This is a genomic window from Microbacterium sp. LS_15 (assembly GCF_041954735.1).
Taxonomy (GTDB): domain Bacteria; phylum Actinomycetota; class Actinomycetes; order Actinomycetales; family Microbacteriaceae; genus Microbacterium.
The window spans coordinates 56447-112146 of record NZ_JAVAYD010000006.1; the positions used below are offsets into that span (position 1 = coordinate 56447).

The following is a 55700-nucleotide window of genomic DNA, read 5'->3' on the forward strand; positions in this document are numbered from 1 at the left end:
CCAGTCGTGCACCTCGCGCACGACGCGCAGCGGATCGGCGCTGCGGTACGACCGGGTCGGGTTGCCGGGGAACTTCTTGTCGGTCACGTTCGGGTCGTTCTCGAACGCTCCGACGGGCTCGACCTCGTACACGCGCGGTTCCCGGTCGCCGGGCGCGAGTTCCGCCGCGAGGCCCGCGCCGTCGCGCAACGCCGTGAAGTAGATGTGGTTCATCACGATCTCGGGCCGGTAGTTCGACCGGAACCCCGCAGTGAGGAGGTCGCCCGGCTTCAGGTCGGCCTTCGTGCCGTGGAAGAACGGACCGTCATCGAGTGCGTCTGTCACCCGCACAGCCTACGACTGCGCGGGTGACGACGAGAAGGCCCGAGACCTCACTCGCCGGAGCGGCGCGTGCCGATCCCCGGCTCGTCGTTGTGGATGGACTCGTCCTTGACCTCGCCCTTCGAGGCCGGGTCGACGCCGACCGCGCCGGCAGCACCGGAGTCGGCGCCCGCACCGCCCGCCGGCACATCGCCCACGGCATCCGGGTCGTCTCCCCCGCGATCGTCGAGCATCTCGACGATGCGGTCCTTCGCGTCGGGTTCGGCTGCGGCATCCGGCGCGTGGGCGGCGCGGTCTGCGCCGCTCACTCGGCGACTCGCAGGTCGTCGGGGGCATCGCCGCTGTGCTGCGAGCCCTCGTCCTCGGGGGCCAGGTCGCCCTGTCCGTCCTCGCCGATCACGGCCTCGAGCGGCTCGTCGCCCTGGGTCTCCGGCTGCTCGGTGTCGGTCGGGAAGGTGCCGTCGGTCGGGTCGCTCGACTCCGGCACGCCCGGCATCTCCGGCTCGAAGCTGTTCGCGAATGCGTCGATGTTCGTCATGGAGTCCTCCTGTGTGGGTGGCGGACGTCCATGGTCGCGCGGATCCCGGGAGAGCGCAGGGCGGTTGACAGCATCCCCCGGTTCCGCGATCATCCCCGCCTCGCCTCCGTCCGAACCCCGGCGTAGGCTTCTCCCACACGACGACGCCCCTGTCGTGGAGACGACCGAGGGAGAAGCGGATGCTCGAGGCGAAGGACAGTGTCAGGCTCGGCGGTTCCGGGTTGCGGATCTCCCCGGTGGTGCTCGGATGCATGAGCTTCGGTCTTCCGGACCGCGGGGCGCATCCCTGGTCGCTCGACGAGGAGGCGAGTCGTCCGCTGATCCGGCACGCGGTCGAGGCCGGGATCACGACGTTCGACACGGCCGACGTGTACTCCGACGGCACCAGCGAGGAGATCGTCGGACGAGCCCTCGCCGACTTCGCGCAGCGCGACGAGATCGAGATCGCGACGAAGGTGCACGGGCGCATGGGGTCGGGAGCGAACCAGGCGGGGCTCAGTCGCGGGCACATCCTGAGCGGGATCGACGCGAGCCTGCGCCGCCTCGGCACCGACTACGTCGACCTGTACCAGATCCACCGGTGGGACCCCGAGACGCCCATCGAGGAGACCATGGAGGCGCTGAACGACGTCGTGCGCTCGGGCAAGGCGCGGTACATCGGCGCGTCGTCGATGTGGACCTGGCAGTTCACGACCGCCCAGCACGTCGCACTCCAGAACGGATGGACGCCGTTCGTGTCGATGCAGGACCAGTACAACCTGCTGCAGCGCGAGGAGGAGCGGGAGATGCACCCGTACTGCCTCGACTCCGGCGTCGGCGTGCTGCCCTGGTCGCCCCTCGCCCGCGGACGTCTGACCCGCGACTGGGATGACACGACGGCGAGGACCGAGTCGGATGCGTTCGGCTCGACGCTCTACCGCAGCGAGGAGCAGTCGAACCGCGCGATCGTCGAGGCGGTCGCGCGCGTCGCCGAGGCGCGCGGGGTCTCGCGCGCCCAGATCGCGCTCGCCTGGGTGGCGCAGCAGGATGCTGTGACCGCACCGATCGTCGGAGCCACGCGCGTCGGGCACATCGACGACGCGGTGGCTGCCGTCGGCATCCGTCTCGACGACTCCGAGGTCGAGGCACTGCAGAGTGCCTATACGCCTCGCGCGCCCGAGGGGTTCTGAGCGCGGCTCCGCCCCGCCGTCAGGCGCGCTGCGCGTCCCGCAGCTCTCGCAGCGCGACGGCGACGAGCGCGTGATCGTCGGCCGACGGCAGGCCGGACACGGTCGCCACGGCGACGACCCCCACGCCGCGCACGCGCACAGGCACGGCGCCGCCGGCGACGGCGTACGTCGCGGCATCCAGCCAGCCCGGCTCCATCGGATCGCGCTCGCCCGCTGCCACCCGCGCTTCGAGCAGCGCCGTGCTGGTCTCGAATCGCAGCGCAGTCGCCGCCTTCTTCGCGACCCACGAGTCGTTGTCCGCGGTCGCGCCGGGGAGCGAGGCATGGAAGAGCACACCGGATGCGGTGCGGATGTCGACGGCGATCGGCGCCGACTCCACGAGTCCCCGCTCGGCGATCGCACGACCGAGCGCCCACGCGTCGGCCCTGTCGAATCGGTCGAGGTCGAGCCCCGAATGCTCCTGCTCCAGGCGGGCGAGCCAGGCGTCATCGGTCATGGTCGTCGATCCTTCCGTTGCGGGGTGCTCCCCACAGTCTGCCGCCCCGGTGGCGGGCGTAGAGTCCGAGTGTGCCCGATCTTCGCCCCACCCTGATCATGCCGCCGCTCATCGACGAGCGGACGCGGCTGCTGTTCGTCGGCATCAACCCCGGGCTGCGTTCGGCCGAGGTCGCCGCCCCCTTCGCACACCGCAGCAATCGGTTCTGGAAGGCGCTGCATGCCGCCGGCATCCTCGACCGGGTCATCGACGCGTACGACGGAGTCACGCCCGCCGACCGCGAGCGCATCCTGGCACGCGGTGTCGGGGTCAGCACTCTTGTGCAACGCGCGACCCGGGCGGCCGACGAGCTCGCGCCCGAGGAACTGGTCGCCGGCGTCGACGACCTGCGCCGACTCGTCGCCGAGCACGACCTCGCGGTGGTCGCGATGCTCGGCATCGGCGCCTACCGCACGGGCTTCGGACGTCGGAAGGCCCGCCAGGGCGTGCAGGAGGAGACTCTGGGCGGCGCCGAGCTGCGGGTGCTGCCCAACCCGAGCGGGCTGAACGCCGGATCGACGCTCGCCGACCTCGCGACGGCGTTCCGCGAGGCCGCCGTCGCCGCCGGGGTCACCGTCCGACGGGAGGACACGCGATGACCGACACGGATGCCGAGCTGCGCGCCCTGCAGTCGCGGGCGTACGGGCGCGATGCGGACATCACCCGCGACCCCGAGGCGATGCGGCGCCTCGCGTCGTTGGAGGCGCAGCGGCAACCGGCGTCCACCTCCTTGTACGCTGCGGCGGATCCGTCCCCGGATCCGCTCATCGAGAGCGTCCCGCGCTTCGCACCCGACGCCGATGGCGCCCCCGCCGTCCTGGAGCCGGACTCGGAGTCGATGATCGCGCCATCCTCGGCGCTGCGGGAGCGCTTCTCACCCCGTCCACGTCTCGCCTGGTTCGTGGCTGCGGTGGCCGTGTTCCTGTCTGCGATCGGCGTCACCGCGACTGCGGTCGCAATGGCCCGTCCGGCGGAGCCCGGGGTCGTCGCGACCATACCGGTCGACCCCGAGGCGAAGTGGAGGGATATTCTCGGATCGCGTGATGAGGGTTCCGCGATCTTCGAGGACTTCCATGGGGTGACCCTCATTCGCAGCATGGGATTCGCGGGCCCCAGCGATTCCGGCGTGGGATGCCTGATCGCTGTCTCCACCAAAGCCCTGAACTCGGCGTCTCCCGACGCGGGCTTCGGCGGCTGGGGCATGGGATGCCCAGCCGGGGGCTTCCCCGCCAGCATCCAATTCATCGTGGACGACGGATTCCCTGACGCGCTGCGCGCGCGCTACCCGACCGGCACCGCCCTGAAGTTCACGATGCGCGGCAACCTCGTCGAGGTCCGCGCCGATACCCAGGGCGGATGATGACGTTCCGCGACAGCAGTTGTCAACGTCTGGCCCCTGCGGTCGGGGCGGCTTCTAGGCTGGAGTCATGACTGTTCCCACCATCGCCCTGAACTCCGGCCACTCCATCCCCCAGCTGGGTTTCGGCGTCTTCCTCGTGCCTGCGGATGAGGCGGAGAAGGCCGTCTCCGAGGCCCTCGAGGTCGGATACCGCCACATCGACACCGCTGCGATCTACAAGAACGAGGAGGGCGTCGGCGCCGCCATCGCGAAGAGCGGCATCCCGCGCGACGAGGTGTTCATCACCACGAAGCTCTGGAACGACCGTCAGTCCGGCGAGCAGCCGCACGACGCGATCCGCGAGAGCCTCGACAAGCTCGGCCTCGACTACGTCGACCTGTACCTGACGCACTGGCCCACGCCCGAGAAGAACACCTACGTCAACGCGTGGACCAAGCTCATCGAGATCCGCGACGCAGGCCTCTCGCGTTCGATCGGCGTCTCGAACCACCTGCCCGAGCACCTCGACCGCCTCGTCGCCGAGACCGGCGTCGTGCCCGCCATCGACCAGATCGAGCTGCACCCCGCCTACCAGCAGCGCGACGTGCTCGCCTGGGCCGAGAAGAACGGCACGAAGATCGAGTCGTGGGGTCCGCTCGGCCAGGGCAAGTACCCGCTGTTCGAGAACCCCGCCGTCGCCGAGGCCGCCGAGGCGCACGGTGTCACGCCCGCCCAGGCCGTGATCCGCTGGCACCTGCAGAAGGGCTTCATCGTCTTCCCGAAGTCCAGCCGTAAGGAGCGCATGGAGCAGAACTTCGACGTGTTCGGCTTCGAGCTGACGGATGCCGAGATCGCCGCGATCGACGGTCTCGACCCGCTCGACGGCTCCGGCCGCGTCGGCTCGCACCCGCTCGAGTTCAACTGATCGAGAGCTCAGGTCGCTGACGGAGAGGGGCGGATGCCGGGCACTCACCCGGCATCCGCCCCTCTCGCGTCCTGCGTGCTGCGGACTCAGTCCTGTGCGGAGAACGCGGCGTCGAAGGATGCTGCGGGGGCGTCCCAGAGCAGCGAACGGACGAAGGCGAGGGCGTCAGGGGCTCCATGTAGACGGTCCATCCCGCTGTCCTCCCACTCGATCGAGATCGGCCCGCCGTACCCGATGGCCCGCAGGGTGCGGAAGCAGTCCTCCCAGGGCACGTCTCCGTGCCCCGTGGAGACGAAGTCCCACCCGCGCCGCGGATCGCCCCAGGGAAGGTGCGACCCCAGCACCCCGTAGCGTCCGTTCGGCGTCCGCACGCGGGTGTCCTTGCAGTCGACGTGGTAGATGCGGTCAGCGAAGTCCGTGAGGAACGCGACCGGATCGATGTTCTGCCACATCATGTGGCTCGGGTCCCAGTTGAGTCCGAACGCCTCGCGGTGCTCGATGGCGTCGAGCGCGCGCACCGTCGTGCAGTGGTCGTAGGCGATCTCGGACGGATGGACCTCATGGGCGAACCTCACGCCTTCGGCGTCGAACACGTCGAGAATGGGGTTCCACCGATCGGCGAAGTCCTCGTACCCCGCCTCGATGACGGCCTCGGGCACGGGCGGGAACATCGCCAGGTACGGCCAGATGCTCGAGCCCGTGAAGCCGACGACGGTGTCGACGCCGAGCCTCCGCGCCGCCCGGGCCGTCATCTTCAGCTCCTCGGCCGCACGCTGACGAACGCCCTCCGCGTCGCCGTCGCCCCACACCCGCGAGGAGAGGATCGCGCGATGGCGGAAGTCGATCGGATCGTCGCACACCGCCTGACCCGCGAGGTGATGGGAGATCGCCCAGACGCCGAGCCCGTGCCGGTCGAGCAGGTCGCGACGCTCACGCAGGTAGGCGTCGTCGTGGACGAGGCGCACGACATCGAGGTGCTCTCCCGAGCAGGCGATCTCCAGGCCGTCGTATCCCCAGCGGGCCGCGTGCCCCGCGACCTCGTCGAGGGGCAGATCGGCCCACTGTCCCGTGAACAGTGTGACGGGGGTGCTCATGGCAGGTCTCCTTCGATGTCTGTCCAACTGCGGGATGCCGCGGAGCGCGCCACCGCATCGACGATGCGCGTCGCACGGAGACCGTCGGCGAAGGTCGGGAGTCCGTCGTGGGTGCGTCCGCGCACCGCGGCGAAGGTGTCGCGGACGAAGGCCGTGAAACAGTCCTGATATCCCTGCGCATGGCCGGGCGGGAGGTAGGCGAGGCGGGCGTGCTCCGATGCCATCGGCGCCGTGGCGCGCGCGAGGAGACGAGCGCCGTCCGCCAGACCGAGCCAGGCGACCTCGGGCTGCTCCTGGTCGAACACGGCTGACCCGTTCGCACCGTCGAGCTCGAACCACAGGCGGTTGCGACGACCGGCGGCCACCTGCGAGACGACGACGTTCGCCGGCGTCTCCGACTCGGTGATGAACGTCGCCATGGCCACGTCCTCGGTGGTCACTGCGCTCCGTGCGCCGTCCGCGGCGCTGCCGAACGCCGCCGTGGAGCCGCTCGGACGCTCGGAGACGGCGATGGAGAAGAGGGCGATGGTGGATCGGAGGCGTTCACCGCTGACGAACTCGACGAGGTCGCACCAGTGCGACCCGATGTCGGCGAACGCCCGCGAGGCGCCGCCGGCAGCGCCGTCCACCCGCCAGTTCCCGGCGTCGGGCGACAGCATCCAGTCCTGTGTGTACGAGCCGTGCAGCGCGTTCCAGGACCCGAAGTCCCCGGCCAGCCGTCGCGCCCGCAGTTCGCGCACGATCGGGTGGTACCGGTAGACGAACGGCACGGTCGCGACGAGTCCGGTGTCTGCGGCGAGCGCCACCAGGCGTTCCGCATCCTGGGGAGACGTGGCGAGCGGCTTCTCGCAGACGACGTGCAGCCCTGCGCGCAGCGCTGCCTCGGCATAGTCGACGTGTGTGCTGTTGGGCGAGCACACGTGGACGACATCCACATCCGATCCGAGGAGTGCGCCGAGGTCGGGGAACTCGACGGCGTCCCACTCGGCGGCGAGCGCGGCGGCGCGGCCTCGGCGTGATCCGAGAAAGCCGACCACGCGACCTCCGGCGCCGTGCACGGCCCTCGCGTGCACCGCCGCGATCATCCCTGTGCCGATGATCGCGGCGCGGACGGGTGCTTCCATGGGTGCTCTCCTCGGTGGCGGGTGGGGCGCCGGCATCCGACGCCCCACCTGTCTCTTGTCGTCGCGCTCAGCGCGCGCCGGCCGGCTCTCCCGCGAACTCCTCGGCGAGCGACTCGGCGAGCGCGGTCGCCGCGCGCCAGGCCAGGGCGACGGTCGTGAGTGTGGGATTGGCCGCGGTGGCCGTGGGAATCACGCCGTTGCCGCCGACGTAGAGGTTGTCGACACCCCACACGCGCAGCCGCTCGTCGCAGACGGAGGACCCGTCGTCGGTCTCCCCCATCCGCACCGTGCCCTGATAGTGCAGCGATGAGCCGCCGGCGGCGAGCGTCGGCTCCTCGGTGAGCGTGCCGATGAGCCCGGCCGAGCGGATCGAGTTCGCCCGCATCTCCTCGATCGTCTCGAGGTCTCGTTCTGTGCGGGAGTACCGGATCGTCATCCGCGGCATGCCGTAGTGGTCCGTGTCGGTGTCGCTGAACTCCACGGCGTCGTCGAAGCGGACGTCCTTGGCGGCGTACCACGCGAGGATCCCCAGGCGCAGGGACGCCGCGTCGTCGCCGATCCCGAGGGCGTAGGGGGAGTCGGCGAGAGCCATGACGCCGCCCTGCATCGGACGCGCGTCCGAGAAGGGGATCAGCACGTACCCGAGCGATCTCGGGTCGCGCTCGAAGCGCGAGGGATCGAAGTCGTCGGAGAGCATCACGAACGACGCCATCTGATAGTGCTCGTTGAGGTGGTGCCCCAGCGCCCGAGGGCGGATGCCGGAGGCGAAGAGCACCTGCGGGGTGCGCAGCCCGTCCGCGCAGACCACGACGCGCGCGGCATCGACCGTGTACACCTCACCGGTCCTGCGGTCTTCGAGCTCAGCGCCCACCGCGACACCGGCCTCGACGATGACCCGACGGGCGAGGGTCTCGGAGCGCAGCTCGAACCCCGGGACCGAGCGCTCGATGTCTCCCAGGATGGTGCCGGTGCCCGAGAAGGTGAGACGCTCGCCCTCCCAGTGCGTCGCGCTCGGCATGAATCCGACAGGAGTGAGGCCGGGCCCGTCGAACTCGTCGGCCATCGCACGATAGATCTCGGCGGCGAGTCCGGTGCCGGGAGGATCCAGGACGGTGACCCCGAGCACATCCTCGGCGTGGGAGAGCGCGGCATCCATCTCCTCTTCGGGGATGAACGGGATGCGCTCCGACTGGTGCGGGCGCGGGGTGGAGGTGCCCCAGTGGATGCCCATGCCCCCGACTCCGGTCGACATGCTGGCTGCGGGCAGTCCCACGTCGCCGGCGCTCAGCGTCGGGCGGGGGTCGACGAAGTGCAGTCCTGGAAGGATCGTCTGACGGAACTCGAGGCTCGGATCGAGTCCCTCCGCGATGTCCTGCAGGGCCGCCGCGCGCTCGACACCCGCGTCCGGTCCCTGCGTGAGGAGCTGCACCGCTGCGCGCTCCTCATCGGTCATGTTCTGCGTGTGGTTCCCCCTGACCCCGGGCAGTTCGGGGCCGAGCTCGACCATCAGGATCCTCGCGTTCGGCACCTTCTCGCCGATGGTGCGGGCGTACATGGACCCCGCCGGACCGCTGCCGATGATGAGCACATCGACGGCGCCGCCTGCGGCGGTCATGCGCGCACCTCCGCCGCGCTCCGGGCCACGTCGAGGACCCGAGCGCTCTTCGCCCACGGGTCTCCCCCCGTCCCCTCGTACTCGATCGTGAGGGGGCCGTCGTATCCGTGCGCACGCAGGATGCCGATGGCCCGGTCGAGGTCGATCGGACGTACGGCGCCGGCGTCGTCGACGTGGTGCGCCTTGACGTGCACGAGCTCGGCGCGCGGCGCGAGCTTCTCGATACCCGCGTACACCGGTGCGAGGTCGACGCTCTCCAGCAGCGCGACCGGGTCGACCTCCGCGGACCCCGGGGGCGAGAACATCAGTGCCATCGTCGGCTGCATCAGAGCGTCGAAGTTGCCGAGGTCGAGGAGCAGCCCGAGGCGGTCGACGCCGACAGCATCGAGGAGGCTCAGCATCCAGGTCGGATCGCTGCTCGGACCGCCGTGATTCTCGACGAGCAGGCGGCTGCCGTGCTGGGCCGCGAAATCGCCCAGCGCGGCGAGCGCCTCGACGAGATGGGTCGGCGGCTGCTCCCCGTGGTGGGGGCTGAACGGCGAACCGGGGTTGACGCGGACGAAGCGCGACCCCAGGGCGGCGAACCGCGCGATCCAGCGCTCGAGCTCCGCGACATCGGCGGCGCGCTTCGCGTCATCCGTCTCCAGGAGGTCCCCGGCATCGATCGCGACGTTGAGGAGTCGCACCCCCGATGCGGAGAGTCCTTCGGCGAAGGCGTCGATCTCGGGATCGTCGATGCCGCCGCGGAACTGGAACGCGACCGTCTCGATCTCGTCGACCCCGAACGCGTCCTTCGCCCGGGTGGGGAAGTCGGCGAGGGTGGAGAGCTTTTGGAAGGGGAACGAGAAGCTCTGAGTGTTCCCCTCCTGATCGGTGAAGCTGAACTCGATGGGGCCGAGGTGCTCTCGCACGCTGTACGACGACATAGCGAGGGTGGTCATGAGGATCTCCTCTTTCGGTGGTGGGTGGTCTCAGGAGGGCTGCGCGCTGACGGGCTGCGCGGCGGCGGTGGGCTCGCGCGTGATCAGCGCCCAACGGGGGTCGCCCTCTCGGCCGATCTCGGGCAGACGCAGCACGAGGAGAGCCCCGACGATGCCGATCACGGCGAGCGTGACGTAGAGAGCGCTGAAGCCGCCGATCCCGAGCAGGAGCGGTGCGACGAACGGGACGAAGGACTGCGGCAGGGTGTTCGCCATGTTGATGATCGCGAAGTCCTTGCCCGCGTTCTCGGCGCTGGGCAGCATGCGCACGCACATGGCGCTGTCGATCGAGAAGAACAGACCGGTGGCGAGACCGAGGATCGCGACGGCGACGTACACGATCTCGATGGTCGGTGCGAAGCCCTGCAGCACCAGGGCCGCGGCGGCGAGGATGCCGGCAACGATCACGAACGGCTTCTGGCGGCGGGCGCGGTCGGAGATCGGCCCCGCGACGACGCTCGTGACGGCCAGCAGTCCGACCGAGATCAGCGACAGGACGAGGACGTTGCCTCCCACGGCCTCCGGGGAGATGCCGAAGCGGTCCATGAGGAAGAAGGCGTTGTACGTCCCGCTCGCGTACGCGCAGGTGAGGAGGAAGCGCACGAGCCACGCCCAGCCGAACGCCGGGTGCTTCCTCGGGTTCAGCCAGAACGAGAGCAGCAGCTGCTTGAGGTTCAGCCCCGCCTGCTCGGGCCCGGGAGTGTGCTGCGGGTCCTTCAGGAGGAAGACCGCGACGATCCCCAGCACGATCGATATGGCGGCGACGGTGCCCCACTGCGCGATCGGGTCGGTGAGCGAGCTCACGGCCGCGATGCCCGCCAGCGGACCGACTGCGCCGGCCAGCCCGACGAACCCTGAGACGGTGCCTCGGCGGTGCGTGGGCACCTGGTCGGCGAGCAGCGCGTTGGTCGCCGCCTGCTGGAAATTGAAGAGCGTCTGCGTGAGGCACCAGATCAGCGCGACCTGCCAGATCTCGGTCGTGAAGGCGAAGGCGAAGACCGCGAGCGAGCCTCCGATCGCTCCGGTGAGGATCCACGTGCGGCGCCGACCGAACCGAGCGGCCGTCCTGTCGCTGATGCGACCTGCGAGCGGATTTGCGATCAGAGCGAAGAGGGCGCCGACTCCGGTGATGAAGCCGAAGGCCGCTGCCGCGTCCGCACCCGCGATGCGGGTGGTCTGGAGCGTGAGCAGCAGCTGGAGAGGAGTCAGCAGGGCGATGAGCGCTCCGACGTTCGAGGAGAACATCGCTGCGATCAGGCGTGGGAGGGGCGTGGCGGGTCGGGGTGTGGTGGCGTCGACGGCGGTGTCGGTCCGGGTTGTCATGGCACTCCAATGTGCGTGAGAGACACTCCAAAATGGAAGTGTCTCCCAATATGGAGGATCATCCATAACGATGTCAAGGATCAGCGCCCGCCGATCTAGACTCGGGCTGTGGGACTCCGGGAGATGAAGGCCGCGCGCACACGACGGCAGATCGCAGAGGTCGCCGTGTCCGCGTTCATCGAGCACGGTTACGACGAGACGACGATGGAGCAGATCGCGGAGCTGGCGGAGATCGGCACCTCGACCCTGTACCGGTACTTCCCGAGCAAAGAGCTCCTGATCCTGGAGCCGTTCTCCGAGGTGCTCGACTTCGGTCACTACCTGCGCGCACGACCCGCGGACGAGACCGCGGGCGAGGCGCTTGCGGGCGCACTCCTCGACCTCGCCGACCAGTTCTCCGACCCCTCACGACGGATCCCCGACATCCGGCGCATCATCGACGCCTCCGCGGTACCCCGCGCGCGTCTCTGGGACATCTTCCTCGACAGTCGTGCGGAGTTCGAGGCCGCACTCGCCGAGCGCATGGGCCTGTCGCAGCACGACCACGCCGTGCAGATCTCCGCGGGCATCGCGCTCGACATCTTCTACCGCGTCGACGAGCAGTGGAAGGGCGACCACGAGAAGGACTACCGCGTGCTGTTCCGCGACGCTCTGGCCTCGCTCTCCACCTCGCCGATCGTGCTGCCGACCATTCCCTCGCGCCCGTCGCCGGTCGGCGATCCCGTCCGCTGACCGACGCTCAGCCGTTCGACGCGCAGGCGCTCGACGCTCAGCCGCTCAGCGACCCGAGGCTTCCGAACACGAGCCGCGGGCTCCCGTCCGTGTGCAGCACGGTGAAGAGGGTGCGCGTGCAGGCGCGGCACCGCACGATCGCGACGCGGGCGTCGATCTCGACGACGGCTTCGGCCAGGCACGCCTCGCTGCCGCATCCGTCGCACGTGCCGTGGAGGGCCGTGACGTCGATGCCGAGGATGTCGAGCACCTGACCGGCGATCGCATTGCCGTCGACCGTGGTCGCGGGGTGGTCTGCACTCATCAGCTGCCTCCGAATCTCTCGGTGCGCACACGCTCCGGGTCGTGGCCGAGCTCCACGAGGATGCGCGACACGTGCTCGACGAATCCGGTCGGCCCGCAGACGAAGACGAGAGGACGGCGATCCGCCGGCCAGACGGCCGCGGCGACGGCATCCGCGTCGAGCCTGCCCGCCCTGCCGTTCCATCCGGGAGGAGCCGACCGCGTGTACGCCCAGCGCACGTCGACCGCCGCGCGCTCGCTCCCCGCGGCCCCGTCCCCCTCGGCGTCGTTCCGCAGTTCGTCGCCGAACATCGCGTCCGCCGCGCTGCGCACCGAATACAGCAGGCGCATCGACGACCCGACGCCCGCGGCCTCTGCGGCGCGCACCATCGCGACGAGCGGGACGATCCCCGATCCGCCGGCGATCAGCTGCACCGGACCCTCCTGATCCGGCCGCCACACGAAGAAGCGGCCCAGCGGACCCTTGACCTCGAGCTCATCGCCGACCATCACGTCGCGGACGAGGTACGGCGACACCTCCCCGGTGGGGATCTCGTCGACACCGAGCTCGACGACCGTCGAGTCACCCCACGATGCGAGCGAGTACGAGCGCACTGCCTGATACCCGTCCTCGGCGGTCAGCCGCACGTCGACGTGCTGGCCCGGATCGTTGCCCGGCCAGTCGGACACATCGAGCAGGATGCTGCGCGACGACGCCGTCTGCTCGGTGACACCGACCACGCGCGCGGGGCGCCATCCGGCGACGATCACCAATAGCGTTCCTCGGTCCAGGGGTCGCCGTGCATGTTGTAGCCGTTCTGCTCCCAGAATCCGGGCGCGTCCTCCTCCATGAGCGTGAGTCCCCTGACCCATTTGGCGCTCTTCCAGAAGTAGAGGTGCGGCACGATGAGCCTCGCCGGTCCGCCGTGCTCGGGGTCGAGCGGCTCCCCCTCGAACTCGGACGCGACCCACGCCTGCCCGCCGAGCAGATCGTCGAGGGGGATGTTCGTGGTGTACCCGCCGTAGGAGTGGGCCATCGCGAAGGACGCGCTCGTGTCGATGTCGGCGAGGAGGGAGTCGAGCGAGACCCCGCGCCAGTCGGTGCCGAGCTTCGACCAGCGCGTGACGCAGTGGATGTCGGTGTGGATGTCCTCGATGGGCAGCGCGTGGAGCTCATCCCAGGTCCACGAGGTCAGCGCACCGCTCTCGTCGCGGATGCCGAAGCTCCACTCGGACCTCTCGATCCGCGGTGTGGGGCCGGCGGAGAGCACGGGGAAGTCCTCGGTGAGGTACTGCCCCGGTGGGAGGTTCGGCTCGCTCTCGCGCCGCCGCCCGCCGAAACCCCGCGAGATCACAGCCATCTGTCCTCTTTCCCGTGCCTGACCGGCTCGACGCCGTCGGCGGGACACGATGCGAGCCCGGGTGCGTGCGCGAGCGACTTCGCTATGGCGCCAGCTTGGCCCGATATACCGGTTGTGCGCAAGCGGCAGGTGCAGAGTCGGTCGACGGCTGCGCCGAGGGTCCGCGAGGGATCTCCAGACTCGACCTCACCCCGTGAGCGGGCCGCCGACGCGCCAGTAGCCGAGGAACGCGACCTGCTCCTTCGGCACCCCGACGCCGGAGGTGAGGAGGCGGCGGGTCCGCGTGGTCGTGCCCGTCTCCCCCGCGATCCAGGCGTAGAACCGCGGGTCGTCCTTCACATCCGATCCGTGCTGGGCGGCCCAGGCGGCGACGGTCCGCTCGGCTCCGGTCGGCTCCGCGCCGCCTCGCTCGACGATGTGGATGCCGACGCCGTCGCGCAGCGAGGCCGACACCGTGTCGTCGGCGGGGTCGTCGCATTCGAGCACGACATCGACGCGGGTGTCGGCGGGCAGAGTGTCCAGGATGTTGCGCACGGCCGGGTACGCCGTCTCGTCGGCCACGAGCAGGAACCGCGTGGCATCGCCCGGCACCCAGTGCAGCCCGTACCCCGTCCAGCCCATCCGCTGATCCGGGCCGGTGATGACGGCCGGGTCGCCCGGCTGGGCTGCCGCGGCCCACGCCGAGGCCGGGCCCGCCGGGTCGTGGAGATAGAAGTCCACGTCGAGCTCGCGCTCCACCGATCGGATGCCGGCGGGCGTGTAGGTGCGGAGGACGTTGCGCTGATCCTCGGGGAGAGACTTCCAGCGGGCGTACCAGTCGGACGGGTGCGGTGTCGGCTCGTCGAGCAGGCCGAACTCGGCGAGGGATCCGTCGGCGAAGGGCAGCACGAGCTTGATGCGTTGATCGGTCCCCCACTCCGCGAAGTGGGCGAGGTCGTCGCCCGTGAACGTCAGGCGGACGAACCGAGGGCTCAGCACCCGGCGGGCCGCGACGGTCACCCGGAAGGCGCTGTACGCCCAGGGACGCTCGGGGGTCATGGTGTCTCCGTTCGTGAGGTGCCGCGCAGCGGCACGACGAGAGGGCCGCCCGTGACGGGATCGTCGATCACGACGTTCGCCAGCCCGAACACCTCGTGCACCCGCTCGCTGGTGATGACATCAGCGGGGGCGCCCTCGGCGACGATCCGCCCCTCGCGCATCGCGATGATGTGCGTGGCGTAGCGGGCGGCGTGGTTGAGATCGTGCAGCACGGCGACGATCGTGCGGCCTCGACGGTTCAGGTCGGCGAAGAGCTCCATGAGGTCGACCTGATGCGCGATGTCGAGATACGTCGTCGGCTCGTCCAGGAGGAGCAGGTCGGTCCCCTGCGCGAGGGCCATCGACACCCACACCCGCTGGCGCTGACCACCGGACAGCTCGTCGACGGTCCGCTCGCGGAGGTCCGTCGAACCCGTCCATTCGAGGGCCTCGCGCACGGCATCCTCGTCGCTCTCCGACCACTGACGGAACATGCTCTGGTGCGGGTAGCGCCCGCGCGCCACGAGGTCGGCGACCGTGATGCCGTCCGGGGCCGTCGCGCTCTGCGGCAGCAGTCCGATGCGGCGCGCCACCTCCTTGGCCGGGTAGCCGGCGATGTCCGCTCCGTCGAGGATCACCGTGCCGCCCGACGGGCGGAGCAGCCGGGACAGCCCTCGCAGGAGCGTCGACTTGCCGCAGGCGTTCGCGCCGATGATCACGGTGAACGACCCGAGCGGGATCTCGGTCGTCAGATCGTGCACGATCTCGGCCCGGTCGTAGGAGAGGGTGATGTGCTCGGCGCGCAGCCGCGCGGAGTCGGGAGCGAGGTCAGGCACGGCGACGGATCTCCAGAACGATCATGAGGACGAGGTAGGCGCCGCCCACCGAGACGGTGACGACGCCGACGGGAAGAACGACGGGGAGCAGCAGGTGCTGCGCGACGATGTCCGACGCCAGCAGGAGGACGGCCCCGACCAGAGCCGACAGCCCCGGCGACAGGTACGGCGTGCGGGCGAGCAGCCGAGCCACCTGTGGCGCCGCGAGCGCGACGAACGCCACCGGACCGGCGACCGTGGTCGCCGCGGCGACGAGCACCACGCCGATGAGGAGCGCCGCGCTGCGGACCAGCGCGGGGCGCGAGCCGGTGGCGGCGGCGACGTCGTCGCCGAGATCGAGCTGACGGAGCCGCGGTCCCAGCCCGGCGGAGGCGAGCACGAACGGCGCCGCGCAGACGAGGGCGGTGACGAGCGTCTCGGGGGTCACACCGTTCAACGACCCGGCTCCCCAGGCGGACGCGAACATCGCCGTCTCCAGCTCGATCTGCAGCAGCATCCAGGTGTTGAGGGATGCGAGCATCGCCGAGACCCCGATGCCGACGAGGATGAGCCGGAACCCCTGCACCCCGCCGCGCGCCGCGAAGAGCCAGATCACGGCCGCGGCGGCGACGCCTCCGATCAGCGCGCCGGCGGTGCGAGCCGACGGACCCGGCGAGACGAACACCAGGGCGACCAGCATGCCGGTGAAGGCGCCGTTCGAGAGCCCGAGGATGTCGGGGCTGGCGAGCGGGTTGCGCGTGACGCTCTGGAACAGCGATCCGGCGATCCCGAGGAGAGCGCCGACGGAGACTGCGGCGAGCGCACGCGGCAGCCGCCATTCGAGCACCACCGTGCGATCGAGGGCGTCGCCGCCGCCGAGCAGCACGGCGACCACGGCATCCGGGCTCAGGGGGAACGAACCCATCCCGAGCGAGAGGACCAGCAGCACGACCAGGGCGACGACGCACGCCGCCGCGACCACCAGGCTGCGCACACGCAGCGGCAGGCGGACCGGGCCGAGGCGCAGCAGGAGTCGCCGGGGTCGGGCCGGGCGGAGCGGCAGAGGGGCGGAGCTCACAGCGCACGCGTCTTCCGTCGGCGCGCGAGGGCGATGAGGACGGGGGCTCCCACGAGGGCTGTGACGATGCCGACGGGCACCTCGGCGGGCGCGATGATGACGCGGCCGAGAACGTCCGAGAGCAGCACGATGACGGGCGCGAGCGCCGCGGAGAGGGGGATGATGACGCGCTGGTCGACGCCGAAGACTCCGCGGATGACGTGCGGCACCATCAGGCCGACGAACGAGATCGGACCGGCGAGGGCGGTGGCCCCTCCGGCGAGGAGGGTGACGGCCACGATCACGCCGACGCGGATGCCGGTGACGTTCGCCCCGTGGCTGCGGGCGATGTCCTCACCCAGACTCACGGAGTTCAGCCCCGGCGCGAGGATCAGCGCGACGAGGAGCCCCGCGGCGAGGAACACCAGCACCGGCAGAGTCTCGGTGACGCTGCGGCCGAGGAGTGATCCGGCGTTCCAGCTGCGCATCGAGTCAAAGGCGTCGGGGTCGCTCAGGGTGAGGCCGGTCGTGATCCCGGAGAGCACGGCGCCGAGCGCGACCCCCGCGAGTGTCAGACGGATCGGGTCGGCGGCCCCGCGCCCGGATGAGCCGACGAGGTACACGGCGACGGTCACGACGAGAGCGCCGAGGAACGCCAGCCAGATGGACTCGGATGCCGTGCGCAGCCCGAGGAGCGAGACGCCGAGCGCCACCGCGAGCGCCGCGCCCGCGTTGACGCCGAGGATCCCGGGGTCGGCGAGCGGGTTGCGGGTGAACGCCTGCACGAGCGCGCCGGCGACGCCGAGGGCCGCCCCCGCGGCGATGCCGACGAGCGTGCGAGGGATGCGCAGTTCGAGCAGGACGTACCGGCTCTCGGGGGTGCCCTGCCCCGCCAGCGTGCTCCACAGGTGAGAGAGCGGTAGAGGATTCGCTCCGACCGCGAGGGAGAGCACCACCGCCAGGACGAGCGCGGCGCCGAGCAGGAGGAGTCCGACGAGCGGCAGTGCCCGACGGCGCCGTCGGGGCGGGGCCGCTCGTGACCCCGCCCGCGTGGATGCTGTCACCGCTTCGCTTCGAGGTGCTTCTCGATGTCGTCGAGCACGGCGTGCGCGCCCTTCGGCCCCACGCCGGCCACCCAGTAGCTCGTGTGGACGAGGGTGACGGAGGGGAACGCCGAGGCGTTCTGGGTCACTGCTGCCGGGATGGTGCTCTGGTCATCGACGTCTGCGGTGGTGACGAACACCTCGTCGGCCGTCGCGTCGAGGATGTTCTCCGGCGAGATGTCGGCCTGCAGTCCGTCGGCCCAGTCCTGTTCCGGGATCGTGTAGCCGACGCACTCGAGCAGGCTGCCCGCGAACGAGATCGGGCCGTAGAGGCTCAGCGTCGTCTCGTCACGCGGACGGATCAGCTGCACGGTCTGACCGTCGACGTCGTACTGGTCGCTGAGGTCTGCGCAGCGCTGGTCGACGTCGGCCAGCAGATCGGCGACCTCGTCCTCTTTGTTCAGGGCCTCGCCGATCAGCAGCGCGTTGTCACGCCAGGGGTCGGCCTGCGTCTCGATGAAGACGGTGGGGGCGATGGCCGAGAGCTGCTCGTAGAGCGCGGAGTGGCGCGCTTCCGTTCCGAGGATCAGGTCGGGCTTGAGCGCGGCGATGGCCTCGAGGTCGGGCTCGGGCACGGTGCCGACGGCGTCGACCCCGTCGACGCCCAGGTACGACGGGGTGGAGGCCACGTTGGATGCCACGGCGGCGCCGACCGGTGTGATTCCCACAGCCACGGCGGTGTCGAGCTCCAGCGGTTCGAGGGTCACCACGCGCTCCACCTCGGTCGGCACCTCGGTCGTGCCCCGCGCGTGCGTCACCTCGTGGACGTCACCGGCATCATCCGTGGCGGGCGATTCCGCGCCGGCCGCACATCCCCCGAGGAGGAGGATCGCGGAGGTGCTGAGGGCGAGCAGCGGAAGCGCGGAACGTCGAACGCGTGAGGGCACGGCGGAGGCCGTTCTCTTCTGTGGTTAGGTAATGCTAACCAAAGAGAACACCCCGAAGTCAAAGCGAGAAGCTACGGCCGCTCTGCGACGGCGTCGCTGCGCGTCGCGTCCAGTGCGACGCGCAGCCGGTCCCGTGCCCGAGACAGACGCGACCGGGCGGTGGATGCGTTGACTCCGATGATCGTGGCCGCCTCGTCGGAGGAGAAGCCCTCCCAATAGGTGAGCCGTACGAGTTCTGCGTCGCCGACAGAGAGAGCTCGCAGCGCGAGCTGCACCTCGAGCGCTGTGTCGTCCCACTCCGGCGCCGCCCAGGTGCGCGCGTCCTGCACCAGGCGATCGACCGCGGCCGAACGACGCGACAGTGAACGCCGAGTGCCACGGAGGACGTTGTGCGCCGCCGCGAAGAGCCACATCCTGCCCTCGGTGGGGTCGCCGGGAACTCGGCGACGGAGCTTCCACGTGAGGAACAGCAGTTCGCCGACGGCCTCGGCAGCGTCGGCGTTGTTGAGGAGCCGACGCTGGAAGTACGACATGACGTCGTCGATGTTGGCCCGCACGAGCGCGTCGATCCGCGCCCGTAGATCATCGGGGCCGCTCATTGGCATCCCTGGGCCTGGCTGAACAGGCTGACGTATCCGTCGTCGCCGTCCGGCGAGAATCCTCGGGCCTCCAGCTCGGCGAAGAGCAGGCCCGCAACCGTCTGATGCATCGCCGACTGCACGATGTCCTCGTCGGTGTAGTGGAAGACCCCGGGCGTGCCGTCGTCGTACGGCTGATCGTTCTCTGCCTCGAGTTCAGCTCTCGCCGCCGACGTGTCGAGGGACTCGAGGTCCAGTCCTGACACGAACCGTCGCGCCTGCAGCACCACCTCCGCGTCGACGGCTGCGCCGTCCGGCTTCACGACGAGGCCCGCGAAGCAGGTCTGGCCGTTCGGCCCGGGGATCACGTACACGGCATCGGCCGTCCAGCCCCACGGCGTCTGCGTGCCGTTTCCCGCTACCGCGACGGTCCCGCCGCCGATGAGCGCCAAGGAGACGGTCGCGCCGGCCACCCACACCCGCGACCGGCGACGGCGCCGCCGACGTGCGTCATCGAGCACCAGGATCCCGCGCTCGGCCAGTGCGACACCCGTCGAGACGCGCGGGGCGGCCGAGCGGAGTCGCGCGTCGAGGTCGACCTCGTTCATGGGAGAGTCCCTTCTGAGAGAAGCATCACCCAGTACATGGCCGCTCGGGCGAGATCTGTCCATCGCATCTGCCCGATTCGCGGGGTCGACGGCTCTCTGGCCTGCCGCGAGAGAATTAGGACCTCTCCTCCGAGGAACACCCCAGCTGGGTCCGCAACATTGCGGAAGAGATGTGTCAGGAACTCGCTGCACGCGCAAAGAGGTGGGCGCTGGCGTCGCGCTTTCGCGCGGATACTGAAATCGCAGGGGCCGCTGGCGGAGCAGATGCCGTGGCCCGGCCCTCTCACACCCCGACCCCGGGAGGCATCATGAAGCGCACGATCACCGGCGTCATCGCACTCGCCTTGGCCCTCACCCTCACGCCGGCCGCCGCGAACGCTGACGCAGACGACCTGCACCCCGATGTCGAGTACGCCCTGGAGGCGGTGCCGGGAGGTATCGCCGTCAGCGACACGGCGGCGGTGTGGCCTGCGCTCGGAATGATCCTGGAAGCTCAGTCGCCGTTGCAGCGGGCGGTCGGCAGCTGCGCCACCGGCACGTACTGCGCATATGCGCTGCCTGGCCTTCGCGGAACGAAGCTGACCTTCACCGTCTGCACCAACGTTAGCACCGCCGCTCTTCAGACGGTGGGTTCGATTGCGAACGGCCGACTCTCGGGTAGCGTGCGCGCTCGCAACAGCTCGGGTACGACTCTTGCCACTGCCGGACCGAACGGCTCGGCCAACGTCTCCGTCGGCACCACCAACCTCCTCTGCACGCTGTGATGCCGGGGTAGCCTGAGAGGACGAGCAAGATGAGTGAGGCGTCGGTGATGATGGGGGCAGGCCTCTTCGACAACCTCCGTGTCGTCCTCGCCGGCTCCGAGAGCCTCTCGGCGATGCCCCCGTCGCGTTCCACCGCTTCCGCTCGCTCCGCAGAGCCCGACAAGGCCGTGGTCTTCAGGGAACTCTTCGACGCACACTGGCAGCTCATCCATCACCATGTGTCCTGCTTCCTCGAGAACCGGGAGGAGGTCGATGAGATCACCGCCGAGGTCTTCGTCGTGGCGTGGCGGAAGCTGCGCCCGCAGAAGCCCATGGGCCTGCGCTGGTTCATCCGCACTGCCGACAACAAGGTTCGCGACGTCGACCGTCGCGCTCGGTCGCGCGGGCGGGCGCTGGACGCGCTGAGCCGTGGGCTCCAGCATGCGAGTGAGCCGATCCATCCGTTGGAGGCGCTCGCTCTGCGTGAAGCGATGAAGTCCCTGAATGCCCGGGAACGCCAGGTCGTCGTCCTCACATACTGGGACGGCCTCAACGCCGGGGAGGCCTCGGAGGTCCTGCGCTGCAGCACGGCGGCGGTGTGGACAACGCTGACCCGAGCGCGAACGAAACTGCGCACGCAGCTGGAAGCGAAGGAGGCCGGCGATGAACGTCTCCGACGATGAGCTCGACCGGCTGTTCCGAGCGGCGAACCCTGCGACGACCGAGCGCTTCGCCGCCCTCACGGCGCGCGAGATAGCCGTTCGCGAAGGCATCATCCGGGGTACCTTCGAAACCTCCCGCACACGTCGGCGCCGCTCGGGCTGGGCGTGGGGCGGTCTGACAGCGGCTGTCGCATCCATCGCCGTCGTCGCCGTCATCGCGGTGAACGTCCTCGGACCAACTCAGTCGGCAGTCGCGCTGACTCCCGCACCGCTGCAGTACGCGAACGCTCAGCCATTAAGCGCTGTGGTCTCCGATGCGCAGCAGAGGCTCGATATGCCAGACGACGTCGTTCAGCAGTCGCGAGTGAGAACGGTCGGCTGGGGCTGGGACATCGACATCGCCGAAGAACACGTCGAGGTCGTCCCCCAGGAGGCGACCTTCGAATGGTCGCCGGAGACAGGATCGGTGAGCACTGTCGTCGCCGCAGCGTCCTACTGGGCTGACGGTGAGCGGCCGAAGGGCATCACTCCCAGCCCATACGAGCCCGGCGACGTCATCAGCGAGGTTGTGACAAGTGCCGAGGATCTTGATATCCCGACGGGCGTCGTCACCCTGAAGGGGTCGAGTCGCGAGGAGCTGTTCTCGGCGCTCGCTGATCTCGGAGCGACGCCCGAGTCGTCGTCCGGAGAACTCCTGCTCGCCATCGGTCAACTTCTGAGCTACTGGACGCTGACCGACGAGCAGCACGCGACGCTGATGCGCATGCTCGTCGATGCCGGCGGCGTGACCGTTCTCGGCGAGACGAAGGACAGACTGGGCCGCGAAGTGATCGGTCTTCGTGTCACCGATGACGACAGCAACTACCGCAACACTCTCCTCGTCTCCGAAGACACGGGCCGAATCGTCGGGATGGAGAACGAATTGACGACGCCGATGGAATTCATCCCGGCAGGTGTCGTCGGATACACCCTGTGGGACGTCGAGTAGGGACCGTCCCCGCGGCACTCATCCGCACTCGACCACAGCCCCACGGTCGATGAATGCGAAAAGCCCGGTCGGATCTGCAATCCGACCGGGCTTTCTCGACTGTGCGCGAGGGGGGACTTGAACCCCCACGTCCATACGGACACTGGCACCTGAAGCCAGCGCGTCTACCATTCCGCCACTCGCGCGAGTCGTCTCGTTCCGAAGAACTCAACTTCGCAAGGCTATCACGCGCTCCACCCCCTCACGAAACCGGCCGCGGCACGGTTCTCCCCGCCCCTCGCAGCCCGCCGTCCTCCGAGAAATCGGGTGCCGAAGACCCGCGGAACGGCGTACATCCAGGTCACCTGGCTACGATGTCCCTACCGGTCGGCATGCCAGAGGAGCCCAGTGGGACTACTTGACAGCTTTGAGAAGGGTCTCGAGCGCGCTGTGAACAGCGCCTTCGCGAAGACCTTCCGCAGCGGCATCCAGCCCGTGGAGATCGCTTCGGCGCTTCGGCGCGAGGCGGATACCAAGGCGGCTGTGGTCAGTCGTGACCGCATCCTCACGCCCAACAGCTACGTGGTGCGGCTGAGCGCCGACGACGCCGAGCGGATGCAGGGACTCGGCGGTGCGCTCACCGACGAGCTGCACGCGCTTCTGACGAAGCACGCGAAGTCGCAGGGCTACAGCTTCGCCGGCCCTCTCTCGATCACGCTCGAGTCCGACGACATCCCCACCGGAACCGTGCGCGTCAGCTCGGGCACCGTCGAGGGCCGCGTGAACTGGCAGGCAGTGATCGATGTCGACGGGCGTCGCCACTCGCTCACCCGCGCCCGCACGGTGATCGGCCGGGGCTCCGACGCCGACATCACGATCGCGGATGCCGGATCGAGCCGCAAACACGTCGAGGTGCTGTGGGACGGCGAGCGCGCCATGATGCGCGACCTGGGATCCACGAACGGCACGAAGGTCAACGGCACGAAGGTCCGGGAGGCAGCTCTGCCCACCGACACGACCCTGACGATCGGCCGCACCGACCTCGTCTTCCGCATCGTGCCGGTCGCGGCACCTTCGCGTCCTGCCCGCCCGCGCGACGACGACGCGACCCGCGCGTTCGGAGCGATCTGATGACCACCCCCAGCGAGCTCGTCCTCCTTCTCATGCGCATCGGCTTCCTGGTGCTGCTGTGGTTCTTCGTGTTCGGAGTGGTCTATTCGCTGCGCGCCGACCTGTTCGGCATGAAGGTGCGCAAGCTCCCCGCAGACGGCGATGCCGCCGCGGCATCCCCCTCCACTCCCCCGGCACCGGCCAAGCGCCCCTCGTCGGCGAAGGCGAACACCGGACCGGCGACCGTCGCGACGGCCAAGCGCCTCGTGATCACATCCGGTCCGAAGGCGGGCCTCGAACTGGCGCTGGGCACCGACACTCTCACGATCGGCCGCTCCAGCGAGTGCGCGCTCGTGATCCGCGACGACTACACGTCCAGCCACCACGCACGACTGCTGCTGCGCGGCGACGCCTGGGCCATCCAGGACCTCGAATCCACGAACGGCACGTTCGTCGCCGGCAACCGTGTGACGGGCGGCCCCGTCGCACTCGGCCTCGGCGTTCCCATCAAGGTGGGCGCCACGACCTTCGAGCTGCGAGCCTGACCCCGGCATGGTCTTCGAAGGCTCGAGCGCCGCGATCTCCCATACGGGCAAGGTCCGCTCCAACAACCAGGACTCCGGGTACTCCGGGGCGAACCTGTTCGTCGTCGCCGACGGCATGGGCGGCCACGCGGGCGGTGATGTCGCGTCGAGCATCGCCATCCAGCGGCTGCAGCCGCTCGACCAGCCGTACTCCTCGACCGAAGACGCCCAGGCGTCGCTGCAGGCGGCCGCGACGACCGCTGCGGGCGATCTGATCCGCGCCGCCAAGGATCGCCCGGAGCTCGCTGGGCTCGGGACGACCCTCAGCGCGATCATCATGGTCGACGACTACGCGGTCATCGGCCACATCGGCGACTCGCGCATCTACCTCTACCGCGACGACGCTCTGACGCAGATCACGGCCGACCACACCTTCGTGCAGCGGCTCGTCGACTCGGGGCGCATCACACCGGAGGAGGCGCGCTACCACCCGCGGCGTTCGGTGCTGATGCGGGTGCTCAGCGACATGGACTCCGATCCCGAGCTCGACATGTTCGTGATGCACACGCAGCCGGGCGATCGCTGGCTGCTGTGCTCCGACGGGCTCTCGGGCGTCGTCGATGAGGCCCACATCCTCAAGGCGATGCGCCTCGGTCTCCCTCCCGGCCGCACCGCCGACAACCTGCTCAAGCAGGCTCTCGACGGCGGCGCCCCCGACAACGTCACGATCGTGCTGGTCGAGGTCGGCGGTGCGCACGCGATGCACTCGGGCACGGCGACGATCGTCGGCTCGGCCTCGAACCCCGCGAACATCACGGTGCCCCCGGTGCGCGCACCGCGCAGCAGCTGGCTGCACCCGGTGCGCCAGGCCGCGAACGACCCCAGCCACTTCGAGCCATCGTCGGAATACCTCGAGGAGCTCATCGAAGAGGACCGCCGCCGCGCCAAGCGCCGCCGGCTCGGCTGGATCGCCGGGATGCTGGTGGTCCTCGCCGCGCTCGCCTTCGCCGCCTTCGCGGCCTACAGCTGGACGCAGACGCGCTACTTCGTCGGCGCCGACGAGGACAGCGTCGTGATCTACCAGGGCGTGCAGCAGAACATCGGGCCGATCACGCTGTCGACCCCGCTGCAGGACACCGACATCCTCCTCGCCGATCTGCCGCCGTACCAGCGCGACTCCGTCGAGCGCACGATCACTGCACGGTCGCTGTCGGATGCCGAGGCCATCGTCGCCCGCCTGCAGGCAGGCGCCGACCGCGTGACCGGCGAGACGCCGCTGCCGACCCCGGTGCCCACGCCGACCACGACGGAGGGCGAGGGATGAGCACCGACGTCCAGGCCGACACCACCGTCATCAAGGCGCTCCGCCGACTCCGGATGCCGCAGACGCAGCGCAACCGCGAGTTCTGGCTGCTGCTCTTCGCGGTCGTCATCAGCGGCGCGTCGCTCACCCTCGTGCAGCTCGGTGCACTCGGACTGATCGACCCCATGATCCTGGCCATTGGCGGCGGCCTCGCCGTGCTGGCCTTCGCCGTGCACTTCGTGCTGCGCGCCGTGGCGTCAGACGCCGATCCGTTCGTGCTGCCGATCGCGACATTGCTCACGGGTCTGGGCATCGCGATGATCTACCGCATCGACATCGCGAAGGCCCTCACCGGGTGGAACGCCTACTCCACCAAGCAGCTCGCGTGGACGGCGATCTCGCTCGCCGGAGCGATCACGGTCGTGATCATGCTGCGCAACTACCGGGTGCTGTTCCGGTACACGTACATCTTCGGCCTCACCGGCATCCTGCTCCTCCTGCTGCCGTTCGTACCAGGACTGCGCATCCCCGATGCCAACGCCCAGGTGTGGGTGTCGCTGGGCGGTATGTTCGCGTTCCAGCCGGGCGAGCTCGCCAAGATCAGTCTCGCGATCTTCTTCGCCGGCTACCTCGTACGCACTCGCGAGAGCCTCACCTCCGTCGGCACGAAGGTGCTCGGCATCACGTGGCCGCGCATGCGCGAGCTGGGCCCCGTGCTGGTGGTGTGGGCGATCTCGCTCGGAATCATCGTGATCCAGCGCGACCTCGGCACCGGAACCCTGATCTTCGGCATGTTCGTGGCGATGCTGTACGTCGCCACCGGCAAGACCAGCTGGGTCCTGATCGGCCTCGCCCTCGTCGCGGCGGGCGTCGCCGTGGCGACGCAGATCCTCAGCTACGTGCAGGGGCGTTTCACGAACTGGCTGTTCCTGTTCGACCCCGACAAGGTCGACCCTGACGGTGCGGGGTTCCAGCCGATGCAGGGCCTCTTCGGGCTCGCGCACGGCGGCCTCCTCGGCACCGGCTGGGGTCAGGGCCGCCCCGAGGTCACTCCCCTCGCCCACAGCGACTACATCATCACGAGCCTCGGCGAGGAGATCGGGCTGATCGGCCTCTTCGCGATCCTGTGCCTCTACATGGTGTTCATCAGCCGCGGCATCCGCATCGGCCTCGCCGGACAGGACGACTTCGGCAAGCTGCTCGCCACCGGCCTCGCGTTCACGATCGCGCTGCAGGTGTTCATCATGGTCGGCGGCGTGACCCGCGTCATCCCTCTGACCGGTCTGACGACGCCGTTCCTCGCGGCCGGTGGATCGTCGCTCGTCGCGAACTGGCTCATCGTCGCGATCCTGCTGCGCATCTCCGACGGCGTGCGCAGCCAACCGAGGACGGTGATCGGCTGACATGACCAAGGAGCTCCGCCGCCTCAGCATCGTGATGCTGTTCATGTTCCTGTCGCTCTTCGCCGCCACCAGCTGGATCCAGGTCGTCGAGGCCGACGCCCTGGGGCAGAACAGCAACAACCGCCGTACCCTGCTCGACAGCTACGAGATCCAGCGCGGGTCGATCATCGTCGACGGCGTCGCGATCGCCACATCCGTGCCGTCCGACGACAAGTACCAGTTCCAGCGCGTCTACACCGACGGCGCGATGTGGGAGCCGGTGACCGGCTACTTCAACCCGGCGCTGCAGTCGGCGACCGGCATCGAGCGCGCACTGAACGCCGACCTCTCCGGCACCGGATCGAGCGCGTTCTTCTCCGAGATCGAGCGCATCCTCTCCGGACAGCCGCAGGCCGGCTTCAGCGCCCAGCTCACGCTCGACGCGGCCGCGCAGAAGGCCGCCTACGACGCGCTGCAAGGGCTCGAGGGCGCCGTGATCGCGATCGAACCGAGCACCGGTCGCATCCTCGCCATGGTCTCGACGCCGGGCTTCGACACGAACGCCCTCGCGACGCACGACGCGGATGCCGCCAACGCGACGTACGACCAGCTCGACGCCGACCCGACGAAGCCGCTCTCGAACCGCGCGATCGCCGGCGACCTGAACCCGCCAGGGTCGACGTTCAAGCTCGTCGTCGCAGCCGCCGCCTACGCCTCCGGCGAGTACACGCCGGACTCCGCACTGCCGAACCCCGCCCGCTATCAGCTCCCCGGCTCGACGAACACCGTCGCGAACGCCTGGGGCGGCACCTGCGGCGACGGCGAGACCGTCACGATCTCCGAGGCCATCCGTCTCAGCTGCAACATCCCGATGGCGGAGCTCGCCGTGCAGCTCGGCGACGACCGGATCCGCGAGATGGCGGAAAAGTTCGGCTTCAACCAGAGCTTCTCGACCCCGCTCGAGTCGACGGCGTCCAGCTATCCGCGGGCCCTCGACGACGCGCAGACCGCGCTCACCGGGTTCGGGCAGGGCAAGGTCATCGCGACCCCCCTGCAGATGGCCATGGTCGCCGCCGGGATCGCGAACGACGGCGTCGTCATGAACCCGCGCCTGATCGACTCGGTGATCGGCAACGACCTCTCGGTCGTGCGGTCCTACGACGACACCGAGTTCGGCCGTGCGCTGGAGGCGGACGTGGCCGATCAGGTGACGGCATCCATGGTCGCCAGCGTCTCAAACGGCGCAGCGCAGGGTGCAAGAATAGACGGGGTCGACGTGGCCGGTAAGACCGGCACGACCGAGAACGGGAACGACAGGCCGTACACGCTGTGGTTCACCGGTTTCGCGCCGGCGGACGACCCGACGGTCGCAGTAACGGTCCTCGTCGAAGACGGCGGCGGACAGGGGCAGTCAGGATCCGGCGACACCATCGCCGCCCCGATTGCAAAGAAGGTCATAGAGGCGGTGCTGGGCAGATGAGACCGACGCAGGGTGTGTCGTTCGGTGGTCGCTACGAGCTGCAGTCGCGAATCGCGATCGGCGGCATGGGCGAGGTGTGGGAGGCGACGGATCACGTCATCGGACGCACCGTCGCGATCAAGATCCTCAAGGACGAGTACATGGGGGACCCCGGGTTCCTCGAGCGGTTCCGCGCCGAGGCGCGCCACGCCGCGCTCGTCAACCACGAGGGCATCGCCAGCGTGTTCGACTACGGCGAGGAGAACGGCAGCGCCTACCTCGTCATGGAGCTCGTGCCCGGCGAGGCCCTGTCGACGATCCTCGAGCGCGACGGCTCGCTGAGCGCCGACAAGACGCTCGACATCGTCGCGCAGACGGCATCCGCTCTCCAGGCCGCACACGCGGCCGGTCTCGTGCACCGCGACATCAAGCCCGGCAACCTGCTGATCACGCCGGACGGACGCGTCAAGATCACCGACTTCGGCATCGCGCGCATCGCCGACCAGGTGCCGCTCACCGCGACCGGCCAGGTCATGGGCACCGTGCAGTACCTGTCGCCGGAGCAGGCCTCGGGTCACCCGGCCTCCCCCGCGACCGACATCTACTCGCTCGGCATCGTCGCTTACGAGTCCCTCGCGGGCAAGCGTCCGTTCACGGGCGAATCGCAGGTCGCGATCGCGATGGCGCAGATCAACGAGCAGCCCCCGCCGCTGCCGCCCACCGTGCCGATCCCGGTGCAGAACCTCGTCATGGCGATGATCGCGAAGAAGCCGGCCGACCGTCCGTCGTCCGCCGCGACCGTCGCCCGCGCAGCCCAGGCCCTGCGCCGCGGCGACCTGAACTCCGCGGCGATCGCCGTGCCCGCGATCGCCACCGGCGGAGTCGCGGGAGACGACGCGACCCGGCTGCTCACGGCATCCGGCGACGACGGCGCCACGCGCGTCCTCCCCACCACCGCTCAGGTCCCGACCGAGGCAGCGGCTGAGGAGGAGGCGGAGAAGAAGAAGCGCAGCCGGTGGACGTGGCCCCTGGTCGCGCTCATCGCACTACTCGTCATCGTTCTCGGCGGCACGATCTTCGCGCTCATGAACCAGGGCGACGGGGATGCCGATCCCACGCCGTCCCCGTCGATCTCGTCCGCACCTCCGGAGACGCCGACGCCCACGCCGACGCCCACCGAGACGCCGATCAACGTCGACTCCCTCGGGCTCGTCGGCCTGTCGTGCCAGGAGGCGCTGAACAGGGCAACGGAGGCGGGACTCCTCCCCCAGTGCCGCGTCGGCAACACCCCGGCGCCGTCCGACGACCTCGTCGACGTCGTCGAGACCGTCGACCCGCGCGGAACACTCGAGAAGGGCGACGCGATCACCCTCGTCACCTACGCCCCGCGCGTGGAGATCGGCGCACCGGGTTCGGCGCCCAGCCTCTCGGGCACCCCGCAGGCGGGCAAGCAGATCGCCCTCAACTGGACCGCGTTCTCGTGCCCCTCCGGCGCCGGCACGGTCAGCTCGTACGAGGTCACGATCACGAACGCGACGTTCAGCGACGGCAAGACCACCCGCGCCTTCGTCCCGGGTGAGCTGAGCACCCAGATCACTCCGGCCACCGACCCCGCTCTGCAGGTCACGGCGACGTACCGCGCGTTCTGCGGCGACCGCCCATCGGGCAACTCGCCGCAGCTCACCGCTCAGATCACTCCGGCCGATGGTGCCGGCGGCGAGGACACAGGGGATTAGGGGTTTCCACGCCGTAGGCTGAGCACTTCATCAGGTCGTATCAGGGGGTCAGTACGTGTCGACAGAGCCACGCGTTCTCGCGGGTCGCTACCGTGTCGACGAGCTCATCGGGCATGGCGGAATGGCCAAGGTCTACCGCGGTTACGATCTGACGCTCGGTCGCGCGATCGCGATCAAGATCCTCGACCCCGATCTGGCTCGAGACACCGCGTTCCGCACGCGCTTCCGCCTGGAGGCGCAGTCCGCGTCGCGCATGTCGCACCCGTCGATCGTGCGGGTGTACGACGCCGGCGACCCGTCCAGCAGCACCGGTGACGGATCCGGTGAGCCGCCGTACATCATCATGGAGCTCATCAGCGGCACGCTGCTGAAGGACATCATCGCCCGCGGGCCCGTACCCGTGGACGACGCGGTGCGGTACGTCGACGGAATCCTCGAGGCTCTCGACTACTCGCACCGGGCCGGTGTCGTGCACCGCGACATCAAGCCGGGCAACGTCATGGTCACCGACAAGGGCCAGGTCAAGGTCATGGACTTCGGCATCGCCCGCGCGGTGTCCGACTCCTCGTCCACGGTCGCCGAGACGACGCAGATCATCGGAACGGCCGCGTACTTCTCCCCCGAGCAGGCGAAGGGCGAGCCGGTCGACGCGCGCGCCGACCTCTACTCGACCGGCGTGGTGCTGTACGAGCTGCTCACCGGGCGCCAGCCGTTCCGCGGCGAGTCCCCCGTCGCTGTCGCCTATCAGCACGTCAGCGAGACTCCGGTGCCGCCGACCGAGGTCAACGAAGACGCTCCGGCCTCCCTCGACCCCATCGTGCTGCGCGCGCTCGCGAAGGATCCGTACCAGCGCTACCCGGATGCCGCGCACTTCCGCGCCGCACTCGACGCGGCCGTCTCGGGTCAGGCGCCCAGCCGCAAGGAGATCGGCGCGCTCACCAGCGAGCTGTACGGACCGAGTCCGCGCCAGGCGCAAGAGACGGCACGGTCGCTGCGGCAGCTGAGCACCGACACCACCATGGCCCGCACGCAGTCCGGTCCCCCGGTCGCGTGGATCTGGGCGGGTGTCGCTCTCCTCGCCGTGCTGCTGGCATCGGTGCTGTTCTGGGTGTGGACCATCAGCATGCGCCCCGACGACATCCCGTCGAGCTCCCGCACGGTGCCCGACCTCGTGAACGTGTCGTCGGAGCGCGCGCAGGAGGATCTGAACGAACTCGACCTCACCGCGAAGCTCGTGCTCGAACCGAGCAACGACATCGCCGAGGGCAACGTCACCCGCACGGATCCCGAGGGCGGGACGACGGTGAGCGAGGGCGACTCGATCACCGTGTACGTCTCCTCCGGCAAGGAGACGGTCGTCGTGCCGACGCTCGAGGGCCTGTCTCTCGCCGCAGCCAGGGACGCACTGGCTCAGGCCGGTCTGGAACTCGGCACCGTGATCCAGCGGAACGACAAGGGCCTCGCAGCAGACACCGTGATGGAGGCGAGCGAGGCCGCCGACACCGAGGTCGCTCCGAAGACCGTGGTGAACCTCGTGGTCGCCAGCGGACGCGTGACACTGACCGACGTCTCCGGATGGACGATGGATGCCGCGACCGCCGAGCTCGAACGGATCGGCCTCACCGCCAGCCCCGTCGAGCTCACGGACTGCCCGCCGACGAACCCGCCTACGGTCGCCTCGATGTCGGTCGCACCGGGCGACGTGCCCGTCGGGTCCACCGTCGAGCTCCGTTACTGCGCCGCCGCCGCGGACGGCTGACCGCCACCCGCCTCCCCCGGGTCGTCGACTCAGGGGCTCAGCGACCCTCCCCCGGGTCGTTGAGCTTCGGGCACAGCGGCCCTCCCCCGGGTCGTTGAGCGAGGGAGCGAAGCGACCGAGACGAAACGCGCTACGCCCGCACGAGCGGATGCAGTCGTTCGGCGCGGGCCACGGCATCCGCATCGCCGCACTGTGCGAGCCAGTTCGCGAGCAGGCGATAGCCGCCCTCGGTGAGCACGCTCTCGGGGTGGAACTGCGCGCCCACCACGGGCAGGGTCGCGTGGGCGACGGCCATGACGGTGCCGGTGTCGGTGCGCGCGGTGACGACGAGCGACTCCGGCAGCGATGCCTCGTCGAGCGCGAGCGAGTGATAGCGCCCGACGGCGAACGGGGAGGGGATGCCGTCGAACAGCGCCGACCCGTCGTGCCCGACCTGCGAGACCATGCCGTGCATGAGCTCGGGCGCTTCGGTCACCGGGGCGCCGAGGGCCTCCCCGATCGCCTGATGGCCGAGGCAGACGCCGAGCAGCGGCAGACGGATGGCCATGGCGATCCGAGCGGCGTCGAGGCTGGCCCCGGCATCCGCGGGCGTCCCCGGTCCGGGTGACAGCATGAGGCCGTCGAAGCGGGGCAGCAACTGTTCGAGGCCGGCGGCGTCGACGGCATCCGCCTCGACCATCTCGACCTCGGCGCCGAGCTCGCGCAGGTATCCGACGAGGGTGTGCACGAAGCTGTCGTGATTGTCCACGACCAGCACCCGGGTCATTCGAGGTCGACCTCGCCGGGCGCGATGATGGGGCTGATCCAGGGGAACACGAACCAGAACAGGGCGTAGAGCACGGCCGTGATGAGCACGAGCAGGATGAACAGCTTGACCCACCACGGGCCGGGCAGCAGGCGCCAGAGTGCGGCGTACATGATTCCTCTCGGTCCCTTCGGTCAGATCGACGGCGCGGCCGGAGGCGGGGGCGGGTCGGTCAGCGCCTTCGGGGGTCCTTCGGCGCGGGGCTGGAAGCTCTCGAAGACGCCGTAGGCGACGATGCGCTCGGCGAGCGAGTAAAGCGGCGAGCAGGCGGTGAGCGTGATGTACTGCTCGCCGGTCTGGGCACCGGGGATCTGCGGGACGTCGAGCAGCACGTCGGTCTGCGTCGGCTTCACGTACTCGAGCGTGCGGAAGCGATAGGTGAACCAGCCGTCGATCGTCTCGATGACGATCGCGTCGCCGATCTGCAGCTTGTCGAGTTGGTTGAACGGCTTGCCCCAGGTCGTGCGGTGCCCGGCCATCGCGAAGTTGCCGACCTCGCCGGGCATCTTCGAGTTCGTGTAGACGCCGATCCCGAGCTTGTCGAGCGTGCGGGCGCGACTGGTGCCCCCGAAGATGCCCACGTTGTACTCGGATCCGAAGCGCGGGATGTGCATCTGGCCCAGCTGCTCGGTGTCGGCGGGACGCGCGGGGATCACGGGCTGGTACGCCGTGGTGCCGTCCGGCCGCTCGAACGTCTCGGGCAGTGCGGGGGGCGGGGCCTCAGCCCACTCGCGCGACACCGCCGCGCCCTCGTCGTTCTTCTGCGCGCTGATGATGATGTCGCCGATCCACATCTGCCACGCGACGAACAGCAGCACGAGCACACCGGCGGTGAGCAGCAGCTCCCCCAGCACGCTCGTGAAGGTGGCGCGCGATCGAGGGCGACGGCTACGGCCACGTCGCTCCCCCGAGACGACGGATGCGGTCATGGCGAGATCCTATCCCTCCGGCCTGTGCACGGGGCCGGAAGCCTGCTTTCTCGCGGGAACAAAGGCGACCTGGGTACAATGTCGGCATGGCCCGAGACCCGAAGACCGAAGAGCCCGACGCACCCCGCGCCGAGGGCGAGTCCGCCCCCAACGCCGTGTGGTTCAAGCCGGTGATGATCGGCTTCATGCTGCTCGGTCTCGCCTGGATCCTCGTGTTCTACATCTCTGGGATGCAGTTCCCGATCCCCGGCCTCGACAACTGGAACCTCGCGATCGGTCTCGGCATCGCTCTGATCGGCTTCCTGATGACCACCCGCTGGCGCTAGATCGCCCCGCTCACGCACGAAGGCCCCTCGTATCGCGAGGGGCCTTCGTCGTCCTAGGACTCGCGCGGACCCGCGGTGGACGTTCCTCTCCACACGTCTCCACAGTGTCTCCACAAGGTCACCACAGAGTTATCCACAGGGTTGTTCACACCTGGGGATGAATTACACCCGTGTTATTCACACCTGTTAACGAACCTGTTAACAACCGCTGATCAGGAGTAGATCGACCCGATGAGCAGGGGAGGGATGAACGCGACGATCACGAGGAGGGCGACCGCCACGGCCGCGATGAGTACGATCTGCCACACCCGCTGATCGCGGCGGCGCGTACGGGTGAGGATGAACGCGACCAGCGCGCCGACGAGCGCCCCGCCGAGGTGCGCCTGCCAGGCGATGCCGCCGATGAAGAACCCGACGACGAAGTTGATGCCGAGGATCACGAGGATGCCGGTGACGTTGGCGCCGATGTGGCGGCCGACGATCAGCAGGGCGGCCATGAGGCCGAAGACCGCGCCGGAGGCGCCCACGGTGAACACTCCCGGGGCGAGCAGCGCGACGGCGACGGAGCCGCCGAGTCCGCTGATGAGGTACAGCGCGAGGAAGCGCACCCGGCCGAGCATCGGCTCGAGACTCTGACCGAGCATCCACAGCGCCAGCATGTTCAGAGCGAGGTGGATGAATCCTCCGTGGGCGAAGACCGCGGTGAGCAGACGCCACGGCTCGAACGGGAAGATGGAGAACTGCGGGTAGAGGAAGAAGGCGTTGAAGCGCAGCGCGTCGGTCAGGACCTCGCCGATCCCCGGGGCCAGCTGCAAGAGGCCGATGATCGTCGTGATCAGCATCAGGGCGTAGGTCACGACGGGATTGCCGCTGCGCACGGCGGCAATGGTCGACGAGCGCCCGCCCCAGCGGCGTTCGGCCCGCTTCTGGGCGGGGGTGCGGTTCTTGCGCTCCTCCTTCATGCACTCCGGGCAGATGACGCCGACCGCGGCCGGGGTCTGGCATTCGCCGCAGATGGTGCGGAGGCACCGCTGGCAGAGCACGAAGCTCTGCCGATCCGGATGCCGGTAGCAGAAGTTGTCGCGGTTGTCCGCGAACTCAGGCGTGGTCATCCGGATCGGCCAGCCTCGGTGTCAGGCCGCGACGATGTCGATCGACTGCAGCACGACCGGCTCGATCGGACGGTCGCCCGCCGCGGTCGGCACGGCGCCGATCGCGGCGACGACGGCCTTCGAGGCGTCGTCGGCGACCTCGCCGAAGATCGTGTGCTTGCCCTGGAGCCACGGGGTGGGGTCGGTGGTGATGAAGAACTGCGAGCCGTTGGTGCCCTCGACCTCGCCGGTGATGGCGTTGCGGCGCAGGCCGGCGTTGGCCATGGCGAGGATGTAGGGCTCGTTGAAGTTCAGGTCGCCGTGGATCTCGTCGTTGAAGGTGTAGCCGGGGCCGCCGACGCCCTGACCGAGCGGGTCGCCGCCCTGGATCATGAAGTTCGGGATGATGCGGTGGAAGATGACGTCCTTGTAGAGAGGACCCTCGCCCGGCTTGCCGGTGGCGGGGTCGGTCCACGACTGGGTGCCGTCGGCGAGGCCGATGAAGTTCTTGACCGTCTTCGGGGCGTGGTCGCCGAAGAGGTTGATGACGATGTCACCGTGGTTGGTGTGCAGGGTTGCGACGTGAGAAGCGTGAGGCATGCTGTCATTCTCGCAGAGCTTCCCGTGTGCGAGCCTCGATCTAGCGCTGATCGTCGCTTGACGCAAGGCCTCGGTGATTCCCTCGCCCCTTCCAGGGTGGCGTGGCAAGATGGGGAACCCGTACTCCAAGCGACAGGAGAGCATCGTGAGCATCAGCCGCAAGCGGAAGAAGGAACTGCGCCGTCTCCAGAAGGAGGCCAACCAGCTCTGGGAGAACCAGCAGGTCCTCGTCGGCCACGCTGCCGATGTGGCGCGCGAGGCGGGGCGCCAGCTCGGCAACTTCGGGCGCGAGCAGGTCGGTCCGGCCGTACAGCACACCTATGACCGCCGCGTGGCGCCGGTCGTCGACCAGGGCGTGCGCTTCGGTAAGCACGTCGTCGACGACAAGGTCGTTCCGATCGTCGGTGGTGTCGTCGGCAGTGCGCTGACCGCCTGGGATGTCGCGAACGCCAAGCGTCACGGCATCGAGAAGAAGATCGAGAAGAAAGTGCGCAAGGCCACCAAGCCGCAGAAGAAGGGCCCGGGTCTCGGCTCGGTCATCGCCCTGGTTCTCGGCGCGGCCGCTGCGGTCGGCGTCCTGTACGCCGCCTGGCAGGCCCTTCGTGCAGACGACGAGCTCTGGGTCGCCGACGACCCGCTGTCCGCCCCCGAGGCGTGACCGACTTCGAGTCCCCGGCCGCCGAGCCGGCGGACGTGCACGCCCGCGTGCGTGAGGCCGCCGCTGCCCGCGATCTCGACATCGAGATCCGCGAGCGGCCGGCGGCCCGCAGTCTGTTCGAGGCGGCCGAACTCCTCGGCATCCCTCCGGAGGGCATCGTGAAGACCCTCGTGGTCAAGCGATCCGACGACACGTACCTGTTCGCGCTGGTTCCGGGCGGGCGCTCCATCTCGTGGGCCAAGCTGCGGGCCGTCGTCGGGGTGAATAAGCTCCGACTCCCGGAGGCCGAGCTCGCGCTCGCCGCCACGGGCTACGAACGCGGCACGATCGTTCCCATCGGCAGCACCACCGACTGGCCCGTGTACGCCGACGAGACGATCGTCGGTCAGCGCATCGCGATGGGCGCGGGCACGCACGGCTACAGCCTCTTCGTCGACGCCGACGATCTCATCTCCGCGTACGGTGCGACGGTCGCCGACATCTCCGTCCCCGAGGAGCCCCGCGGCTGAGAACCCTGCGCGTCAGAGGAGACCGGCCATGCGCAGCGAGATGTCGACGAGCTTGACCCGCTGCAGGCCACTGATCGCCTCCACGGGGAACCACTCCGCCATGTCGGTCGAGCCGTCGGTCTCGTACTGGAGGCGCCCGCCCGACACCGTCGCACGGTACACGATGCGCAGGGTGTGCAGCGGCTGATCCGACTTCTGGACGCGCTGCGAGGCGGGGATGACGCGCGAGTGTATGCCGAGCAGCTCGCCCACCTTGACGGTGTAGCCGGTCTCCTCGCGCAGTTCGCGCCGCACGGCCGCTTCGGGAGCCTCGCCCGGCTCGAGACCGCCACCGGGCATGGTCCACGCGACGCGGCGCCCTTCGATCCAGCGCGCGAGCAGCACCCGCCCGTCGTCATCAGTGACGACTGCGTATGCCGCGACACGCATGTCCATGCGTCCCACCCTAACCGCCGAGGAATGCGGAACGTCGGGTTATGTCGACGCTGATCGATCACGAATCGAGAAGCGACGTCCAGCGGCCACTCCGTAGGGTGAACTCATCACGACCGACCTGAGGAGAGGAGCCGACGATGGCGGAGAAGGACACGGGGTTCAGCGCGGAGGAGCGCGAGGCGATGAAGGCGGCTGCGTCCGACAAGCGCACGGCGCGATCGCGGGCGAAGAAGTCGCCGGAGGAGGTCAGGGCCGAGGGCGAGGCCGATCTCAAGGCGGCGATCGCGAAGCTCAGCGACGATGATCGGGTGATCGCCGAGGGCCTGCATGCACTCGTATCGGAGGCGGCACCGGAACTGATCCCGCGCACGTACTACGGCATGCCGGCGTGGGCGAAGGACGGCAAGGTGCTGTGCTTCTTCCAGCCCGCGAGCAAGTTCAAGACGAGGTACGGCACGTTCGGCTTCGAGCACCCGGCCCACCTCGACGACGGCACGCTCTGGCCCACGGCCTACGCCGTGCTCGAGTTGGATGAGGCCAATCGCGAGTTCCTCGCGGAGCGCGTGCGCATCGCGGTGAGCTGACGGCCGATCGCGTCCGTTCCGCGGCGGATCGTCGCGCACTAGCGTGGATGCCGTGAGCACAACGCCCTTCCCCGCATCCGTGTACGCCGCCCGACTCGACCGGGCATCCGCCCTCGCCGCGGACGCCGGTCTCGACGCGATCATCGTCGGCCCCGGTCCCGACCTGCAGTACCTTGTGGGCGTGGAGGGCGACACGATCGAGCGTCTGACCGCGCTCGTGCTCGGACCGGGTATTGCGCCGACCGTCGTCGTTCCGCGCATGGAGCTCGCGAAGGTGCGCAGCACCGCCGTCGGCGAGCTCGGCCTCGCCGTCTCCGACTGGATCGACGGCGACGACGCGCACGCTGTCGTCGCCGATGTCCTCCCCGCGGCCACCCGCGTCGGCGTATCGGACGCGCTGCCCGCCCTGCACGTCATCCCCCTCGCGGATCGGCTCGGCCTGCGCCTGGAGCTCGCCACGCCCGTGCTGCGTGAAGGACGCATGATCAAGGATGCCGACGAGATCGCCGAGCTGCGCCGCGCCGGTCGCGCGATCGACGCCGTGCACCGCCGGGTTCCCGAGTGGCTGCGCGCCGGACGCACCGAGCGCGAGGTCGCGGCGGACATCGCCGAGGCGATCATCGCGGAGGGGCACCGCACGGTCGAGTTCGTGATCGTCGGATCGGGCCCGAACGGCGCCGACCCGCACCACGAGGTCTCTGACCGCGTGATCGAGGACGGCGACGTCGTCGTGGTCGACATCGGGGGAGCGGTGCCGAGCGGCTACAACTCCGACAGCACCCGCACCTATGTCGTCGGCACGCCCGACCCCGCGGCGGCCGAGCGCATCGCGGTGCTCGTGCGGGCGCAGCAGGCCGCCGTCGACGCCGTGCGGCCGGGAGTCACGGCCGAGCAGGTGGATGCCGCGGCGAGGACCGTGCTGACCGAAGCCGGTCTCGGCGACGCGTTCCTGCACCGCACCGGTCACGGCATCGGCGTCTCGGTGCATGAGGAACCGTACATCGCGCCGGGCAACGACCTGGTGCTGCGCGAGGGCATGGCGTTCAGCATCGAGCCGGGGATCTACTTCGCGGGGGAGTGGGGTTCGCGCATCGAGGACATCGTCGTGGTGACGGCCGACGGATGCGAGCGACTCAACGTCGCCCCGCACGGCCTCACGGCCGTCTGACGGGGGCGGCACCGCGGCATCCGTCGTCGTCACCTCGTCCGTTCGGGGGGATCTCCGGGTCGGGAGGAGGGATCGCTGCGATTCCTCCTCCCGAGCCGAGGTCTCCCGCCGAGTCGGTGCGGGGGTCAGCCCTCCGAGCGGCGGCGCCGGATGAACAGCACGCCGCCCGTGGCGAGCAGGCCGAGCATCAGCGCGATCAGCGCGATCGGCACCGCGCCACCCGTGCCTGCGAGGCCATCACCCGTCGACGCAGCTGCCGTGACCGTGAGCGCACCCTGCGCGCTGAGTCCGGATGCCGCGCCCTGGGCGACCAGCGTGTGCTGCCCGACCGGGGTGTCCGCCGGGATCGTCACCGCCGTGCGGAACGCGCCCGAGCCGTCGGCCGCGACCTCGGCGAGGCGCACAGGCTCCGAGAAGAGCGTGATCGTGATGAGCTCGCCGGCGCCGAATCCGCGCCCGACGAGCTCGACCGTGCCGCCCTGCACCACGCGCATCTGGCCGATCACGAGCTCCGCCTGCAGCACCGGGGCGCTGCGGACGTCGATCGTCAGCGAGGCCGAGGTCGACGGGCGGAAGGCGGTCTCGTCAGACGGGACGAAACGGGCCGTGTAGGTGTGCTGCCCGGAGGTCGCGATCGTGACGTCGGCCGTCGCGACTCCCGCGGAGACCCCGGCCGAGCCGACCACGACGTCGCCCTCGAGGAACTCGACCTGACCGGCCGCACCGGCGGGCTTCACCGTGGCGATCAGCGGCACCGATTCTCCGGCGACGGGGTCGTCGGATCCGGCCTTCAGGGTGACCGAGGTGTTCTTCGGAGCCGTCGGATCGCCGACGACGAGGAGCGATGCCCGCGCCTCGACCTTCGAGACGTCGCCGAGCGCGACCACCGGGTGGTCGCCGTCGACGGCTCCGCTCGGCACTGTGATCGACCCGCTGATCGAGCCGTTCTGCTCGGCCTGCACGACGACCGGCTGCTCGTCGTCGATGCGGAGCGCGACGCTCTCACCCGGCGCGAAGCCGGTTCCGGTGATCGTGACCGTGTCCCCGGGCGCCGCCTGCTGCGGTGCCTGGATCCGGGGCTCGTACACGGGCACCGGATCCGCCACGACGATGGTCAGCTGCGTCGACGCCGACTTCACGCCGTCGTCGGCGGTCACCGTCACGGTGTAGCTGCCGGCCTTCGCGTAGGTGTGCGTGCCCTGCACCGCACCGTCGGTCACGTCGACCGCCGAGACGGGGGAGCCGTCACCCCAGTTGATCACCGTCGACGTCTCGCCGAGACCGCCGGTGACGGTCGCCACGGTGGCGTCGAACTCGACGCCCGTGACCTGCTCGTCGACCGTGCCGGCCGCGACGGACAGCTCGGCGGCGGCAGCGCGGTCACCGTCCGACGCGACCGCGAACACGTGCACGCGTCCGTCGTTCAGCGAACCGGATTCCTTCGGCATCGTCAGCGACTCGACCACCTTCGGCGCACCGTTCCCGTCGACCGCGAGGGCGATCGGGGCGGTGGCGTAGATCGCCGTGTTCTTCACGCTCGACTCCGCTCCGGTTCCCGAGAGGCGACCCTCGGAGATCGTGAGCACGGTGTTGCCCTTGTAGGGGTTGCCCGACGCACCCACCCAGTCGCCGAAGCTGATCGTCACCGTCTGGGTGCTGCCGTCGGTGAAGTGCAGCACGGCATCCGAGTCGCGGTTGCTCTCGGTGGCGGTGCCGATGAACGCGATCTGCGTGGCACCGGTGCCCAGCGACAGCTTCGCCGTCTGACCCTCGCCCGTGATGTTGTCCGGCGCCCCGGCCGGGACGGCGGGCAAGTCGTACGTCAGCGTCGTGCCCGGCACGGTCAGGGTCTCACCCTGCACGAAGCCGTCGGCGTTGAGCTTGTCGCGGAAGTAGCCGTGGCCCTGCGAGTCGCAGTTGGCGGCGGTGACCCCGAGGTCGCCGATGCAGACGTTGTTGAAGCCTCCGATGAGGGTCTCGTCGCGGAAGACCTCGATCGACGCGGTGGCCTGGGCCGCCGCGCCCGACGAGTCACGCACGGTGATGACGGGCGAGTACGTGCCCGGTGCCGTGAACGTGTGCGGCGCGCTGACCTTCCAGCCGCCGAGCTCGTCGCGGGTGAGGGTCACGTCGTCGACCGCCTCGCCGTCGCCGTAATCCACGGTGACGTCGTAGCCCGACGCGTCGGTCTCGGTGCCGACAATCGTGGCGAGCGACCCCGAGAACGCGGTGCCGACGGCGACGCGCTGCGGAGCGCCCGCGGCGATCGACAGGCCGTCCGCCGCGGATGCCGAGGCGAACAGCTCGACCTCGGAGAGGGCCAGCGTCGATCCGCCGCCCTTCAGAGCGAGCTTGACGCTCGTGTATCCCCCGGCGGTCTGCGTCGTGAACGGTCGGGTCTGCGAGTCCCACGTGAAGGTCTGGCCCTCACGGCTGTCGAGCTCGGTCCACGTCGTGCCGTCGAGCGAACCGGAGAGCGTCCAGCTCGCGGGAGCGGCCGCCTTCGACGCGCTGGTCAGCGTGTACTGGCCGATCGAGACGGGACCCGACTGGGACGTCCACACCAGCTCGGCCGAGTCTCCCTGGAAGGTGACGGTCGAGTTCATGTTGTCGTCGACGAGCGAGCCGACGGGCGTGCCGTCCGCCGCGGCGAGCGCGCCGCGTCCTGGCTTGGTCGCGTCGACGAGCGTGGTGGGCACCTCGAGCTTCTCGGTGAGGTCCTTGGCACCCCAGGCCTGCGGGGTCGTGCTCATCGTGAAGTCGAGGCGGCCTCCTGCGCGCAGCAGGTCGCCGTCGAACGTCGTCTCGGCGATCGGCTGCCCGTTGAGGCTCACGCCGCCCACGTAGTCCGCGCCTGCGGACGCGCCCGGCGCGTTCACGACGAGGTCGGTGCCGCCGATCGACAGCGTCGCGCTGTCGAAGAGCGGCGTGCCGACCGTGTAGTCGCCGGAGCCCACCTCCAGCGGGTAGAAGCCGAGCGCCGAGAAGACGTACCAGGCCGAGAACTCGCCGTTGTCCTCATCGCCCGGGTAGCCCTGCCCGATGTCGGAGCCGACGAAGAGGCGGTCCTGGATGTCGCGGATCAGCTCCTGCGCTCCCGACGGGTCGCCGGCCTCGGCGAGCACGTACGGGATGTGGTGCGCGATCTGGTTCGACATGCCCAGCATCCCGAGCCGGACGTCGCGTGCTTCGCGCGCCTCGTGGATGCCGGAGTAGTCGGCCTTCTCGCGAACCGTCAGGAAGTCATGCATGACGTCGAGCAGACCCTGACGGCCGCCGTACAGTGCGGCGAGTCCGTCCACGTCGTGCGGGGCATGGAAGCCGAACGTCCACGCGCTGGCCTCAGTGAACGCACCGCCCCAGGCCTTCTTGTCGAACTCGGCACCCGAGGTCCACGAGCCGTCGGCGTTCCGCGAGGTGAACGTGCCCGCCTCGGGGTTGAACATCTCGACGTAGTGCTCGGCGCGCGCCTCGAAGTAGGTGGCCTCCTCCCTCAGCTGCTCGACGCGGTCGGCCGGGGTCGCCGGGTCCTCCGACAGCTTCTTCGCCATCTCGGCGATGCCGAAGTCGTTGATGTACCCCTCGAGGCCCCATGATGCGCTCTCGTGCGTCGTCGCCTCGGTGTACCCGAGGAAGATGGACTGGGCGAGGCCCTTCCGTCCGACGGCGTTGGATGCCGGCAGCACGGTGGCGTTCTTCACGGCGGCGTCGTAGGCCTCGAGCGCAGTGTCGGTGTCGAGGGCCCCCGCGAGGTAGGCATCGGCGAACGCGACGTCGGAGCTCGTGCCGGTCATGAGGTCGGCGTAGCCGGGGGACGACCATCGGGCGACCCATCCGCCGTCGCGGTACTGCTGCACGAAGCCGTCGACGAGCTCCTCGGTCACGTCGGGGTAGAGCAGCGAGTAGAGCGGCCAGGCGGTGCGGTACGTGTCCCAGAAGCCGTTGTTGACGTAGATCTTGCCGTCGACGATCTTCGCGTTCGTGCGCGTGTCGCTCGCGCTGCCGCTCGTCGCGGACACCGGGCTGGCGTACTGGTAGACGGGGTCGGCCTTCGACCCCGTGTTCTCGAACTGCGAGTTCGGGTAGAGGTTCAGGCGGTACAGGCTCGAGTACAGGGTCACGAGCTGGGTGTCGGTCGCGCCCTTGACGTCGTGGATCACGCCGAGCCGGTCGTTCCAGGCGTCGCGCACGGCGACGTGCGCCTGCTCGAACGAGACGCCCTGCAGCTCGAACTCGTGGTTCTTCTTCGCCTGGTCCTGCGAGATGAATGACGACGACAGCCGCAGCTCGACGGTCTTGTCGCCGCTCGTGTCGAAGGCGGCGTAGCGGGCCGTGCCGTTGCGGTCGCCCTGAGTGGTCGCTCCGGCGTTCAGCGGCGCCCTGTCGAACGTGCCGTACACGAACATGCGCGTGCGTCCCGGCCACCCGGATCCGCCGTCGACCCAGCCGGAGACGGTGTCGCCGTTGATCTGGAGCTTCGAGGAGTTCACGAGCTGGTCGATGAGCACGGAGCTGGTGTCGCCGGTGAACTCGAAGCGGTAGATCGCGCCGTGGTCGGTGGCGGTCACGGACGTCTGGATGCCGTTGTCGAACTCGACGCTGTAGATGTCGGGCCGCGCGGTCTCGTTCTCGTGGTGGAACGCGAGCTTGCGGTCGTTGAGCGACGAGGTGGGGTTGCCGTTCGCGGCGGGGAGCACGGCGATCTGGTTGCGGTCGCCCATCCAGATGCTCGGCTGGTGCGAGAAGCCGATGCCGTTGAGGGCCGGGAGGTTCTGCGCGTTGTTGGCCCGCTGGTACTGGTAGATCGTGCCGACGTTGTCGGCGTTGGTCATCGGGGTGATGAAGTTGAAGCCGTTCGGCCACGCGGTCGCCGGCAGGTTGTTGCCGCGCGAGAAGCCGCCGGTCGAGTTCGTGCCCCGGCGCGTGTCGACGTACGAGACGAGTCCGTCCGTCGTGTCGAGCTGCTCTGCTGCACCGATGCTCACGTCGTCGAGCCAGCCGCTGAAGGCGGTCGCGCCGGTGGGCACCTCCACGCCCTTCACGTCGGTGCCGGGGTGGTCGTAGCGGAAGAGGATGTCGTCGATCGTGCGGCCGGCGAACGCGCCGAGGTCGATCGTGACCTTGTTCCACTGGTTCGGCCAGAGCACGTTCGCCTGGCCCTGGGCGCGCGCGTTCGCGCCGTAGCCGTAGGAGTCGGTGGCATCGCCGGCGGACAGCGTCGATCCGTCGTCGAACGTCAGGTCGACCGCCACGAAGGTCGCGGCGTAGGTCTGCTCGCCGTCGAGCACGGGGAAGACGAGGTACGACAGCTCGCTGTCTCCGGCGACGTCGATCGCGACGTCGTCGTAGAGCACGCTGGTCGAGGAAGCCGGCCCTGCGTCGAGGTGGCGGCCGACGTACTGCAGCGCCTTCGTGCCGGTGAAGCCGACGCCGGTCTTCGCGGTGTCGGAGCTCGTCGGGCCGTTGCCGACCTGCAGCATGAGGTCTCCGGGGGCGGGGGTCGCGCCGTCGACGGCGATCGGCTCCCACCCGGCGAGCTGCACGATGTTGGCGCTGGGGGTGCGCGTGGCGAGCACGTCGAGGCGGTAGTAGAGGTATTCGGCGCTGGGGGCGGCGAGCTCGAACGTGCGGGTCTCGCCGCGTCCGGAGAAGAGCTCGCCGGTCCGCTGGTCGACCGTGACCCAGTCGGTGCCGTTGGTGGAGCCCTGCACGCGGAAGTCCTTGGGGTCGCGCTCCTGCGCGTCGTTGCCAGAGGTGAGGGTGTACCGCACCATGGGCTGCGGGGTGCCGAGCTGGTACTGCACCCAGCCCGTGTTGGCGAAGGCGAGCCACTTCGACGAGGCGTTGCCGTCTGCGACGAACGCGGCGGCCTCGTTGGGGGCGTTCTGGGCGGATGCCGTGACCGCTGTCACGTCGCCGAGCACGCTGCCGGGGGCGAAGCGGCTGCCGGTGACGTTGACGGGCTGACCGGTGCCGGTGAGCACGGGGGCCGCGTCGCCCGACTCGAAGGACGAGGCGAAGGTCGTCTCTCCGGCCGCCGAGGCCGCCGTCGGCGTCAGCATGCCGAGCCCGACGGCGACGGCGACTCCGGCCGCTGCCCAGGATCGTCTGGCGGATCGGTGGTTCCTCGGGCTGGGGACCCTCATGGTTGCTCCTCTAACTCCACTACGGTGTGTCGCTGATGGGGTCCTCACCGACTCCGACGTCGGGATGACCGATATATGACATCGCTGTCATACGCTGGACGCTATCACAGCGATCGCGACCGGCGGAAGAGCTCGGTTCCGATCGGCAGCCGCCATAATGAGCTATCCGCGTTCGCGGGCGACAAGGGGATGCATGACTCGCACAGAGACCGGCGCGACACCGCGCCCGACGCTGGCCCAGGTCGCCGAACGCGCGGGGGTCAGCCTCAAGACGGCATCGCGGGCGCTCGGCGGGGAGTCGTACGTGAGCGAGAAGACGCTCGCGAGCGTCCTGTCGGCCGCCGCAGAGCTCGACTACCAGCGCAACGCGGCGGCGAGCCTCCTCGCGAGCGGACGCCTCGCGGCATCCATCGGCCTCATCACCGGCGACTTCACGAACCCGTTCTACTCCGCGCTCGCGCAGGCCGTCGAAGACGAGATCCGCCCCCGCGGCATGCACCTCTCCGTCGCGAACTCGCGCGAGTCGGCGGAGCAGGAGCAGCGCGTCGCCCGCGACCTCGCCGACCGGCAGACCACGGCTGTGATCACCGTCTCGGCCATGACCGATCACAGCGACTACGCGCAGCTGCAGGCCCGCGGCATCCCGGTCGTCTTCGTCGACCGCCCGGCCGAGAACCTCGCCGCCGACTCGGTCGTCTTCGACAACCGCGAGGGAGGGCGGCTGGCCGCCCAGCACCTCCTGGATGCCGGACACCGCCGCATCGCCTTCATCGGCGACTACGCCTGGCTGCCCACGTATCGCGAACGCCTCGCGGGCATGGGCGACGTGCTCGACCCCGCCGACGCCGATTGGCGCCGGCTCCTCCGCACCGACGCGCACGACGCGGCATCCTCCCGCGCGTGCATGCGCGAGCTGCTCGCCCTCGACGAGCCGCCCACCGCCGTCGTGGCCGGCAACAACCGCATCCTGCTCGGTGTCATGGAAGCCGTCGCCGGGCATCCCGACCGGCCGGCCGTCATCGGCTTCGACGAGCCGGAGTGGGCGCGCGTGCTCGGGGTGAGCGTCGTCTCGGGAGACATCGAGGCGCTGGGGCGCCAGGCCGCCCGGCTCGCGGTCGCCCGTCTCAGCGACCGCACGCGCCCCTACGAGAGCGTCACCGTCCCGATGCGACTCGTCGCCCGGGCGTCGACCGGTTCCTGACCGCGGCACCGGACGGGATGCCGTCGGCGTCAAGACCCTGTCGCCGAGCTCTTCTTCGCGCGAGACTGCCGTCATGACGAAGGGGAGAGACAGCGACGACGGTCCGGAGCGCACGGCGGACGGCCACCACGTCGTCATCGACGGTCGTCGGTGGCGGGCCACCGACCCGAGCATCCCCGACACCTTCCGCCAGGAGCTCGTCGACGAGCTGATGTCCGCGCGCCGAGCCGTCAAAGCGTCGGAGCCCGATGCTCGCCGACGCGTCGACGACGCCAAGACCGCACTCGGCGAGCTCGGCATCCCCTGGTGGGAGGAGCGCTCCGGCGAGGACTTCGACGAGCGCATCGCCGCCGCCATCCGCACTCTCGTGCGCAAGCGCGCCGAATCGTCGATCTGCCCCAGCGACGTCGCCCGCACCGTCGGCGGTGAGTCATGGCGGACCCTGATGCCCGATGTGCGGCGCGTCGCCGCCGAGCTCGCCGACGACGAGCAGGTCGTCGTGACGCAGAAGGGAGCGGCGGTCAGCATCCGCGACGCCCGCGGCCCCGTGCGGATCGTGCGGGGCCCGGCGCTCTGACCTCCGTCATCCTCTCGCTCGCTCGTGGACCGGGATGCCGTCAGCCGGCGTCCGCCGGGCCGCGCCCCGCGTCGAAGTTCTCCGTGTAGCGGGCGCGTGCCTCCTCCAGGAGCTCGTCGGCGAGGATCGCGACGGGTTCGACATCGCGGAGCAGCGGTTCGCAGTCGGGGCCGCGACCGCAGACGACGCCGCTGAGGATCCAGGCGAATCGAGAGGGATCCTTCTCGGCCAGGTGACGGTACTGCGACAGCTGCCGTGCGAGCCAGTCCTCGAGGGGGCGCGTCCACCACTCCTCGGCATCCAGCGGGTTCACCGAGAGCCCTGGGAGTTCGAGGCCGCTCTCGCTGTCGACGCTGCTGCGCTCGGCATCCTTCTCGGGCCCCTCCGAGTAGCGCACGTAGAGTCCGGGGCAGGCGCGCACCACCGCGGCCAACTGGGCGAGATGCTGCACCCGTCGGAGGTCGTCGTGCGCGGGGGGCTGCGGATTCGGGGGCACGTCGGTGTGCGATCGGTGAGGCATGGGCCGACCGTACGAGAGCGCTCGATGCCGAACCGAGGGGATTGACAGGACGCGCACTCGTCCGGCCGGGAGCGTCGCCCGGCGGAAGGAAGCCCGGGAGCATATTCCCGGGGAGAGCACCGAGTCAATGCCCTGCGGGACAGCCACAGCCGATCGATAACCTCAGGCACCCCAACGCACCGTTACGGAGGACATCATGAGTGACACCGCGCGCGTCGAGCGCTACGCAGGAACCCCCATCCAGAAGACCGCCCTCATCGTGGGCATCGTCTTCCTCCTCGTCGGCATCGCCGGCTTCATCCCCGGGCTCACGCACTCCGCGGAGCACCTGCACGGCGCGGGAGCCGGCTCCGAAGCTCATCTGCTCGGCGTCTTCCAGGTGTCGGTGCTGCACAACTTCGTGCACCTCGCCTTCGCGGTCGCCGGCATCGCGCTGGCCGCACGTGCCCGGGCGGCCAGGCTGTACCTGATCGTCGGCGGGGCGGCCTACCTGGTCGTCTGGATCTACGGCCTCATCGCCGTCGGCAACGACCAGCTGAACTTCATCCCCGTGAACAACGCCGACAACTGGCTGCACCTGGTTCTCGGCATCGGCATGATCCTGCTCGGCGTGTTCGTCTCGCGCGCACCCCGTGTGCCCGGCAACGACGGGCGCGCAGCCCGGGCCTGATCACCGACCACCCGGCGGGAACCCGAGCCGGGGTCAGCTGCGACCCACGCGACGAGCGTGGGCCACGGCGGCCCCGGCTCCGTCATGCCAGGGCTCGCCGTGTCCGGGAAGCAGCGTGCGGGCGCTCGACGCGAGGAGTGCATCGAGATCGCTCAGGGCCCGGCCGCTGTCGGCGGTCGCCGCTCCCGCCACGATCCGCGGTCCTGTCCTCCCCGTGTACGGGTCGAGCGTGACGATCGCGTCGCCCGTCATCAGCACCCCCAGGTCCTCGAACCAGAATCCGCAGTGACCCTCGGTGTGACCGGGGGTCCAGAGGGCCGTCGGCCGGCCCGGCGTCTCGACGGCCGTCGCGTGGTGCACGGTCGGTGCGGCCTCGACACCGCGCACTCCGAGGGCCCCCTTCGCGGTCATGGCCAGCAGCGTCGGCACGGCCTTCGGATAGCGGAACGGGTACGTGATCCGCGCACGCTCGTGGGCGTAGCGGTACGGATGCCGCGCCAGTCGCTGGTCCCGCGGATGCACGTGCACCGGCGTGCGCCGCTCCGAGACGAGGCCGTGCGCCATCCCGACGTGGTCGAAGTGCGCGTGGGTGAGAATGATCGCGTCGATGTCGCCGCGATGGGCGCCGAGGTGCGCGAGGAGGTCGTCGAGGAGCGGGAGAGTGCGCGGCAGACCGGCGTCGACGAGGGTCATCCCGTCGCTCGTCACGACGAGGTAGCAGTTCACGTTCGCCGTCTCGAGGCGGTACACGCCGTCGGCGATCGCGGTCCATCGGCTTCGGATGCTCATCGCCCCACGGTGCGGCTCGGTCGTCGCGGACGCAGGAGCCTTGCCGGATGCCGTGCGCGGTGGTAGCGGTCGGGTCAGAGCAGGTCGTAGTACCCGCCGAACGGCGAGTCGATGTCTCCCGTATCGCGCGCGTCGAACGGCACGGTCGCCTCGGTGATGGTCACGTGACTGCGCGGGGTGATGAGCACGCTGAGCTTGCGGTTGCGTACCTGCGGCGACCAATACCTGCGATCGAGAAGAGGGGCCGGTGAGGATTCACCGGCCCCTGTGGAAAGGGAGTTGGGGACTCGCCTTTCGGGGAATCGTGGGGTTGGCGTGGGAGGCGCCGCCCCACTGCCGCGAGGTGGGGGCTCGCGGCACCGGACGGGGAGGTCCGGGGTCTCGAGGGTTCTAGTCGGTCAGCTCCTGCCGGCGCAGCCGCCTCCTGTGCGAACCGACGACGAGCGCGAGTCCCGCCAGTACGAGTCCGCCGGGGACGAGCCAGGGCAGCGGGGTAGCGTCGATGCCTGTCGTAGCCAGGGATGAGGGTCCGTCGGCCGAGGCGACCGGGGTCAGGGCACCCGTCGCGCCTCCGGTATTGCCGGTGCTCGGGCTGACACCGGCACCAGAGGCGGAACCGGAGCCCGCGCCGGGGTTGGTGCCGTTGCCGGGGTAGACGATGGGGGTGCTCACGGCGCAGATCGCGCAGTCCCCGAATGAGGTCGAGATCGCCTGGTCGTAGCTGCGCAGGTCGTCGAGATCCTTGTCGTCCTCCAGCGTGATCGCCAAGGCGAGTACCTCGGTCTCCCCGGGGGCGACGGTGACGTCCTGCGAGCAGGCTCCGTCATCGCAGGTCCAGTCGTCGGCGAGTTCGCTTTCCGCTCCCGTGCCCATGGGGGCGGCGACGACGGTCGTGCCCTCCGCGGTGCCGGAGTTGGTCACCGAGACCTCGTATCCGAGGACGTCGGCGGGCTGAGCGGTCGTGTCCGACCCGGCGGGCTTGCCGTTCACGCTGACGAGGGTGAGGGACGTCGACAGCCGGGGGGACGGGACGGTGATGGCGTCGGCGGTGGCGACGTTGTTCGAGGTGTCCGGGTCGCTGTCGACGGAGCGGACGGACGCGGAGAAGGACAGTGTCGCCCCGGGATCTGCGGGGGCAGTGCCGGTCAGGGTGATCGGCGTGCTGCCGGCACCGGCGGGAAGGATAGGCTCGATGCGGGTGGTGTCTCCGGTCAGGTTCGCCACGAACGGCGAGCTCTCATCGGGAACGACCGCTGCCCCGTTTCCTCCGAGGCCGCACGATACGGCGGAGTCGATGATCTCGCACTGTTCGCCGCCTGCGGTGATGTGCGCATCGGTGACACCGGCGGGGATTGCGCCGTCGATGAGGTAGCCGTGGGAGTCGCCGGCGCCCTGGTTGGCCGTGGAGATGGTCCAGGAGAACGGCTCACCCGCCGGGATCTCCGTGGGAGCGTCCACCGAGGCGGCCAGGTCTGTGGACATGGTGGCAGCCTGCGTGATCGCTGCTCGGCCCGATCCGGTGGAGTTCGTTTGGGCCCCCGCGGTGTTGTACTTCCAGAGGCAGCGCACCGGGTGGTCGATGTCGATGGAGGAGACGAGTCCGGGCACCCGGAAGGTCGTGATCGTTGCTGCGGGTGCGGCGAAAGCCGACTCTGGGCGGACCCAGTTGAGTCCGTCCCACTCTGCATCGCCGGTGTCGACCATCTCGATCTGTCCGGACGATACGGGGGCGCCGTTCACGGAGGCGACCCGGAGATCCGCGAGCTGGACGATGTAGTACGAGCCGGAACCGACACTCCCCGAGATGCGGTTTCCGCCCATGCGGATCGTGATCAGCGGATTCACGACCGGGTGCTCGAATCGAATCTGCTGACTGGCCTCGCCTCCCGAGGTGGGCGTCACCACGTTGTCCGCGCCGGGGTAGGTGCACGTCGTGACCGGGAAAGTGATCTCCGCCGCAGGCAGGAACGACGAGCTTTCGTCGACACGCTCCTTCATCAGCTGGGATCCCGGCGACGTCACCACCATCGATGAGTTGCCGAGTGAACCGTTCAACGGCTGCGAGTACGTCAGACCGTCGATGGTGGGGGCGGCGCTGAGCAGCGCGTATCCCGGCTCCTGCGTGGAGCGCTGTGCAGAATCGAGCATCGCGTCCGCTGCCAGAGCGGGCGACGCGGCGCTCGATGCGACGAGCGCCCCCAGTGAGATACCAGACGCAAGGGCGACACGAGACCATCGGCCTCGACGCGGCGCACGGGTGGAAACGAACATGAAGACCTCCGGTGTAAGTTGTACATCAGAATACTGAAATTTCAATGCATGGGCAAACACACATGCAGGTGAATAGAAACGCTCAGGTCGGGAGCTGAAAGACGCGCTCGATGGCGAGTTCGCCGGCGAGCGCGTCTTTCGACACGACCGCATCCCGGAGGGCAGCGAACGCGCCCGCCGTCTCCCCAGGGTCGTACATCTCCAGCAGCCGTGGGGTGCGGACCTTGAACGCCAAGCCGTCGACGGTGTCGCGGCACAGTTTCACGAGGAGCGAGTTCCCTGTCGCCGGCTCGAACAGGGCAAGGGTGGGGAATCCGAACTTACGGATCTCTGCGGGATCCCTGCGGAGAACGGCCTCCCGCATCGAGTCCAAGCCGACGACGATGGAATCCCGTTGCGCCCGCGTCAGTCGGGGAATCGCCAGGCGCACCACGCCGCCGTAGATGACGCCCAAGGTGTGGAATGCCGCCTCGGTCTCCTCGGGCGACGGGTCGGCGACTCGGGTGAAGCGGTTCGGCTCCATCTCGATGAGTCCAGCGCGGGTGAGCTCGTTGATGGCATCACGGAGAGGCGTACGAGAGACGCCCAGCCAGTCCATCAGCTCCCTGTCGTGCAGGACCTCGCCGGGAGCGAAGGTGCCATCCATGATGGCCGACTGCAAGCGATCCTTGACGATGTCCCGAAGGAGGACGCGACCCGCCGCAACGGGACTGTTGGACGACGGTATGGGCACAGCTCCTCCTCGATGAAACTTCAATATATCGATCCTGGAGCCCCTAACCAGATCACCCGCTTTCCGGCGTGCCTGAACGGCCGCGACGCGGGTGTCCTCCCACGCGGAGGTCGAGCATGGCCGAAGCGCTCCCGTGAGGGTGCGGCCGACAGCCGGAGCCTTGCCGGATGTCGTGCGCGGTGGTAGCGGTCGGGTCAGAGCAGGTCGTAGTACCCGCCGAACGGCGAGTCGATGTCTCCCGTATCGCGCGCGTCGAACGGCACGGTCGCCTCGGTGATGGTCACGTGACTGCGCGGGGTGATGAGCACGCTGAGCTTGCGGTTGCCCACCACGACGAGGTCGATGAAGGTGCCCGAGGTGGTCAGGGCCTGTTCGATCCGATGCTTCAGGTCGGCGAGATCCTGGTCCTGCGCGAGAAGGAATCCCCGCCCGTCGAACGTCACCTCGATCTGCACCATGGTCTGCACAGTCTCGACGTTACCCATGAGAGCACGGTACGCCGCATCGAGGTCCCACAAAAGGGGGGTTGCAATCCTGTCGCGGGAGTGCCAATAAGTGCGCGATCCATTCCTGTGAATTTCATGAATCCCAGGTCAGAGTTGTTAACACCTTCATCCACAGCTGTGGATGAATCCGTGACCGCTCGGCCTTCTCTCACACCAGCGAGGACGCCGACCGGAGCTCCTGCTCGCGCAGCGCGCGCTCGACCGTCTCGACATCGCGCACCGCACCGCGATCGGCCGAGGTCGCCATCGCCGCGTAGGAGCGCAGGGCCAGCGACACCGCACGCTGGCGATCGCGCGGGCGATAGCCGCCCTCCTCCAGCAGCGCCGCGCGACGACGCTCGAGCTCGGCCTCGTCGACCTGCAGCGTCAGGTCCCGCGTCGGGATGTCGATCGAGATGATGTCGCCGTCCTCGACCAGCGCGATGACACCGCCCGACGCGGCCTCGGGGGAGACGTGGCCGATCGAGAGCCCCGACGTCCCGCCCGAGAAGCGACCGTCGGTGATGAGCGCGCACACCTTGCCGAGCCCTCGGCCCTTGAGGAAAGAGGTCGGGTGCAGCATCTCCTGCATGCCCGGTCCGCCCTTCGGGCCCTCGTAGCGGATCACGACGACGTCGCCCGGCTGCACCTTCTTGCCGAGGATCTTCGCGACCGCCTCCTCCTGCGACTCGCACACGACCGCCGGCCCCGAGAAGACGAGGATCGACGGGTCCACACCCGCCGTCTTCACCACCGCACCATCGACGGCGATGTTGCCGCGGAGCACCGCGAGGCCGCCGTCGGCCGAGTACGCGTGCTCGGCGTCACGGATGCAACCGTTCTCGGCATCCGTGTCGAGCTCCCGCCACCGTTCGGACTGCGAGAACGCGCTCGACGACCGCACGCCGCCGGGGGCCGCGTACCAGAGATCCTTCGCCTCATCGGAGACCGAGCCGCTGCGGATGTCCCACTCGTCGAGCCAGGTCGCGAGCGACGGGGAGTGGATCGACGACACGTCGTCGTTCAGTGCGCCCGCGCGACGCAGCTCGCCCAGGATGCGAGGGATGCCGCCCGCGCGGTGCACGTCCTCCATGTAGTACATGCGGCCGTAGGCGGGGTTCGGGGCGATCTTCGCGAGGCAGGGCACGCGACGCGAGACGGCGTCGATCTCGTCGAGACCGAACGCGACACCCGCCTCGTGCGCGGCAGCCAGCAGATGCAGGATCGTGTTGGTCGAGCCGCCCATCGCGATGTCGAGCGCCATGGCGTTCTCGAAGGCGTTGTAGCTCGCGACCGCACGGGGGAGCACCGACGCGTCGTCCTCATCGTAGAAGCGCCGGGTGATCTGCACGGCGACTTCGCCGGCCTTCTCGTACAGCGCGCGGCGGGCGGTGTGGGTGGCGAGCACCGAGCCGTTGCCGGGCAGAGCGAGCCCCAGCGCCTCGACGAGGCAGTTCATCGAGTTCGCGGTGAACATGCCCGAGCACGACCCGCACGTCGGGCATGCGTTCTCCTCGATGCGCTGGATGTCGGCATCCGACACCGTGTCGTTCGCGGCCTCCGAGATCGCGTCGACGAGGTCGAGGGTCCGCACGCTTCCGTCGACGAGCGTGGCGCGTCCCGACTCCATCGGACCGCCGGACACGAAGACGGTCGGGATGTTCAGGCGCAGCGCGGCCATGAGCATGCCAGGGGTGATCTTGTCGCAGTTCGAGATGCACACGAGGGCGTCGGCCTGGTGCGCGTTGACCATGTACTCGACCGAGTCGGCGATGAGGTCCCGCGAGGGGAGCGAGTACAGCATCCCGCCGTGGCCCATCGCGATGCCGTCGTCGACCGCGATGGTGTTGAACTCGCGGGGGATGCCGCCCGCTGCGCTGATCGCGTCGGACACGATGCGACCCACGGGCTGCAGGTGCGTGTGGCCGGGGACGAACTCGGTGAAGCTGTTCGCGACGGCGACCATCGGCTTGCCGAAGTCGGCGGCGTTCACGCCGGCTGCGCGGAAGAGGGCCCGGGCGCCGGCGGCGTTGCGGCCGTGCGTCACGGTGCGGGAGCGAAGGGGAGTGGGCATCCTCTCACTGTCGTGCGTCTCGGCGATCACCGGAAGTCGCCGCCGACACTAGTAGTGAGAGCACTAGGTTTGTGAGGTGGCCACGGACGAGCAGCAGCGCAAGGAGCTCGGCGCGTTCCTGCGCGCCCGACGCGAGCAGCTCGACCGCACGGGCTACGGCCTGCCCCCGGCCGGGCGCGGGCGCACGATCGGACTGCGCCGGGAGGAGATCTCCTACCTCTCCGGGGTCAGCGTCACCTGGTACACCTGGCTCGAACAGGGCCGCGACATCAATCCCTCGCGTCAGGTGCTGGATGCCGTCGCCACCACCCTGCACCTCACGGTCGCCGAACACGACTACGTGCTCACCCTCGCCGGCTTCGCACCGCAGCGGCCGGGCGGAGGCGAGGCCGTCGAGACCGCGCCGCCCCATGTGCAGCGATTCCTCGACGCTCTCGACGAGCACCCCGCCTACGCGCTCGCGCCCGACTGGGGCATCGCCGGGTGGAACGCCGCCTACGAGAAGCTCTACCCGAACGTGGCCACCACTCCCGCCGAGGAGCGCAACCTGCTGCGGCTCATCTTCACCGACCCCGCCGTGCGGTCGCTGCTCGACGACTGGGATGACACCAGCCGACGGTTCCTCGCCGAGTTCCGCGCCGAGGCGGGCCCGCGGCTCGGCGACCCTCGGTATCGCGATCTCATCGGCAGGCTCGTGCAGGAGAGCGACGACTTCCGCGAACGGTGGGAGAGCCACGGCGTCGGCGGTTTCGAGTCGCGCGAGCGCGTGTTCCAGCATCCGACCCTCGGCCGCCTCGTCTTCGAGCACCACCAGCTGCGACCATCGGACCAGACCGACGTGCAACTGGTCGTCTACACCGCGGATGCCGAGACGCGCAGCCGCTTCGCCAGCGACGCGTAGGTCACATCTCGCGGGTCGTCTCACGGAGTTCGAGCACGCCCTCGACCTCGACGCGGGTGTCCGGCTGGATCTCGTCGGCCGCGATCAGACCCATCGCCGCACGGACGGCCTCGGTGAACGGCAGCCGGATCGTCGACATGCGCGGATGGGTCTGGATCGGGAGGGCGTCGTCGCAGCCGATGAGCGCGACCTCGTCCGGTACCCGGACGTTCTCGACCAGCAGACCGTCGAGAACGCCGTGCGCCACGACGTCGTCGAAGGCGATGACCGCATCGGCACCGGAGTCGAGCACCTCCTTCGCGAGGGCACGCGCCTCGGTGTAGGTACCCGACTCGTCCCGCAGGTACGTCGCGTCGAGGCCCAGGCGGGCCACGGCGTCGCCGACCGTCCGCCGCCGCTCGCCCTCTGACCACGACCGGACAGGACCGCCGACGTAGCAGAGGCGGCGAGCGCCGCTGGCGACCAGATGATCGATGCCCTGGCACAGGGCGGTGCTCGAGCTCAGCAGTACTCGCGCGAGATCGGGGGTGTCGTTGTTGATGAACACCACCCGCGTGCGCTGCGCGATGAGCTGCAGTTCGTCACCGGGGAGGCGCGACGACGCGACGATCACGCCCTCGGTCTGCGGCGCCATCGTCGCGATCTGCCGGCGCTCCTTCTCGGGGTCGTACCCGGTCTCGGCGACGAACATCGACAGTCCCCGCTGCTCGGCCGAGCGCTGCGCTGCCCGCACCAGCTTGGGGAAGAACGGGTTGGTGATGTCGGGGACGATCAGACCGATGGCCCCCGTGCGTCCCGTGATCAGCGCCTGCGCGTGACGGTTCGGCACGTACCCCAGCCGCTCAGCCGCCGCGTGCACGGCGACGACCGTCTCGGCGCGCAGCAGCTCGGGGTGGTTGAACGCCCGCGACACGGTAGACGGCGAGACGCCGAGGGCGCGCGCCACGTCGACGACGGATGCACGGGCGATGGTCACCGGGTCGGCCCGTCGAGCAGTGCGGCCGCGACATCGACGACGGCCTCCAGCGTGCCGCGCGCGAAGGGGCCGGGCATCGCGTAGTAGCGGTGGGCGTCGACGACCTCGTAACCGCCGAGCGCGTAGGCGGATTCGTCGGGGAGATACCCGGGGACACCGTCGCAATAGCCGAGCACGATCGTCGGCCCGTCATGGCCGGCGCGC

58 protein-coding genes and 1 tRNA gene (2 of these 59 running past the window's edge) are annotated in these 55700 nt (G+C 69.6%); 24 read left to right on the top strand and 35 right to left on the bottom strand.

Features of this window, described 5'->3' with window-relative positions; translation table 11 throughout:
- The 3 genes in view from arr to RAC69_RS09570 are tightly spaced (at most 47 nt apart) and all read right to left on the bottom strand, a layout consistent with a single transcriptional unit that may run on beyond the window.
- Positions 1-324: the 5' portion of an NAD(+)--rifampin ADP-ribosyltransferase gene (gene arr / locus RAC69_RS09560; RefSeq protein WP_375086620.1), read on the bottom strand. Its footprint begins 87 nt before the window's first position; 324 of the gene's 411 nt are visible here — the first part of the coding sequence; the start codon lies at positions 322-324; its stop codon lies beyond the left edge, outside the window.
- Positions 325-371: 47 nt separating this feature from the next.
- Positions 372-629 (bottom strand): hypothetical protein, encoded by a 258-nt coding sequence (locus tag RAC69_RS09565; RefSeq protein WP_375086621.1) that lies wholly within the window; start codon positions 627-629, stop codon positions 372-374.
- Positions 626-859, bottom strand: a complete 234-nt coding sequence (locus RAC69_RS09570; RefSeq protein WP_375086622.1) for a hypothetical protein — start codon at positions 857-859, stop codon at positions 626-628. The genes RAC69_RS09565 and RAC69_RS09570 overlap by 4 nt, the downstream gene beginning before the upstream one ends.
- 179 nt (positions 860-1038) lie before the next feature.
- Between RAC69_RS09570 and RAC69_RS09575 the strand changes: the two genes are divergently transcribed.
- Entirely contained in the window at positions 1039-2028 is a 990-nt protein-coding gene (locus tag RAC69_RS09575) for an aldo/keto reductase (protein WP_375086623.1), read from the top strand.
- A 19-nt stretch (positions 2029-2047) separates the two neighbouring features.
- Here the strand turns inward: RAC69_RS09575 and RAC69_RS09580 are convergent, their stop codons facing one another.
- On the bottom strand, positions 2048-2524 hold the full coding sequence (locus RAC69_RS09580) for a heme-binding protein (RefSeq protein WP_375086624.1): 477 nt from the start codon (positions 2522-2524) through the stop codon (positions 2048-2050).
- 71 nt (positions 2525-2595) lie between these two features.
- On the opposite strand from RAC69_RS09580, the gene RAC69_RS09585 reads away from it, so the two are divergent.
- The 3 genes from RAC69_RS09585 to RAC69_RS09595 all read left to right on the top strand — a co-directional run bounded on the left by RAC69_RS09585 (position 2596) and on the right by RAC69_RS09595 (position 4827).
- A complete protein-coding gene (locus tag RAC69_RS09585; RefSeq protein WP_375086625.1) occupies positions 2596-3162 on the top strand; it encodes a mismatch-specific DNA-glycosylase in 567 nt (188 codons plus the stop codon).
- Complete coding sequence (locus tag RAC69_RS09590) at positions 3159-3923, top strand: hypothetical protein (protein ID WP_375086626.1); 765 nt, start codon at positions 3159-3161, stop codon at positions 3921-3923. Before RAC69_RS09585 ends, RAC69_RS09590 begins: the two co-directional genes overlap by 4 nt.
- A gap of 67 nt (positions 3924-3990) precedes the next feature.
- Positions 3991-4827, top strand: coding sequence for an aldo/keto reductase (locus RAC69_RS09595; protein ID WP_375086627.1), 837 nt, complete (start codon positions 3991-3993; stop codon positions 4825-4827).
- 86 nt (positions 4828-4913) lie between these two features.
- Here the strand turns inward: RAC69_RS09595 and RAC69_RS09600 are convergent, their stop codons facing one another.
- From RAC69_RS09600 to RAC69_RS09620, 5 genes are all read right to left on the bottom strand, one after another.
- Positions 4914-5921 carry a sugar phosphate isomerase/epimerase family protein gene (locus tag RAC69_RS09600; RefSeq protein WP_375086628.1) on the bottom strand — a complete coding sequence of 336 codons (1008 nt, stop codon included), beginning with the start codon at positions 5919-5921 and terminating at the stop codon, positions 4914-4916.
- Positions 5918-7045, bottom strand: coding sequence for a Gfo/Idh/MocA family protein (locus RAC69_RS09605; RefSeq protein WP_375086629.1), 1128 nt, complete (start codon positions 7043-7045; stop codon positions 5918-5920). Before RAC69_RS09605 ends, RAC69_RS09600 begins: the two co-directional genes overlap by 4 nt.
- 67 nt (positions 7046-7112) lie before the next feature.
- On the bottom strand, positions 7113-8660 hold the full coding sequence (locus RAC69_RS09610) for a GMC oxidoreductase (protein WP_375086630.1): 1548 nt from the start codon (positions 8658-8660) through the stop codon (positions 7113-7115).
- Positions 8657-9601, bottom strand: a complete 945-nt coding sequence (locus RAC69_RS09615) for a sugar phosphate isomerase/epimerase family protein (protein WP_375086631.1) — start codon at positions 9599-9601, stop codon at positions 8657-8659. The genes RAC69_RS09610 and RAC69_RS09615 overlap by 4 nt, the downstream gene beginning before the upstream one ends.
- Positions 9602-9631: 30 nt before the next feature.
- Complete coding sequence (locus tag RAC69_RS09620) at positions 9632-10963, bottom strand: MFS transporter (protein ID WP_375086632.1); 1332 nt, start codon at positions 10961-10963, stop codon at positions 9632-9634.
- Between the two features lie 108 nt (positions 10964-11071).
- On the opposite strand from RAC69_RS09620, the gene RAC69_RS09625 reads away from it, so the two are divergent.
- Complete coding sequence (locus RAC69_RS09625) at positions 11072-11695, top strand: TetR/AcrR family transcriptional regulator (RefSeq protein WP_375086633.1); 624 nt, start codon at positions 11072-11074, stop codon at positions 11693-11695.
- A 37-nt stretch (positions 11696-11732) separates the two neighbouring features.
- On the opposite strand, the gene RAC69_RS09630 is transcribed toward RAC69_RS09625, so the two are convergent.
- The 10 genes from RAC69_RS09630 to RAC69_RS09675 all read right to left on the bottom strand — a co-directional run bounded on the left by RAC69_RS09630 (position 11733) and on the right by RAC69_RS09675 (position 19403).
- Positions 11733-11999 carry a DUF6510 family protein gene (locus RAC69_RS09630; protein WP_341936104.1) on the bottom strand — a complete coding sequence of 89 codons (267 nt, stop codon included), beginning with the start codon at positions 11997-11999 and terminating at the stop codon, positions 11733-11735.
- Positions 11999-12748 (bottom strand): ferredoxin reductase, encoded by a 750-nt coding sequence (locus RAC69_RS09635; protein ID WP_375086729.1) that lies wholly within the window; start codon positions 12746-12748, stop codon positions 11999-12001. The genes RAC69_RS09630 and RAC69_RS09635 overlap by 1 nt, the downstream gene beginning before the upstream one ends.
- Positions 12745-13338, bottom strand: a complete 594-nt coding sequence (locus RAC69_RS09640) for a sulfite oxidase-like oxidoreductase (RefSeq protein WP_375086634.1) — start codon at positions 13336-13338, stop codon at positions 12745-12747. Before RAC69_RS09640 ends, RAC69_RS09635 begins: the two co-directional genes overlap by 4 nt.
- A 186-nt stretch (positions 13339-13524) precedes the next feature.
- Entirely contained in the window at positions 13525-14376 is an 852-nt protein-coding gene (locus tag RAC69_RS09645) for a siderophore-interacting protein (protein ID WP_375086635.1), read from the bottom strand.
- Positions 14373-15191 carry an ABC transporter ATP-binding protein gene (locus tag RAC69_RS09650; protein ID WP_375086636.1) on the bottom strand — a complete coding sequence of 273 codons (819 nt, stop codon included), beginning with the start codon at positions 15189-15191 and terminating at the stop codon, positions 14373-14375. Before RAC69_RS09650 ends, RAC69_RS09645 begins: the two co-directional genes overlap by 4 nt.
- A complete protein-coding gene (locus RAC69_RS09655; RefSeq protein WP_375086637.1) occupies positions 15184-16248 on the bottom strand; it encodes a FecCD family ABC transporter permease in 1065 nt (354 codons plus the stop codon). Before RAC69_RS09655 ends, RAC69_RS09650 begins: the two co-directional genes overlap by 8 nt.
- Complete coding sequence (locus RAC69_RS09660; protein WP_375086638.1) at positions 16245-17291, bottom strand: FecCD family ABC transporter permease; 1047 nt, start codon at positions 17289-17291, stop codon at positions 16245-16247. The genes RAC69_RS09655 and RAC69_RS09660 overlap by 4 nt, the downstream gene beginning before the upstream one ends.
- Positions 17288-18217 carry an ABC transporter substrate-binding protein gene (locus RAC69_RS09665; RefSeq protein ID WP_375086639.1) on the bottom strand — a complete coding sequence of 310 codons (930 nt, stop codon included), beginning with the start codon at positions 18215-18217 and terminating at the stop codon, positions 17288-17290. The genes RAC69_RS09660 and RAC69_RS09665 overlap by 4 nt, the downstream gene beginning before the upstream one ends.
- A 71-nt stretch (positions 18218-18288) precedes the next feature.
- Positions 18289-18816 (bottom strand): RNA polymerase sigma factor, encoded by a 528-nt coding sequence (locus RAC69_RS09670; protein WP_375086640.1) that lies wholly within the window; start codon positions 18814-18816, stop codon positions 18289-18291.
- Entirely contained in the window at positions 18813-19403 is a 591-nt protein-coding gene (locus RAC69_RS09675) for a hypothetical protein (RefSeq protein ID WP_375086641.1), read from the bottom strand. Before RAC69_RS09675 ends, RAC69_RS09670 begins: the two co-directional genes overlap by 4 nt.
- Before the next feature lie 308 nt (positions 19404-19711).
- Here RAC69_RS09675 and RAC69_RS09680 point away from each other — a divergent pair, with 308 nt between their 5' ends.
- From RAC69_RS09680 to RAC69_RS09690, 3 genes are read left to right on the top strand one after another with little or no spacing between them, the layout of a single operon-like run.
- Positions 19712-20167 carry a hypothetical protein gene (locus tag RAC69_RS09680; RefSeq protein ID WP_341936115.1) on the top strand — a complete coding sequence of 152 codons (456 nt, stop codon included), beginning with the start codon at positions 19712-19714 and terminating at the stop codon, positions 20165-20167.
- 29 nt (positions 20168-20196) lie between these two features.
- Positions 20197-20829, top strand: coding sequence for an RNA polymerase sigma factor (locus RAC69_RS09685; protein WP_375086642.1), 633 nt, complete (start codon positions 20197-20199; stop codon positions 20827-20829).
- Positions 20810-21796: a hypothetical protein gene (locus RAC69_RS09690; protein ID WP_375086643.1), complete on the top strand. Its 987-nt coding sequence runs from the start codon at positions 20810-20812 to the stop codon at positions 21794-21796. Before RAC69_RS09685 ends, RAC69_RS09690 begins: the two co-directional genes overlap by 20 nt.
- 102 nt (positions 21797-21898) lie before the next feature.
- Here RAC69_RS09690 and RAC69_RS09695 read toward each other — a convergent pair.
- Positions 21899-21981, bottom strand: a tRNA-Leu gene (locus RAC69_RS09695).
- A gap of 202 nt (positions 21982-22183) precedes the next feature.
- Here RAC69_RS09695 and RAC69_RS09700 point away from each other — a divergent pair.
- Genes RAC69_RS09700 through pknB form a run of 7 tightly spaced genes read left to right on the top strand, consistent with a single transcriptional unit; the run spans position 22184 to position 31048 of the window.
- On the top strand, positions 22184-22906 hold the full coding sequence (locus RAC69_RS09700) for a DUF3662 and FHA domain-containing protein (RefSeq protein WP_341936121.1): 723 nt from the start codon (positions 22184-22186) through the stop codon (positions 22904-22906).
- Entirely contained in the window at positions 22906-23430 is a 525-nt protein-coding gene (locus tag RAC69_RS09705; RefSeq protein WP_341936122.1) for an FHA domain-containing protein, read from the top strand. Before RAC69_RS09700 ends, RAC69_RS09705 begins: the two co-directional genes overlap by 1 nt.
- Positions 23431-23437: 7 nt before the next feature.
- Positions 23438-24733: a PP2C family protein-serine/threonine phosphatase gene (locus RAC69_RS09710; RefSeq protein WP_375086644.1), complete on the top strand. Its 1296-nt coding sequence runs from the start codon at positions 23438-23440 to the stop codon at positions 24731-24733.
- Positions 24730-26115 carry an FtsW/RodA/SpoVE family cell cycle protein gene (locus RAC69_RS09715; RefSeq protein ID WP_341936124.1) on the top strand — a complete coding sequence of 462 codons (1386 nt, stop codon included), beginning with the start codon at positions 24730-24732 and terminating at the stop codon, positions 26113-26115. Before RAC69_RS09710 ends, RAC69_RS09715 begins: the two co-directional genes overlap by 4 nt.
- Position 26116: 1 nt before the next feature.
- The gene (locus tag RAC69_RS09720) at positions 26117-27574 is read left to right on the top strand and encodes a peptidoglycan D,D-transpeptidase FtsI family protein (protein WP_375086645.1); all 1458 of its coding nucleotides are present in this window, start codon (positions 26117-26119) and stop codon (positions 27572-27574) included.
- Positions 27571-29289, top strand: a complete 1719-nt coding sequence (locus tag RAC69_RS09725; protein ID WP_375086646.1) for a protein kinase — start codon at positions 27571-27573, stop codon at positions 29287-29289. The genes RAC69_RS09720 and RAC69_RS09725 overlap by 4 nt, the downstream gene beginning before the upstream one ends.
- Positions 29290-29344: 55 nt before the next feature.
- On the top strand, positions 29345-31048 hold the full coding sequence (gene pknB, locus RAC69_RS09730) for a Stk1 family PASTA domain-containing Ser/Thr kinase (RefSeq protein WP_375086647.1): 1704 nt from the start codon (positions 29345-29347) through the stop codon (positions 31046-31048).
- Between the two features lie 130 nt (positions 31049-31178).
- On the opposite strand, the gene RAC69_RS09735 is transcribed toward pknB, so the two are convergent.
- The 3 genes from RAC69_RS09735 to RAC69_RS09745 are packed head-to-tail and all read right to left on the bottom strand — an operon-like array spanning position 31179 to position 32782.
- A complete protein-coding gene (locus RAC69_RS09735; RefSeq protein ID WP_375086648.1) occupies positions 31179-31814 on the bottom strand; it encodes an anthranilate synthase component II in 636 nt (211 codons plus the stop codon).
- Positions 31811-31966 (bottom strand): hypothetical protein, encoded by a 156-nt coding sequence (locus RAC69_RS09740; RefSeq protein ID WP_341936129.1) that lies wholly within the window; start codon positions 31964-31966, stop codon positions 31811-31813. Before RAC69_RS09740 ends, RAC69_RS09735 begins: the two co-directional genes overlap by 4 nt.
- 21 nt (positions 31967-31987) lie before the next feature.
- Positions 31988-32782: a class E sortase gene (locus tag RAC69_RS09745; RefSeq protein ID WP_375086649.1), complete on the bottom strand. Its 795-nt coding sequence runs from the start codon at positions 32780-32782 to the stop codon at positions 31988-31990.
- 86 nt (positions 32783-32868) lie between these two features.
- Between RAC69_RS09745 and RAC69_RS09750 the strand changes: the two genes are divergently transcribed.
- Positions 32869-33108, top strand: coding sequence for a cell division protein CrgA (locus RAC69_RS09750; protein WP_096714156.1), 240 nt, complete (start codon positions 32869-32871; stop codon positions 33106-33108).
- Positions 33109-33320: 212 nt separating this feature from the next.
- On the opposite strand, the gene RAC69_RS09755 is transcribed toward RAC69_RS09750, so the two are convergent.
- A complete protein-coding gene (locus RAC69_RS09755; protein ID WP_375086650.1) occupies positions 33321-34220 on the bottom strand; it encodes a rhomboid family intramembrane serine protease in 900 nt (299 codons plus the stop codon).
- A gap of 21 nt (positions 34221-34241) precedes the next feature.
- Positions 34242-34799, bottom strand: coding sequence for a peptidylprolyl isomerase (locus tag RAC69_RS09760; RefSeq protein WP_341936131.1), 558 nt, complete (start codon positions 34797-34799; stop codon positions 34242-34244).
- Between the two features lie 145 nt (positions 34800-34944).
- Between RAC69_RS09760 and RAC69_RS09765 the strand changes: the two genes are divergently transcribed.
- Together RAC69_RS09765 and RAC69_RS09770 are read left to right on the top strand one after the other, a co-directional pair.
- Positions 34945-35457, top strand: a complete 513-nt coding sequence (locus RAC69_RS09765; RefSeq protein ID WP_341936132.1) for a DNA helicase — start codon at positions 34945-34947, stop codon at positions 35455-35457.
- Between the two features lie 47 nt (positions 35458-35504).
- Positions 35505-35966: an aminoacyl-tRNA deacylase gene (locus RAC69_RS09770; RefSeq protein ID WP_375086730.1), complete on the top strand. Its 462-nt coding sequence runs from the start codon at positions 35505-35507 to the stop codon at positions 35964-35966.
- A 12-nt stretch (positions 35967-35978) separates the two neighbouring features.
- Here the strand turns inward: RAC69_RS09770 and RAC69_RS09775 are convergent, their stop codons facing one another.
- Positions 35979-36401 (bottom strand): NUDIX hydrolase, encoded by a 423-nt coding sequence (locus RAC69_RS09775; RefSeq protein WP_375086651.1) that lies wholly within the window; start codon positions 36399-36401, stop codon positions 35979-35981.
- A gap of 137 nt (positions 36402-36538) precedes the next feature.
- Between RAC69_RS09775 and RAC69_RS09780 the strand changes: the two genes are divergently transcribed.
- Positions 36539-36985 (top strand): hypothetical protein, encoded by a 447-nt coding sequence (locus RAC69_RS09780; RefSeq protein WP_375086652.1) that lies wholly within the window; start codon positions 36539-36541, stop codon positions 36983-36985.
- Positions 36986-37037: 52 nt separating this feature from the next.
- Positions 37038-38153, top strand: coding sequence for a M24 family metallopeptidase (locus RAC69_RS09785; RefSeq protein WP_375086653.1), 1116 nt, complete (start codon positions 37038-37040; stop codon positions 38151-38153).
- Between the two features lie 125 nt (positions 38154-38278).
- Here the strand turns inward: RAC69_RS09785 and RAC69_RS09790 are convergent, their stop codons facing one another.
- Entirely contained in the window at positions 38279-44299 is a 6021-nt protein-coding gene (locus tag RAC69_RS09790; protein ID WP_375086654.1) for a GH92 family glycosyl hydrolase, read from the bottom strand.
- A gap of 193 nt (positions 44300-44492) precedes the next feature.
- Here RAC69_RS09790 and RAC69_RS09795 point away from each other — a divergent pair, with 193 nt between their 5' ends.
- Positions 44493-45500 (top strand): LacI family DNA-binding transcriptional regulator, encoded by a 1008-nt coding sequence (locus RAC69_RS09795; RefSeq protein WP_341936138.1) that lies wholly within the window; start codon positions 44493-44495, stop codon positions 45498-45500.
- 73 nt (positions 45501-45573) lie between these two features.
- Positions 45574-46077 (top strand): DUF3253 domain-containing protein, encoded by a 504-nt coding sequence (locus tag RAC69_RS09800; RefSeq protein ID WP_375086655.1) that lies wholly within the window; start codon positions 45574-45576, stop codon positions 46075-46077.
- Between the two features lie 40 nt (positions 46078-46117).
- Here RAC69_RS09800 and RAC69_RS09805 read toward each other — a convergent pair whose 3' ends face one another.
- On the bottom strand, positions 46118-46597 hold the full coding sequence (locus RAC69_RS09805; protein ID WP_375086656.1) for a DUF6098 family protein: 480 nt from the start codon (positions 46595-46597) through the stop codon (positions 46118-46120).
- A 196-nt stretch (positions 46598-46793) separates the two neighbouring features.
- On the opposite strand from RAC69_RS09805, the gene RAC69_RS09810 reads away from it, so the two are divergent.
- Positions 46794-47267 (top strand): DUF4383 domain-containing protein, encoded by a 474-nt coding sequence (locus tag RAC69_RS09810; protein WP_341932851.1) that lies wholly within the window; start codon positions 46794-46796, stop codon positions 47265-47267.
- 33 nt (positions 47268-47300) lie between these two features.
- Here RAC69_RS09810 and RAC69_RS09815 read toward each other — a convergent pair whose 3' ends face one another.
- From RAC69_RS09815 to ilvD, 5 genes are all read right to left on the bottom strand, one after another.
- On the bottom strand, positions 47301-48056 hold the full coding sequence (locus tag RAC69_RS09815; RefSeq protein WP_375086657.1) for an MBL fold metallo-hydrolase: 756 nt from the start codon (positions 48054-48056) through the stop codon (positions 47301-47303).
- A gap of 390 nt (positions 48057-48446) precedes the next feature.
- Positions 48447-50204, bottom strand: a complete 1758-nt coding sequence (locus tag RAC69_RS09820; protein ID WP_375086658.1) for a hypothetical protein — start codon at positions 50202-50204, stop codon at positions 48447-48449.
- 205 nt (positions 50205-50409) lie between these two features.
- On the bottom strand, positions 50410-51060 hold the full coding sequence (locus RAC69_RS09825) for a GntR family transcriptional regulator (protein ID WP_375086659.1): 651 nt from the start codon (positions 51058-51060) through the stop codon (positions 50410-50412).
- Between the two features lie 194 nt (positions 51061-51254).
- A complete protein-coding gene (locus RAC69_RS09830) occupies positions 51255-51545 on the bottom strand; it encodes a hypothetical protein (RefSeq protein WP_375086660.1) in 291 nt (96 codons plus the stop codon).
- 169 nt (positions 51546-51714) lie between these two features.
- Entirely contained in the window at positions 51715-53619 is a 1905-nt protein-coding gene (gene ilvD / locus RAC69_RS09835; RefSeq protein WP_375086661.1) for a dihydroxy-acid dehydratase, read from the bottom strand.
- 76 nt (positions 53620-53695) lie between these two features.
- Here ilvD and RAC69_RS09840 point away from each other — a divergent pair, with 76 nt between their 5' ends.
- Entirely contained in the window at positions 53696-54520 is an 825-nt protein-coding gene (locus RAC69_RS09840) for a helix-turn-helix transcriptional regulator (protein WP_375086662.1), read from the top strand.
- Between the two features lies 1 nt (position 54521).
- On the opposite strand, the gene RAC69_RS09845 is transcribed toward RAC69_RS09840, so the two are convergent.
- A complete protein-coding gene (locus tag RAC69_RS09845; RefSeq protein ID WP_375086663.1) occupies positions 54522-55496 on the bottom strand; it encodes a LacI family DNA-binding transcriptional regulator in 975 nt (324 codons plus the stop codon).
- Positions 55493-55700 carry the end of a neutral/alkaline non-lysosomal ceramidase N-terminal domain-containing protein gene (locus RAC69_RS09850; protein WP_375086664.1) on the bottom strand. Its footprint extends 1049 nt past the window's final position, so the window shows 208 of its 1257 coding nt (coding positions 1050-1257); the start codon falls outside the window, past its right edge; it ends in the stop codon at positions 55493-55495. The genes RAC69_RS09845 and RAC69_RS09850 overlap by 4 nt, the downstream gene beginning before the upstream one ends.

Excerpts from the sequence above, each read along its gene's own strand:
- RAC69_RS09620 (WP_375086632.1), bottom strand. The coding sequence starts at position 10,963 with ATGACAACCCGGACCGACACCGCCGTCGACGCCACCACACCCCGACCC.
- RAC69_RS09815 (WP_375086657.1), bottom strand. The coding sequence starts at position 48,056 with ATGAGCATCCGAAGCCGATGGACCGCGATCGCCGACGGCGTGTACCGC.
- RAC69_RS09615 (WP_375086631.1), bottom strand. The coding sequence starts at position 9,601 with ATGACCACCCTCGCTATGTCGTCGTACAGCGTGCGAGAGCACCTCGGC.
- RAC69_RS09645 (WP_375086635.1), bottom strand. The coding sequence starts at position 14,376 with ATGACCCCCGAGCGTCCCTGGGCGTACAGCGCCTTCCGGGTGACCGTC.
- RAC69_RS09590 (WP_375086626.1), top strand. The coding sequence starts at position 3,159 with ATGACCGACACGGATGCCGAGCTGCGCGCCCTGCAGTCGCGGGCGTAC.
- RAC69_RS09630 (WP_341936104.1), bottom strand. The coding sequence starts at position 11,999 with ATGAGTGCAGACCACCCCGCGACCACGGTCGACGGCAATGCGATCGCC.
- RAC69_RS09580 (WP_375086624.1), bottom strand. The coding sequence starts at position 2,524 with ATGACCGATGACGCCTGGCTCGCCCGCCTGGAGCAGGAGCATTCGGGG.
- RAC69_RS09685 (WP_375086642.1), top strand. The coding sequence starts at position 20,197 with ATGAGTGAGGCGTCGGTGATGATGGGGGCAGGCCTCTTCGACAACCTC.
- RAC69_RS09775 (WP_375086651.1), bottom strand. The coding sequence starts at position 36,401 with ATGGACATGCGTGTCGCGGCATACGCAGTCGTCACTGATGACGACGGG.
- RAC69_RS09715 (WP_341936124.1), top strand. The coding sequence starts at position 24,730 with ATGAGCACCGACGTCCAGGCCGACACCACCGTCATCAAGGCGCTCCGC.
- RAC69_RS09745 (WP_375086649.1), bottom strand. The coding sequence starts at position 32,782 with ATGACCGCATCCGTCGTCTCGGGGGAGCGACGTGGCCGTAGCCGTCGC.
- RAC69_RS09740 (WP_341936129.1), bottom strand. The coding sequence starts at position 31,966 with ATGTACGCCGCACTCTGGCGCCTGCTGCCCGGCCCGTGGTGGGTCAAG.
- RAC69_RS09570 (WP_375086622.1), bottom strand. The coding sequence starts at position 859 with ATGACGAACATCGACGCATTCGCGAACAGCTTCGAGCCGGAGATGCCG.
- RAC69_RS09790 (WP_375086654.1), bottom strand. The coding sequence starts at position 44,299 with ATGAGGGTCCCCAGCCCGAGGAACCACCGATCCGCCAGACGATCCTGG.
- RAC69_RS09575 (WP_375086623.1), top strand. The coding sequence starts at position 1,039 with ATGCTCGAGGCGAAGGACAGTGTCAGGCTCGGCGGTTCCGGGTTGCGG.
- RAC69_RS09675 (WP_375086641.1), bottom strand. The coding sequence starts at position 19,403 with ATGAACGAGGTCGACCTCGACGCGCGACTCCGCTCGGCCGCCCCGCGC.
- RAC69_RS09605 (WP_375086629.1), bottom strand. The coding sequence starts at position 7,045 with ATGGAAGCACCCGTCCGCGCCGCGATCATCGGCACAGGGATGATCGCG.
- RAC69_RS09680 (WP_341936115.1), top strand. The coding sequence starts at position 19,712 with ATGAAGCGCACGATCACCGGCGTCATCGCACTCGCCTTGGCCCTCACC.
- RAC69_RS09595 (WP_375086627.1), top strand. The coding sequence starts at position 3,991 with ATGACTGTTCCCACCATCGCCCTGAACTCCGGCCACTCCATCCCCCAG.
- RAC69_RS09710 (WP_375086644.1), top strand. The coding sequence starts at position 23,438 with ATGGTCTTCGAAGGCTCGAGCGCCGCGATCTCCCATACGGGCAAGGTC.
- RAC69_RS09805 (WP_375086656.1), bottom strand. The coding sequence starts at position 46,597 with ATGCCTCACCGATCGCACACCGACGTGCCCCCGAATCCGCAGCCCCCC.
- RAC69_RS09795 (WP_341936138.1), top strand. The coding sequence starts at position 44,493 with ATGACTCGCACAGAGACCGGCGCGACACCGCGCCCGACGCTGGCCCAG.
- RAC69_RS09720 (WP_375086645.1), top strand. The coding sequence starts at position 26,117 with ATGACCAAGGAGCTCCGCCGCCTCAGCATCGTGATGCTGTTCATGTTC.
- RAC69_RS09725 (WP_375086646.1), top strand. The coding sequence starts at position 27,571 with ATGAGACCGACGCAGGGTGTGTCGTTCGGTGGTCGCTACGAGCTGCAG.
- RAC69_RS09735 (WP_375086648.1), bottom strand. The coding sequence starts at position 31,814 with ATGACCCGGGTGCTGGTCGTGGACAATCACGACAGCTTCGTGCACACC.
- RAC69_RS09610 (WP_375086630.1), bottom strand. The coding sequence starts at position 8,660 with ATGACCGCCGCAGGCGGCGCCGTCGATGTGCTCATCATCGGCAGCGGT.
- RAC69_RS09830 (WP_375086660.1), bottom strand. The coding sequence starts at position 51,545 with ATGGGTAACGTCGAGACTGTGCAGACCATGGTGCAGATCGAGGTGACG.
- RAC69_RS09780 (WP_375086652.1), top strand. The coding sequence starts at position 36,539 with ATGGCGGAGAAGGACACGGGGTTCAGCGCGGAGGAGCGCGAGGCGATG.
- RAC69_RS09800 (WP_375086655.1), top strand. The coding sequence starts at position 45,574 with ATGACGAAGGGGAGAGACAGCGACGACGGTCCGGAGCGCACGGCGGAC.
- RAC69_RS09755 (WP_375086650.1), bottom strand. The coding sequence starts at position 34,220 with ATGACCACGCCTGAGTTCGCGGACAACCGCGACAACTTCTGCTACCGG.
- RAC69_RS09690 (WP_375086643.1), top strand. The coding sequence starts at position 20,810 with ATGAACGTCTCCGACGATGAGCTCGACCGGCTGTTCCGAGCGGCGAAC.
- RAC69_RS09820 (WP_375086658.1), bottom strand. The coding sequence starts at position 50,204 with ATGCTCGATTCTGCACAGCGCTCCACGCAGGAGCCGGGATACGCGCTG.
- RAC69_RS09750 (WP_096714156.1), top strand. The coding sequence starts at position 32,869 with ATGGCCCGAGACCCGAAGACCGAAGAGCCCGACGCACCCCGCGCCGAG.
- RAC69_RS09810 (WP_341932851.1), top strand. The coding sequence starts at position 46,794 with ATGAGTGACACCGCGCGCGTCGAGCGCTACGCAGGAACCCCCATCCAG.
- RAC69_RS09760 (WP_341936131.1), bottom strand. The coding sequence starts at position 34,799 with ATGCCTCACGCTTCTCACGTCGCAACCCTGCACACCAACCACGGTGAC.
- RAC69_RS09705 (WP_341936122.1), top strand. The coding sequence starts at position 22,906 with ATGACCACCCCCAGCGAGCTCGTCCTCCTTCTCATGCGCATCGGCTTC.
- RAC69_RS09600 (WP_375086628.1), bottom strand. The coding sequence starts at position 5,921 with ATGAGCACCCCCGTCACACTGTTCACGGGACAGTGGGCCGATCTGCCC.
- RAC69_RS09640 (WP_375086634.1), bottom strand. The coding sequence starts at position 13,338 with ATGGCTGTGATCTCGCGGGGTTTCGGCGGGCGGCGGCGCGAGAGCGAG.
- ilvD (WP_375086661.1), bottom strand. The coding sequence starts at position 53,619 with ATGCCCACTCCCCTTCGCTCCCGCACCGTGACGCACGGCCGCAACGCC.
- RAC69_RS09670 (WP_375086640.1), bottom strand. The coding sequence starts at position 18,816 with ATGAGCGGCCCCGATGATCTACGGGCGCGGATCGACGCGCTCGTGCGG.